Origin of the sequence: Rossellomorea sp. YZS02 (assembly GCF_033963925.1) — a bacterium.
GTDB lineage: Bacteria > Bacillota > Bacilli > Bacillales > Bacillaceae_B > Rossellomorea.
The window spans coordinates 115344-173014 of record NZ_JAXBLY010000005.1; the positions used below are offsets into that span (position 1 = coordinate 115344).

Consider the following 57671-nt stretch of genomic DNA (forward strand, 5'->3'; position numbering starts at 1 on the left):
TACCTGTTTCCTATTGGGCTAGCGATGCTATTAATTCACTTTATCATTTAGATAAAACAACACTGTATCAAACTTCTAAATTTAGAGCAATCGATGAATCTACGAGAGCTGAATTTGCAGCGGCAATCTACAATGTAAAATAGTAGTATAAATGTATGGACCCTTATCAATTTGATAAGGGTCTTTTGGTATATTTTACTTATAAAAGAAGTATTTAGTTTTATAGTATAAGTTTGGTAGAATAAGAGGAGGGATGTCGAATTAAGGAAGAAATGGAGGAAATAAGATTGATAAAGAGGATTGGAATCATTATCACATTGTTCATGCTGGCTTTTTCTTACTCGATTCCGGTATTTGCAAAAGATGATATTACCGGAATTACTTTAGAGAAGGAAATGCGGGCTATGGTGGAGCAGGGAATCATAAAAGGATACGGTGAGGGGATTTACAAACCCGACGCTAATGTGACTCGAGGAGAGTTTGCAACCTTTCTTGCTAGAGCTCTGAAGCTTCCGGTGATTACAGAAACAAAATTTGAAGATGTATCACCTTCTTCTTCACTTGCAGAAGGGATTAATAGTGCAAGTGGTGTAGGAATTGTTACGGGATATTTGGATGGGAATTTTAGGCCAAATGAAAACGTAACCCGTGAACAAATGGCTGCTATGATCTATAGAGCTTTGCTATACAAGGGGTATGAAGATTTGTCTATGGATTTAACATTCGAAGATAGTGGCAAGATCAATAACAGCTTTAAACAGGCTGTTTCAATGAACGTGTATTATAAGATAATCAATGGGTATGTAACGGATGGAAAAACGTATTTCAAGCCTAAGGATGATGCCAAAAGGGATCAGGCAGCAGCTTTTATCTACAGAATGCTTGATTTAAATCCGCCGGAACAGCCGGAAGAGCCGAGTGATCCCGATACGAATACATATTTCAAGGTAGCTTCTATCAGTAATGGGGATATTGTACCTATTAATAGAAACTACGATACATTTGAAAAAGCGGAGAGCTCTATCACCAATCCAAATAATCAAGTAGTATTACTTGGAGATAAAGTGGTTAAAATGGCGAGTGGTATTGCTGTGGGAAGTTACCCTGCTTCGGGTATTACCGTCATATATAATGAGTCATTGAGTAAACAACTAACCTATGTATCAAACGCCTTCCAATCAGAAATGAAATATCTTGGGGCAGATTCAGAGAAAATTAAAGTTCAGGTTGCGGATACCATCGGGTATGTGAAACATGAAAATGTAACGCTGATACCGTCTGGATTAACAACAGGTAAGAGTTATTACTATGTGGAAAATGGAAATCTACTTCATAGAATCTATTACCCTATCACGAAAAACTATCAATATCCATATACGGTAGGGAAAGCCCCGGCCTTCATGAGCACTGGTCAGAAGTATTACTCGTGGAATGGCCATACCTACACCAATGAAAGTGGAAAAGTGGTAGGCGAATCTTATCCTTATTTCAACAGGATATCCGTGAGGACCAAGACAGCCTACACCGCTGAAGAATTAAATCAATATATTCTAAAAAAAGCACCTAATGGTGTACTAGTAGGGCTTGGGAAAGATTTCAAGGCTGCTGAGGAGCAATTTGGGGTAAATGCCCTTTTAATGTTATCTCACGCTATGCTTGAGACCGGCAATGGCGAATCAAAAATTGCAAGAGATAAGAAAAACTTGTTTGGAATCAATGCCACCGATACCAACCCGTATGAGAATGCGCTAACCTTTGAAACGTATGCAGCTTCAATTAATTATTATGCTAAAGAGGTTATGCTCAAGAAATATGTTGATCCAAATGGTCCATACGGAAAAGGCGGGGTTTTTGGAAATAAGTCGGTAGGGATGAATATCAACTATGCTTCAGACATTAACTGGGGACAGAAAGTTGGTGGTGGTTTCTACATCATGGATAAAGAGCTCGGTGGTAAAGATATGTTAAATAAAACATATCGTATAGGTGAAGCCGTCGATCCTGAAATTGAGAGGTATGGACTGAATGTTCGTTCTCAGCCTTCCACATCTTCGGATATACAGTTCCAAATCTTCAAGGTCGGTTACCCTCTTACCATCATTGGTGAGGTGCAAAAATCTGATGGGCTATGGTACAAAGTCATCTCTGATTCCAAAGATCACAAAGAGGCTTTTATACACAGTGATTATGTAAGGGAATTGAATGTAGCGAAGTAAATAGCAACAAGCCCCTCTTCTAATTAGAAGAGGGGCTTGTTTTCATTATTGTATCTTTACTTTTTTCTTTTTAGCATCTGCAGGAGGCGGTTAAAGCCTTCTCTATAAAATAGACGTAAACTGACGGCGTAAATAACAGCCCCTAATGGAACTAAGATGAGCAGCTTCCACAAAGAATATAGATCCTCGAACCACCCGATCTTTTGGATGAAATAAAGCGGCACGCTCATGATTAGCGTGGGCGGGATGGAACGGGCGATCAGCCTGGTTAATTTCGCTACTTCGCTCTTCTCGAAATCCTTATACACAACCATTGAGGAAACGACCAGGTAATAGACAGCTACAATTGAACTTGATAGTGCCAAGCCGGCATAGCCCATTCTGTCCACGAGCAAGTAGTTCATTACCACATTTACAAGGATTGTTGTCACACTAATTCTAAAGATGATGGCTGTTTTTCCCCGGGCATACATCGATTTAGAAACAATAAACTGTAACCCCTGAGTGACAATGAGAGGTAAATAAAATAATAGAGCTACATACGTATTCTGTGTATCTTCATTTGTAAAGGCTCCCCGTTCGTATATGAAAGATAGAGCAGAGTCTCCTACCACAAATAATCCGGCTGCAATCGGAAGGAGTGTTAACAAGGAAATTTCAAGTCCCATAAAGAATGTATTTTGAAACTTAGTAGGATTGTCCACCTGTTCAGACAATAAAGTAAAGATGATTGCCGCAATGGTAGTGGCATAGATCGCATTTGGAATACTTACGAGTAGGGAAGCGTTATTTAAATAGGTAACGGCTCCTTCTATCGTTCCAGATGCAAAGGTTTTGTCGATGAACATATTCACTTGACCGACAATTGAATTTAGTAAGGACGGGATGATGAGTGCGATAAACGCTTTTTTAAATTCTTTATTGACATGTAATGTAGGCTGCCATTGAAATCCTTTTTTCAACAAGAAAGAAAATTGGATGATGGCACCCAAAACGGTCCCGAAAATAAATCCGTAGGCTAAGCTGTGTATTCCCCAAATGTTTGAAAATAGGAGCGCAAAGATAGCACCCATTAGTGTTGCCAGAAGTTTGGAGATTTGAGAAGGGACAAAAACCCTCCTTGCTTGTAAATAGGATTCTAAAATCCCGTTTAATGCGATTGCACTCATGAAAAGAAAGAAGAACTGTGTGATTTCAACTGCAATCTCTTCAGTTGTCTTGTGCATGTGACCGAATATGAAAGGAACGAAGTAAGGTACAAGGAAATATCCAATGGCAGTGATCCCTAAGAAAAGGAGTACGGTGCTATTCAATATACCGTTCGCATTCCTTTCTGTCTCAATCGGATTTTCTTTTCGTTCTTTCACATACATAGGTAGAAATACATTATTAAACCCATTGGCGATCATAGCGACAATCAGTGTAATAAAGGTAAACGCTAATAAATAACCATCTGTGTATTCATTAGCGCCGAATTCATTGGCAATGATACTTTCTCTAAGAAATCCGGATAATTTGAGGACTAACGCCAATAGAGTAATCCAAATGGCGGTTTTTTTTAATGTAGACACATTTGTCACCTGCTTTAAAATTCCATATTCATCTAAAAAAGATGCTGACCAAAAGGATTCAGTGTCTTCATGGTCAGCAATATGATCTTCTATGGTTGGATTGAATTAAGTCAGCGCACTCTTATAAATGGCTTCATATTTTTTAGCAGCAGCGATATGAGAGTATTGCTCCTCTATTTTCGCCCGTGCCTTGGCTGCCATTCTCTGGCCTTCTTCAGGGTGATCCAAGAAGTAGATGATAGCATCTGAAAGTTCTTCCACATTTTGCTCTTCGACAAGTAAGCCGTCCACTTCCGGATCAACAATCTCTTTTAGCCCACCGACTGCACAAGCAACTAACGGAGATCCAGAACCCATTGCCTCAAGTGCAGAAATGGAAGTGGCTTCTTCCACACCTGCAGAATGGACACTAGGCACAAGTACGACATCACTCAGTGCATAATACTCTTTGATTTGATCATGAGGTATGGCTCCAAGAAGAGTAACATTGTCCTGTAAAGAGTGCTTCTCGACAATTTTCTTGATTTCTGATAGAGCTTCTCCGCTTCCCGCATAAATTAATTTGGTGTTAGGGTGTTTCTCCAGTACTTTAGGCAATGAAAGTGCCGGATAGATCACACCATTTTTCTTTGTTAACCTTCTAGGAACGAATAATACATGGTCATCCCTGGAGATTCCGTATTTATCACGGAATTGGTCCCTGAATTCTTGATCGGGTTTAAAGTTATGGATATCAATGAAGTTGCGGATGGCATTTCCATCCACTCCTGATATGTCTTTCACATACTCTTTTAATCGTTGATCGACCGTAATGATTTTTCTTGTTCCTTTATACGCCTTAATTTCAACTTCCTTCATATAAGCAGCTTCTTCGCTGCCTTCATCCATAGATCCTTTACTGATGGATTCAAAGGTCATATATCCATGTACAGTTGAAACAGTAGGGATTCCGGTTTCAAGGGCAGCAAGGGTTGTAAATGGATCCTGAGCATTGATCAGGTCATATTGCTTGTCCTTGTTTTTTTCGATTAACGCTTGAATTAAATTTTTTCTCGCATTATGAGACCAAACAATGCCTTTCCCTTTTTTAAACTTGTTAAGGATAAAGCTTGGTCCTTTAGCATAGACATTTTGCTTTGAAGCAGAAACATCAGAGAAGGATAATACATCCACCTCATGTCCTAAGCTTTCAAGACCGGATTTTAATGTTGTGACATGGGTCGATAATCCTCCGGCATGGGGATAATCGTAAACTGTTGCGATTAATATTTTCATAAGTATGCCCTCCTATAAAATTTAGGCAAAGAATTTTTCTTTCATTAAATGTAGATTTCTCTTCGCTTCATTTCTCATTCCTTCAGCATTGTTTCTAACCGTCATCGATTCCTCTTCACGGTTATGAAGGATCGTTCTTGCATTTTCTGTCACTTGGTTTACATCAATATTATCAAGGTCGGCAGAATACTTCCACATTCCACTTCGCTTTAATAAACTTTCTACCTTCTTATCATAGCTGAATCCGATATGAGGAATGCCCTTTAAAGTTGAGAAGATTAAAGCGTGCAGGCGCATCCCGATTGTCATCTCACATTCCCCGATGAAATTCAGGTATTGGTTAGGTGTAAAATCTTTGCCTAACATGATGGTTTTCTCAGGGTGTTTCATGTAGCTCATGACCTTTTCACTTGCATCAACATCATGGTGACCCTCCATTGGTACAAAGACAGGGGTCACTTCTTCTTCTTGAATCAGTCTGTCAAGAACCTGGGCCATTTGTTCGAATTGTTGAATACGGTCGAACCAAGGTCGAACGGAGACCGCCACCAACTTCTCATCTCCCTTTAATGGAAGAGACTTGATGCAGATATCATCATCTTTTGCCTGGAAAGCAAACACAATGTCTGATGTAACCACTGTTTCAGGCTTCCTGACTCCAAGCTTGTGCAGAAGCTCTTTAGAATATTGATCCCTTACTGTTATGAAGTCTGCCAGGTTTGCGAGCTTCATTAAGAACTTGCCCCAACCTGATGTTACAGGTCCAATTCCCTGAGAGAAAAACATGACCTTTGTATTGCACATCTTAGCTAATAGCACGATTAACAGATAATATGGAAGGGGTCCAAACAAGAATTTGGTCGGATAAGCATCTTGCAAGAGACCGCCGCCTCCGCTTATTAAAAGGTCTGCCTCTCTCAAAGCCTTGACCTTCTCTTTATTCTCTCTTCTCCAGGCACGGTAAACACTTTTCACATTATGCTCTTGTGCCGTCTTCTGAGGTGAAAGTGAAAAAACGGTAATATCAGGGTTTTCAAATTCCTCACGTAAATTGTCAATAATTGCTTCTAAAATTGCTTCGTCACCTGTGTTTCCTAAACCATAAAATCCAGAAATTACAAACTTCTTCAAAGAAGTTTTCCTCCTTTATATGTCGTGTAATTCTTATAAGAATGCTTCAGGGAAGCCACTTACACTTCATTTTTTGTAAAAATAAAATAATTCATAGTGTATGATATGCACACTTGAAAATCAAACTATATTCTATCACTCAGAACTATTACTAGCAATTACTATCAATGTAAATGATGCAAGCTTCGACGTCATTTGATATACTAACTAGGAAATTGTCGAACTTAACTACTCGAAAAGAGGTTTCTTAATGATGGAAAAAATTTGTGTAATAGGATTAGGATATATAGGTTTACCTACATCAGCCATCTTCGCTAAATCAGGTATTGAGGTTGTTGGTGTAGATGTAAGTGAGAAAGTTGTCGAAAAGCTCAACAACGGAGAAGTTCACATTGAGGAAGTCGGCCTTCCGGAACTCGTTAAAGAAGTAGTTGAAAGTGGTAAACTTCGCGGCTCTGTGACTCCTGAAGATGCAGATGCCTTTATTATAGCCGTTCCGACACCGATTCATGAGGATCAAACAGCGAATGTGGATTATGTTGTCAGTGCAACAAAAGCAATCCTGCCATATCTGAAAAAAGGGAATGTCATCATTGTGGAATCGACCATCCCTCCAAGAACCATCAATGACGTGGTAGCCCCTATTATAGAAGAAAGTGGATTGAACCCGCTTGAGGATGTCTATTTAGCCCACTGTCCTGAACGTGTCCTTCCTGGGCGTATTCTGATTGAATTGATCGAGAATACCCGAATTGTAGGCGGAATAACTCCAGAAGCTTCCAAACGTGCGGGAGATGTGTACCGTCAAGTTGTAACAGGTGATGTGATTGAAACGGAAGCTGTTACAGCCGAAATGTCTAAGTTGATGGAGAACACATTCCGGGATGTTAACATTGCTTTAGCAAATGAGCTTGTTAAAATTTCAGCTAAGTTAAATGTAAATGCTCATGATGTCATTGAATTGGCCAACAAACATCCACGAGTTAACCTGCATCAGCCTGGACCTGGAGTAGGAGGACACTGTCTGGCAGTAGATCCATACTTTATTGTTGAAAAAGCGATGAATGAATCTCCGCTTATTCAGACTGCCAGAGGGATTAATAACTCCATGCCTGAGTTTGTTGTGTCACAGGTGGAAAGATTGACTGCTGAAATCGAGAATCCGACCATTGCTGTCTTTGGACTTACGTATAAAGGAAATATCGATGATGTGCGTGAAAGTCCGGCACTTGATATTACGAAAATGCTTGTTAACCATCCTAAATTCGATGTGCGAGCACATGATCCTCATGTGCGTGATGAGCAGGTTTCATTCCCGCTATATTCTTTTGAGGAATCAATCAAGGATGCTCACTTAGTACTCGTGCTGGCAGATCACAATGAATTCAAAGTAATGGATGAGCAGGTTCTGGTAAAAGGCTTAAAGGCACCAGTCGTATTCGACACAAAAAATTGCGTACCTGAATTCGAGAATTTAGTGGTATATCGAATCGGTGATTTGACGAATTTACGTTCAATCCAAGAATAAGGTGGATGACATGAAGAAAGAGTCTTACTTTGGCATTAATGTATCACCATACACGTATGAAGAAATTATTGAAGATATTAAGAAGCGTATCAGTCTAAATCAAACCTCTACAATCATTGCTGTCAACCCTGAAAAAGTGATGAAGGGTGAGAAAAATCCGGATTTGAGAGAGCTGATCAATTCAGCCACGTACCAAATTCCGGATGGTGTCGGAATTCTGTTGGCCTCCAAACTAAAAGGAGGCCAAATCCGATCCCGAGTTACAGGTGTAGATATGATGGAGAGGCTTCTTCAATTTGCCCAGGAAGAAAAGCACGGTGTATTTCTGTATGGGGCGAAAGAAGAGGTTGTATCCAAAGCTGCGGAAAACATCAAAAAGAAATATCCCGGAATCACCATTTCAGGATATCAGAACGGATATATTCAAGATAATGATGCTCTTGTTCAGCAGATAAATGCTTCCGGTGCAAAGCTTCTGTTCGTTGCGATGGGAAGCCCGCGCCAGGAGCTTTGGATCAGAGAAAATATGCCGAGATTGAATACGCTGGTTTATCAAGGTGTCGGCGGGAGCTTTGATGTATTTGCCGGTCACGTGAAACGTGCGCCGAAGATCTATCGTAAATTCGGTATTGAGTGGCTTTATCGACTGATGAAGGAACCTAAACGCCTGAAACGGCAAATGGCGCTTCCACAATTTTTAGCAAAAGTTCTATTCAGTAAAAACAAATAGAGAGGGTTCTATTATGAAAGAGTTGAAAGAGAGGTACCTGTACATCCTGGCAGCAGCAGTTCTATACATTGCTGCGTTGATTATACCGAACTCGAAAATCGGGTTGGGTGTATCCTTGGTATTGGCTGTACTTGCTTTTATTAAGCCTAAAGACGGCTTGTTGTCATTATTAATATATTTTCCTATGAGATCGTTCTTAACAGAAATCAACCCGGGACTTAAGCTTGCTGGCGATATCATCATCATTGCCGTATTCTTAAGAGTCCTTTGGGATCATAAGAAAAACATTAAATCATTATTTCAATTTGCACATTTTGAATGGGCGTTCTTTGCCTTTATGCTGATTGGAACGGTAGCAGCATTTCTAACTGGAGTAGAAATAGCAGCCATCGTGTTCCAAATTCGTGCATTCTTTATTACCTATCTTGTTTATTACTCTGTAAAACGCCTAGGCATTACAAAGGAAGATGTAGCGAGATTCCTTCAGGTGACGTTCACGGTGGCCATGGTTTTAACTGTACAAGGTTTAGTAGAGAAATTATCTATTCGCAGTATGTTTATGCCAGAAACATGGGTAAACCGTCAATTATCACCTAATAATGCTACTCGTATTTATGGGTTGATTAATAATCCAAATGTTTTGGCGGTGTATTTATCGATTGCATTTATTTGTACTCTATATTTACAGCAACTTGTTCTTAAAAAGGGTACCAAAATATTCTTGATCATTTCCATGGTTCTTATGATGGGTGTATGGACTCTAACGTATTCCAGGGGAACGATTATTGGATTTGGGATTTCTTATGTCATTTATTTACTATTAACTCGGAATTGGAATGTGCTTAAAAAGTCAATTCTTATATTGGCGGCAAGTTTCATCTTAATTAATCTCCCTGTGGCAAAAGCCACTCAATGGATACAGAACACAGATTTAGGGAAAATAGAAAGAACAGGCCCGCCGGAAGATGAGCCGGAAAGTGATGGCAAATCCACTGAGAGAAAACGATGGGAGCAAACATTTGAACAAAGCACCATTGAACTGAGTAAACAAACGGGACGCTTATTCATTGTACTGACCGGATTCGAAGTCTTTAAAGACCATCCTGTTATTGGGACAGGATTTGCTACGTACGGTGACTCAGCTACCAAGAGCTATTCTTCACCGATTTATGATGATTATGGAATCACATATGATATCTATTCTGATAATCAGTACATCCAGGTGATTGTTCAAACAGGAGCTCTCGGGGTGATTGCATTTGCCGTTTTCTTACTGGGTATGCTATATGCTCTTTGGAAGCTGCGGAAAGATTCCCGCTTTGCAATCCCTGCATTTGCGCTATTGGTAGGAATTTACTGGTGCGGCTTCATTTATAACATTTGGGAAGATAAAACATTCACTCTATATTTCTTTATGATGATCGGCTTCATATTAAATGAAAAAGAATATAAGGAGAGAAATCGCAATGAAAGTATTACATCTCATTAGCGGTGGGGAAACAGGTGGTTCAAAAAACCACCTGATTTCTTTATTGCAGCAATTTAACAAAGAAGAGGTTATGTTAGGTGTCTTTCAAGAAGGAAAGCTCTCAAAGGAAGCAAGGGAGTTGGGATTACCCGTCGTATTATTCGGACAATCGTCTCGCTATGACTTCTCCGTATTAAAAAAAATCAAAACCCTCATTAAAGAACAAAACATTACCATCGTTCACACCCACGGTCCCCGTGCAAACCTGTTTACTTATTTTCTCAGAAAACAAATTAATTTTAAGTGGATTACGACCATACATAGCGATCCTTCTAAGGATTTCATCAAAGGTGGAGTGAAGGGGAAGGTCTTTACCTGGCTGAACATGAAAGTTCTAAAAGAAATTGACTATTTCTTTGCTGTTTCGAACCGGTTCAAAGAGATGTTAGTTGAATTTGGACTCGATTCTAAGAAAATTTTTGTTATTTATAATAGCATTCCGTTCGATGAAGTATATGAACAAAAAATCACAAGAGAAGATTTATGCCTGAAAGAAACTGACTTCCTTATTGTCATGGTCGCCAGACTACATCCAATAAAAGGTCACGAACTTGCTTTTAAATCCATAAAAGATTTGTCAAACCAAGGATATAATCAGGTGAAACTTTTATTGATTGGGGACGGACCTATTGGAAACGAATTAAAACAGAAAGTCGACCAGCTTGAGTTGTCTGAAAAAATTAAATTTTTAGGGTATCAAAAAGATGTTCATTCATACTTGGCGTTATCCGATGTGAAACTTCTAGCGTCTTATAGTGAGAGTTTTCCACTGGTCATTCTTGAAGCAGCAAGGGCTGAAACCCCAGTCATTTCAACAGATGTTGGAGGGGTAAAGGATCTGATCAGTGAAAAACGCTTCGGCTGGGTCGTTCCGGTAGGAGAGGTAGATGGCATTACCAATGCGATTAAGGAAGCCATTGAGGATAAAAAGAACGGTGTCCTTAAGGAAAAGGCTTTTCAATTAAAGGACAGAGCCATAAAGGAATACTCGTTGCAAAGACTACACAACGATACTTATAGCACATATTTAAAAATAAAAGATGAAAATTGAATTATTTTTTTGGAAATAAAATGGAATATAAGGTAAATTTAGGTATATAATGAATATTGTTGATTATCCTAAAGACCTAGAAATGCATAAATTCAACCTTTTTACACATATTTTTCCTCATTACCCACTCTTATCGAATAGGGAAAAAATATGTAAAATAAGGTTGAATTTTTCCATGTTTCTGCTAGAATAAGGATATGAGTTTTCTAATCTATTAGTTTTTCGACATTTTCTTTTCAAATAATACAAAATTATTAAAAATTATGCCGAACTATAACTAGTAGTTTAGTAGTAGCTATCTGGTGTTTGAAAACTTTTAGTCTAATAGGCTGATGTTTAACCTGGATTACCCAATTACCCAAACATTACATACCTTTAGGAGGAATTATTTAAATGGCTTACAAATCAAAGTCTTATCGTAAGTTTGTTGCAGCTGGTACAACAGCAGCTCTAGTTGCATCTGCAATCGCTCCTGCAGCTTCTGCAGCAGAACACCCATTCACTGACGTTAACAAAAACTATGAAGAGGCAGTCAGCTTCTTATACATGAACGACATCACAAAAGGTTACACTGAAACTACTTTCGGTACGTACATGAGCCTTGACCGTGGTAATGCAGCAGTCATCATTGCTAACGCTTTAGGTCTTGACACTGAAAACGCTCCTGATGCTGGTTTCAAAGATGTAAACAACCGTGTAAAAGGATCAGTTAACGCACTTGTTGAAGCTGGAATCATGGATGGATTCAATGATACTGAATTCCGCCCGAACGTTGAGCTTTCTCGTGGCGCAATGGCGAAAATCCTAGTTAACGCTTACGATCTTCAAGATGAAGCAGTTGACACACCTTTCACAGACTTAACTGCAACTTTCGGATCTTACATTGAAGCTCTTTACGGTGCTGGAATCACTTCTGGTAAAACAGAAACAACTTTCGGTACGAACACAGAAATCCTTCGTGGTGAGTTTGCTGTTCTTCTATACAGAACAATGAATGTAGATCCAGTGCCTGCTCTTGAAGTAACTTCTGTAAGTGCAATTGATGATATGACTTTATCAGTAACACTTAGCGATGAGTCTACTCACGAAGTAACTCTTGATGAAGCACTTGTTGCAAACGAAGAAACTGAAGTTACATTCATGATTGATGATGTAGAATACACTGCTACAGTAACATTCGAAGTGGAAGCTCCAGAATTAATGGTTTCTGGTGTAACTGACGGCGCTATTACGAAAGAAGCTATGCATACCCTTACAGTAGAAGCTACTGAAGGTTCTGACGTAACTGTAATGGTTGGTGAAACTGAAGTTGAAGCGAGCGAAGATGGAACTTACGCTATCGAATTAGCTGAAGGAGAAAACACAATCACAGTAACTGCTTCTGTATACGGAGTAGAAACTACAGTGACAAAAATGGTAACACTTGATACAGTGGCTCCTGAATTATCAGTATCTGAAGTTGCTGAAGTAGTTAACACTGCTGAATTAGCGCTTGAAGTTTCTGCTGAAGAAGGTTCAACTGTTGTAACAACTCTTAACGGAGAAGAAGCTGACGCAAGTGCACTTACTCTTGTTGAAGGTGAAAACACAATCGTTGTAACTGCTACGGATGCAGCTGGTAACGTTTCTACTAAAGAGTTAATGGTGACACTTGATATGACAGCTCCAGTTGTTGAAAGTGGAGAAGTTGCTGATTATCAAAACTTAGTTCTTAATCTTTCAGAAGGTGTAACTGGAACTCCAGTTGTAACAGTGAACGGTAAAGAAGTAGAAACTACTTTATCCGAAGATGGAACTCAAGTATGGATAAACAAAGAAGCTGGTTATACTGCTGGTACTTACAATGTAGTTCTTAGCGGACTTAAAGATGCAGCTGGTAACGAATTAGTAGAAACTACTGTTTCAGTTGTTAAAGAAGCTTCTGTTATTGCAGATTTTGATTTCACTACTAGTGGAGTTACTAATTCAACTAATCAAAAAGTATACTTTAAATTAATTGATCAGTATGGTGAAAATGTAACTTCTAAATATACTGAACTTGATGACAACCTAACAGTAACTGGTGTGATGGGAAGTTTCCCACTAAACGTATCATTAGACGGTTCTGAACCATTTGTAACAATTGCAGATAATCTTACTGCTAACTCAATGGTTTCCCTGACTCTTACAAATAAAGATAGCAAAGGAACTGTATTAGGGACTCAAACTGCATCTTACGTTGTACAAAAAGATGTTGTAGCTGCTCCGACTACTATCTCTGCTATTTCAGTAGCAAATGCTACACAAACTGCAGGTACTCAAAACATTACATTAACTGCAGATATTCGTGACCAATTTAACAACCCAATTGATTTAGGTGCTGGACAAAAATTAAGATGGACTACTTCAGATGAGACAATTGTTTCATTAGACGGTTCAAAAGTTACATCCAAATCTTCTGACGGTGCAGCTCAAGCTAAGACGATTACTGTTGATATGCTTGCTGAAGGAACTGCTGACATCAACGTCTTCTTACCGAACGGTACAAAAGTTTCAACACCTCTTACTTTAACAGTAAACCAAGGCGTATTAGATAGTATTGATGCTTCTAGTGCATCTGTTTCAGTTGAAAACAAAGCTGCATTGACAAAAGCAAATGTTAAAATTAATCCTTCAGAAGAAAAAGATTCATATGTGAAATTCACAAACGAATTAGGAAATGTTATCGGAGTTAAAGCTTCAGACGTTGGTTTGGTAGTGAAGGACTCAGAAGGTAAAGAAGTTACTGGGGAAGTAACAATTGAGAAAGTTACTGATACAAACGGAAATCTTACAGGATTAAAAGTATTAACTTCACGTGATTCACAAGCTGAGAGTGCGGTTGCGAATAACCCGTCTAAAATGTACTCAGTAGAATTGACGGTTGGAGAGAAAACTTCTAAGTTTAATGTTACTTCAACAATTAACAGTAGTGTTAGTGATATTGAAGTAGGAAAAATTGCTGACAACTCTCTAACAGCAGGAAGTTCAACTGTAACTCAAAAAGTAACTTTCAAAAATAAACATGGTGAAGTAATCGATGTACCAGCAGCTTCTGTAAAAGTTACTGCTTCTGGTGGATTAACAGGTGTCGTTTCTGATAATAAAGACGGAATCGCTGATACAATTACATTTGATGCTTCATCTGCGACAGCGGGAGCTAAGTCAGTTCTAGTAACTGTAAATGGATCAGAAGCTTCATTAAACTACAGTGTAAATGTTGTAAAAGCTAGTGAGTTGACAAAAGCAACATTTGGCACAGCAACTGATACTCTAATTGCAAATGATCCTTCAGTATTTGTTCCAGTAACATTCGCAGACCAGTATTCTAATAAATTTGATGTAGCAGCAAGTACTATTTCAGCTGAAGATATCGTTATTGAGCCGAAATCTTCTGAACAATCTGCTTCTGACTTAACAGTTTCACTTGCGAAAACTGTTGACAAAAAGTTAGTTACAGGAGCTACAGGTACTGATTTAGTAACTGGATTTGAAGTGAATGCTGATACAGCTGCCAAAGGTACTTATACTGTAAAATTAATGGACGGGGAAGATCTTCTAGGTTCATTTGAAATTACAGTTAATGCAGCACGCACATTAAACAATGTAACGGTAAATAAAACTTCTGCAAAAGTTGCACTTGGTGGTACTAACGAAATTATGATTACTCCAGTTGACCAATATGGGAAACTAAAAGCTATTACTCCAACAGTTGTTGCTAGTACTGAAGGTGTAGTATCAGGAGAAACAAATGTAACAGAAGTTAAAGATAGTAAAGATAATTTAATTGGTTACAAAGTAACACTTACAGGTGAAGCTAAAGGAACTACAGACCTGACAGTTTCTGTTGTAGAAGGGGACGTTACAAAAACTGCAAAAGTAAATGTAACAGTCGATTCAATTGGCTCACTAGTAAGCTCTGTAAATATTAATGAGAAAAACATTAAATCTTTACACCACACTAGTGAAACGGTTGATTTATCAGCAACTTCATTTGACTCAACTGGAAAAGAAGTTTCTGTTGATCCTAGTAACTATGTTTGGACAGTCCAGAGCGTAACTAAATCTGATGGTACAGCTGGAAATGTTTCTGATGTATCTGTAGATGCTAATGGTGATGTTACATTCACTGCTGGTTATGCAGGAACTGCAGTAATTAAAGTTCAGTCTCCAAACCTTAAATCAGATACAGTAGAAATTAAGTTTAGTAATGCTGCTAAATCTGCTCAAATGGGTACTACTGCTGTTAAAGATGTTGAAGGTATTGAGCTAGATGCAAATACTGAAGTTGCTGGAATTCAAGTTGCTTTAGACGGTAAAGGTGCGAAAGATGGAGAAGAATTTGGTTCAGTTTCATTTGAAATTGATGCATTAGACCAATATGGTGAAATCTTCGAAATTAACGAATCAAATGCTATTGTAACAACTGATGATTCTTCAGTATTAACGGTTAATAAAGTTGATGGAGCAATCACAGTAAATGCAAAATCTAAAGGTACAGCAAAAGTATTTGTACAATATAATGGTGATACTTTAGAGTTTGATTTCACAGTAACACAAGAAGCTTTAGATGCTGCTGCTTCACTTACAGAAGCAACTGATGCTGTTAAAAAAGCTGAAACTAGCAAAACTCAGGCTGATGTTGATGCAGCCAAAGGTTTAGTGGATGCTCTTCCAGATAGTCAAGCTAAAACAGATTTACAAACACGAATTGATGCAATTACTCCTGTATAATTTTTAAAATGATATATTCTTGAAGAGAAGCTATGGGAATCTAATTTCCATAGCTTCTTTTTATCTATCGCATGAAATAATTTTATCTTGACCAAATTCGTTAAAATTTCAAAGAATGTTCAAATCAAAATATTCTGCTCATAACAGAAAAGGCGTGATAAACGGGTTTAGCGATGGTAAATTCCAACCTCATACGGAAATCACAAGACAACAAGCTGCGCTTATGGTGGCAAGAGCATTAAATCTGGATACTAATAATCGTCCAAGCCCTTCGCAGACAGATTTATCAAAATCAATGGCAGGTTATAAGCAAATCAGTGCAGTAATCGATGAAGGTTTGTTCGATGAATTTATTTCATCTAGTAAGTTTGATCCATATAAGAAATTAACACGCGGTGAAATGGCCGCAATCATTTCTAAAGGATTTAATCTTAAGGCGAACACTTCCTCAACTAAGCTAACGGATGTTTCAAGTTTCTGGGGAAGAGAGTATGTGCTTGCACTTGAAAACAATGGCATTACATTGGGTTATAGTGATAAGACATTTAGACCGGATACTTCATTAACCCGTGCCCACTTCTCTATTTTTATGGCCCGAGCAATGGAAGAGAGTTTTCAATAATACAAGTTTTGTGAAAAAGCGTACCAAATGCGATCGCATTTGGTACGCTTTTTGATTTTGAAATGGACACTACTACAATAGTAGATAATGAAGAAATATGATTTCAAAAAAACTCACTTTTTGGGAATTTATGTCGAATGAATCATTGTTTTTTCCTAGTATGAAAGTTTATACTTTAGTAGGGAAACTTACTAGAATTGTAAAGGGAGGAAATGTGTTGTTTTCCAAGCATAAATTGATTACATCTTTTGTTGTGTTGTTGTTATTCCTTCAGCTTTTTTCGACTTCATCTGCTTTGGCGGCTACTAATATAGTAGAACAGTTTAAAGCATCTTCTGGCATTTGGTATAAAGATACTCGTATCACTTCAACTAGCGATCAAGCGATTAAATCACTTGAAATGAATTTATCCGATCCATATACGAAAGTGGAGGTGGGTGTACCGAATCCACTTAATCAATTGTCTCGAACGACCTCACAAGCTATAGCACATACTACAGAACAGCATCAGGTTGTGGGTGCAGTGAATGGTTCCTTTTTTAATCAGGACCGACTTCCTATGTATCTTATTTCGTATCATAACAAATTAGTGAATGCTGGAATCATTGCTACAGGTGAAGATCAGTACGTGAATGAGCCCATCGCATTTGGTATAGATAATCAGGGAAAGGGTAAGATCGGACATTATAAATTAGATCTCTCCTTTGTACATAATGGAAAGAACTATTCAATTACCAGTACAAACAAAGAACGTTCTTATGATAATTTGATTTTATATACTCCTGATTTTCCAAGTGAATATACGAATACCAATCCTTATGGAATGGAAGTCGTAGTGAGTAATTTAAATTCAAAGCTGGATTTAGAATTTGGTTCTACTTTAACAGGGACAGTTCAATCTATTCGACGTCATGGTGACTCAACGAATACTAAAATACCATCAGATGGCTTTGTGTTATCGGCCCATGGTGATAGTTTAGAAGCTTTAAAGTATATGAAGATAGGTGACCCTATTAATCTCTCAGTCAATATCGATTCTGAATGGAAGAATTCAGATTTTATGTTAGCCGGCGGACCACTATTAGTGAAAGACGGACAGGTTTCTCTTAGCATGGACCCTGACAGCCCGAGAGCTAGAGAAAGGGCCCCCAGAACGGCAGTAGCCATTGATCGAACGGGTGGGAAAGTATATTTTGTCACAGTAGATGGTCGACAATCTGGTTACAGTACTGGAATGAGTCTGACAGAATTTGCTCAACACCTTAAGAGTATGGGGATAGACGAAGCTCTAAATATTGATGGTGGAGGCTCGACCACAATGGCAACCCGGTTCCCTGGGGATTTCCAGGTGAAATTGGCGAACCGTCCATCTGATGGCTTTGAGAGGTCAGTCTCTACCACTTTAATGGCGGTTTCTACTGCTCCAAAAGGAATGCCTACTTACATCTACGCAGGAAAGTCTGCTGAAGGTGTGTTGCTGAAAGGGGCTAGTGTCAAAGTAAATCTTGATTATGTTCTTGACCAATATTACAATCCAGTTCAAATTAACCCTTCAAATGTAAATGTAGTAGATAGTCAAGGTTTGGGCAATGTGAACGGATTGACGTTTACAGCTGCAAAAGCAGGTGAAGGAAGTTTGTCTGTTCAGTACGGTATTGCTTCAAAAAACTTACCGATTAAAGTAGTCGATGAAATTGGAAAATTAACTGTGTCACCTAACAATGTGAAGACCATGAGTGGGCAAAAGATTCAATTAAAGGCAAGTGGATGGGATACAGCTAATGCACCAGTCATTATGAATAATTCCTCCATTCATTGGTCAGTAAGTGGGGATATTGGTACAATCGATTCCAAAGGACTTTTCACTGCTAAAGACGGCGTAGCCAGTGGTACAATCATTGCGTCCTATGGTTCTACGAAAGTGAACATACCCGTAACGATAGGAGACGAAGTGTTGGAAGTCGACTCATTTGATACTACGGATAAGTGGTCAACAAGTAATGTGAAAGCTTCCTCAAGCATCTCAAATTTGAATACGCCTAAATATGAAGGCAGCCAATCTTTAAAATGGAATTATCAATTTTCTAAAACAGAACCTGGTACCTCAGCAGCTTACCTGGATGCCAAAAGTCCAATTGGGTTGAGCGGGACACCAGCTCAAATAGGCCTGAGATTGTTTGGAGATGGAAAGCTTCAATGGGTAAGAGGGAAAGTTGTTGATGGAGATGGAAATGAGCATACGATCAATTTTACCGAAGAAAAGGGTTTATCCTGGAACGGTTGGAAGTATATTAATGCTTCTTTGGATTCATCCTGGAAGGCACCATTAAAATTGAAACAAATATACATTGCACAGCCATACGAAGAGTTAAAAACGAGTGGAACGATATACCTTGACCAATTACAAGCTGTTTATAAAGACGGCCATGTTGAACCACTGTTCAAGGATACAGGATTAAATTATTGGGCGGAGACAGAGGTGGATTACCTTATTAATCAAGGGATCATTAGCGGTTTTCCAGATGGTAAATTTCAGCCAAACACATCCCTTAATCGTGTTCAGGCAGCGATATTGTTAGCACGCGCATTGAAGCTGGATACAAACTCTGCGCAAAATCCGAACTTCACAGATGTTACAAAGTCTTATGGGTACTACGGTGAGATTGCAGCTGTAGCAAATGCAGGTATTATGCAAGGGAAAGAAGGGGGAACCATCTTCGACCCATACGCAAAACTAACCCGGGCTGAAATGGCAGTTATTTTAAAACGTGCTTATAAGCTTCCGAATGCAACGGAAAATCCATTTAAGGATAACTATACTACAAGCTTTGCCTTTGAAGCAGTAAAAGCTTTAGCTGAAGCTAACGTAACGAATGGATATAGTGATGGAACTTTTAGACCGGCTAACCCTATCAGTCGAACTGAGTTTAGTGTATTTTTATATCGAACCATAAAGTAGTAGAAGAGCGATGAAGCAAATGCTTCATCGTTTTTTATTTATAAAAAAGAAGCCTTCCGAACGAATCGAAAGGCTTCTATAAACGTATCTTAATTCTGGGTGTTCACATCCATGATCCGTCCTTCAACCTGAGGATCAACGCTTGGAAGTGATTTTAGATAATCAATAAACATTTCATAGTCAATGTATCCTGGCGTACTTACACGTCCGTCGGCATAGGCATTAGCCAGGACTTCATAGCCATCTCCGCCTTTAGCGGTAAAGGAATTGGTTGCAACGAAATACGATTTAGTATCTTCTAGTGGGGCATAGTTTGAACCGTCACTGATTTCAACAGAATCAATTCTTTCTCCTGCAGGCTTGCTGCTATCGTATTTTACCTTTAATCCAGAGACTTGTAAGAACGCTCCGCTTGGAGTAGGGACTGAGCTTACGCTGCGTTCAAGAGTTGTCTTGATTTCAGCACCAGTCAGTTCCATGATGGCAAGGTCGTTACCAAAAGGCATTACTTTAAGTACTTCTCCCATTGTGATAGGTCCTTGATCAATGGATTCACGAATTCCTCCGCCATTTTGAAGTGCTACAACAGTCTTAGGGTTGATTGATTTCGCTTTAGCAAGCATACCATCTGTAATAAGGTTTCCTAAGTTGGTTTCCTTAGAACGTACGTTTTCACGAACACCGTCTAAAACAGAAGCAGCGTCAGCACCGATTTCCTTATTTTTAAGTGCTTCAACTTGATCCGAATAAGGTTTCAGCATGTCTGAGAATGTAGGGTCAGCGTCAAACTCTGATACATCCAGAAGCTCACCTGCATAACCATTAATGACACCCTCATCATCAAACGTTACATCCAGCACACCTAGAAAATTCCCATAATCATCAGCTTGTACGATAATCGTTGGTTCCTCACCATCTTCGTTTAGGACAGGCTCATCAAGCTCAGTGTGACTATGCCCACCAACGATGACATCGATGCCATCTACTAATTTTGCCAGCTCTAAATCATTGTCATACTGAAGACTATCGTCAAATCCAATATGCGTTAGAGCAATGATTTTGTTAATTCCCTGTGCTTCGAATGAATCAACCATAGCCGTGGCACGATCGATATAATTTTGGAATTCGACACTTTCAGGGCTGGAGATATCCGGTGTTTCTTCTGTGGTTAGACCGAATATCCCTACCTTTTCACCATCAATCTCTTTGACAATTCCATTATAGATCTGACCTTCAGACGGATCTTCTGAAATTTCATCATTTTGCAGGCCATCAAATAGTGCATCCTTAGAGAAGTCCACGTTCGAACTTACAAGAGGGAATTCTGCTCCTTTGATAAAGTCAGCAAGAGCTTTATGACCATCTTCGCTGGCACCAAGATCAAACTCATGGTTTCCAAATGTCATTGCATCATAACCCAGTGCGTTCATGAATGCTAGATCAGCTTGTCCTTTAAACTCATTGAAGTATAGATCTCCTGAGAATACATCCCCGGCATCCAGTAATAAAGCTTCAGGGTTCATATCTCTCACTTCATTGACAGCCGTTGCCCGATTGGAAATTTTATCTAAGTGAGCATGAGTATCATTTGTATGCATAACCGTCAGATGGAAATCAGCCTGGTCTTCCATAGCCTGGTAAGCTTTATGTAGGAATATGGCGAAATCCCCACGCTTCGCTAACGAATCCACACCAAACAAAGTGTCGGATATACCCTGTGTGATATGGTTTGCAACAAGCATCGAAACGGCATCTTTATATCGTGAATTAACATCTTTAAAAGGAACTTCAGCCGTTCCTTCCAATTGGAAAGCTCTTTCAAGCCAGAGCGCGATTTCCCCACGTGTAACATAACTGTCAGAGTCAAAGGTTTTGCTGTTTTTACCCATGGCAATTTCTGCGTCTTTTAACGCATTTACTGCGCCAACCGCACGAGCAGGTACATCTTCAAATCCAGAAGCTGGGGCGTTCTCCATATCAAGCTCAAGCACTTTGGCAATAAGTACAGCTGCATCGACACGTTTGATGGACATATGTGTACCAAACATATCTTCTGTATAACCATTTGCTCCTTTTGATACTAAAAAGTTTACTGCATCTACATATCTGCTGGAAACATCAGTGAAATCTGATTGTTCCGCAGATACCATTGGTGCAAAAGCACTAGCTGCTAACGTGGCCGTTGTAGCAGTAGCCAATATCTTACGGTAAGCTTGTTTCGTCATAATCTTGATTCTCCCCTTTATGCATATTTGATAGAAACCAACGAGAGTGGATGTCGAAATCTATCTATCTATGTCTATTATATCAGAATCTTTCCTATTATTTTCAAAATTTAATTTTTTTACATAGAATTATCAGTTGTTTTACAAATGAGTGTGCTTCCATGAAAAAAGAAGGCTCTTTTTATAGAGCCTTCTAAGTCATTGAACTATGATTTGTGCTTATGAATAGGGCGAACGATGCATTTCGAAAAGTTCGGTTCTTGTTTGTTCACCATTTCAGCCGGGAATATAAACGTCCATGGTTTTGACGTGTTTGCCTTTATTTCAAAATCTTCCATAGGGAAAGCCCCTTTTGCTATAATATCTTGATCACCATCGACAAGTTCTAATGGAAGATGTTTTATTTTAATAGATGTTGGATTCCCATTTCTAAATAATACGGTTGATGTAATTTTTCCGTCTTCCAACATACGGGTTTGAATAGGCATCAGGTTAAACTCTTTTTTCTTCAACTTGGGAAGAGTGGAGACTAATTTCTCAAGCTTTTCTTTTTCTTCCGCTGGCAGGGAATCCTGCCAGCTTTGTTCAAGATCAAGCCGGTGAGGTTGAGCAGAGCCGATATTAAAGGCAAGGGACCAACCTTCATTTGGGATTTCATCTGTTTCCCATGTCTCTTTTTCAAAGATAAACATCCATGGACGGCTGCTCTTTGGTGGTATTTCATCCAGTTCTCCCAAATCAAATTCTTTTCTGGCAAGAATGGTTTTCGTTTCATCTAAGAGTATGATTTCAACCTTTTCTATTTTTATAGCTTTAGAGAGGCTGTTCCGTAAAAAAGCTGTTACGTTAATGCTGTTGTCCTCTTGCGTTAAATCAACACCAGCCAAGGATATTTGATTGGGCTTTAGTGGTGTTAAATCGTTGTTAAGGAATCGAAAAACGTATTCTTTTTCTTTAGATAATTTCCATTTTGGGTGAAAGGAAAGCTCTGTTGAAACAGTATCCTCTTCAGGGATGTCCTGTGAATCTCCAATAAGTTCGGCGGATGATATTGTTGTATCTTTTCCTGTTTTAATTACTTCATCACCATTTTTCTTTTTGAAAAAGGGAAACATATTTTCACTCCTTCTCTTGTTGCTCAGTTTGCCTAATGTTTTTTAATAATGCTATTACTTCTATTGAGATGTTTTTCTCCAAGTTATAAAACATGTCAGAAAATAATTCCAGTCCTTCTCTAGCGTATATCCTCATCGGGTCTTCTTGCTGATAGGAACGCAATCCGATTCCTTCTTTAAGTCTAGTCATATTTTCTAGATGGCTAATCCAATGGAGATCCACAAAGCTCATCATGATTTGGGCACATGTTTTCGTCAATTGTTGGTTTTCTTCAAAGCTATCAATAAATTCATTTGTTAACAAAAGGGTGCTATGTAAATGGTTATTGATCTCTTTACGATCTATTAGATCAGCAGAAATATGGGTTTGATTCACGAAGAGCTGGTTTGTAACGATGCTTAATTGATCCATTCTCCATTCTTCGGGAAGCTGATCCTCCGGACACGTATATTCGAGAGTGTTTTGATACGTGTTTTCTACCATGTTCTTAATGGTAGGAAGTAGTTGCTCTCCGGATAAAGCCTTTTCTCGAAGTTCATACATAACATTTCGCTGCTCATTTATTACATCATCCAGCTTTAAATTGTACTCACGCATGGAGTAGTTGGCACCTTCCACTATCCGTTGTGTGCGCTCTACTAACTCATGTACAGTTTTGTTTTCGATAAGGCCGTCCTCATTCACTTTTCGCTTTTTGTTGAATTTTTCTAAATCTTCACTAGCGAAACGTCTAAACATATCGTCCTCAAGAGAAAGGAAGAATTGACTTGAACCAGGATCCCCTTGTCTACCTGAACGGCCGCGTAATTGGTTATCGATTCTTCGGCTTTCATGTTTTTCAGTACCAAGAACGTGTAACCCGCCTAAGCTTGCCACTCCTTCACCGAGGAGAATATCTGTACCACGACCTGCCATATTGGTGGCGATGGTGATTTGGCCCTTTTGACCAGCTAATGATATTAATCGAACTTCTTGTTCAACACTCTTGGCGTTCAACAGCTCATAAGATAATTTAGCCTTATCGAGGACACTGGCAATCTTTTCTGATTGAAGTATGGAGGTAGTTCCAATTAAAACAGGTTGACCCGTACGATGACGTTCTTTCACTTCATTAAGAACGGCTTGATATTTTTGTTCTGTCGTTTCGTACACACGGTCCAGCATGTCCACTCTGATCTTTGGCTTATTCGTTGGAATGGAGATGACCTGCATATTGTAAACTTCCCTGAATTCTTTTTCTTCCGTTTTTGCCGTTCCAGTCATTCCAGAAAGAATTGGATACATTCTATAGTAATTTTGGATGGTGATTTGAGCTTGAGACTTGTTTTCTTCAGTGATGACTAATCCTTCTTTAGCTTCAATTGCTTGATGAAGACCATCACTTAAGGTCCGTCCCTCCATTGTCCGTCCGGTAAACATGTCAACTAAGAGTACTTTCCCTTCGTGGACAATATAATCTACGTCTCGTTCAAACATGACATGAGCCCTGACGGCTTGTATGACATAGTGATAGAGAGTTTGATGCTCCAACTCGTAAAGATTGTCCACACCGAAAGCTTTTTCCACTTTTTCTATCCCAACATCCGTTAAGCTTGTCGCTTTTGTTTCTTCATCAAAATCATAATCAGTGTCATGTTTGAAACGTTTAGCTAATTTCGCTGCAATATAATGGAGGTCTGCGCTTGATTGCATTTTTCCTGCAATGATAAGGGGGGTCTTCGCCTCATCGATCAGTACGCTATCAATTTCATCAATAATCGCGAAATGATAAGGTCTTTGAACTTTGTCTTTCTTGTCACGGGCCATATTGTCACGTAAATAATCAAATCCAAATTCTATCCCTACTCCATAGGTGATATCTGCTTGGTAAGCAATCTTTTTCTGAGAAGGATCCATTAAAGGTAGGTTCAGCCCTACAGTCATCCCTAAAAATTCATGTATTCGTCCAATTTGTTCACGGTCACGAGTAGCCAAATATTCATTTACCGTAATGACATGGACCCCTTTACCTTCCAACGCACGCAGATAAGAGGAGAGAGAGGCGACTAACGTTTTACCTTCTCCTGTGGCCATTTCAGAAATGTTTCCTTCCGAAAGGACCAACCCTCCGATTAGTTGAACGTCGTAGTGTCTCATCCCGAGAACACGTTTCGCTGCTTCACGAACGACTGCAAAGGCATCAATGGTAATGTCCGCAATGGATTTACCTGATTTAAGGTCTTCTTTAAATGACTCGGTCATACTTTTTAATTGGTCATCAGAATAATCAGCAAATGTGCTTTCCATTGCATTTATCTTTTCTACTTGTTTATAGTATTTTTTTAATTGGCGTTCAGAAGTTGCTGCTTTTTTTAATATGTTTATCATCGATTTTTCTCTCCTTAACCAGTCCTTAGAAATGTACGCCATCATTAGTTAATCTTATCAAAATTGAGAAAAAAAGACTACTAGCTTGAAAAATTAGCAAATTTATGCAACTTTTACGAAATGTTTGTCGTCTTATTATAGAAGGGTATAAAAAGGTTAAGGGTCATACTTTTGTCTCTTTTACAAGATTTGTAGAATTTTAGTATAGGAAACAATGAAACTAAATGTTATAATCATTTTTGGATTTGCTTTACCTAATAATGAAATGACTCGATCTAAGGAATTGGTTCATTTAGATATAAATAGCAATATGAAATGATCATTTTTTGGATATGATATCACTAAGGAGGTACTACATGGTTTACTTAACCTTGTTTATATGCTTTATTGCCTCGATTATACTGACACCATTGGTGAAAATGCTTGCGTTTAAAATCGGAGCTACTGATCGACCAAATCAACGAAAAGTACATCAAAAAATCATGCCTCGTCTCGGAGGATTAGCCATATTTCTAAGCTTTGTCATTGGGGTTATTATCCTACAACCTGAGAATGTTTATTCAACCGCCATTTTGGCTGGTGCTGCCATTATCGTCCTAACGGGGATGTTGGATGACATGATTGAACTTTCGGCAAAGTATAAGCTTCTAGGACAAATTGTTGCGGCTCTTCTTGTGGTTGTATGGGGCGGTGCTCAGGTAGAATTCATCAACTTACCGTTTGGCGGTCAAATCGAGTTTGGTTTTATGAGCATTCCACTTACCATCATCTGGATCGTCGGGGTAACCAATGCAATCAACTTAATTGACGGATTGGACGGATTGGCGGCTGGAGTTTCTTCCATCGCTCTTATCACCATTGCTGGAATGGCTGTTATCATGGGAGATACTTTCGTTGCTGTTATGGCTTCCATTCTTCTTGTCAGCACATTAGGGTTTTTGTTCTATAATTTTCACCCTGCCAAAATCTTTATGGGTGACACAGGTGCCTTGTTCTTAGGTTATATGATTTCAGTTCTTGCTTTACTTGGATTTAAGAACATCACAGTCGTATCACTTATCATCCCGGTTATTATCCTGGGTGTTCCAATATCAGATACGTTCTACGCAATCATTAGACGATTTGTGAACAAGCAGCCTTTATCAGCGCCAGACAAGTCCCATTTGCATCACTGTCTATTAAGAATGGGATATTCACATAAACAAACCGTTCTCATTATATATGCAATTGCAGCATTGTTTGGTCTCGCGGCTTTAATCTTCTCTCAATCCACTGTTTGGGGGTCGCTCATATTCATCGCCGTCCTTCTATTTGCCATTCAGATCTTCGTTGAAAGCATCGGGCTTATAGGAAATGATCATCAACCTTTATTGAAATTCATGAAAACTAAACGAAATAACAGTTAATAAAAATCGGGTTCATTTATTGAACCCGATTTTTTTATTGGCTTATTCTCTGTTTATCATTTCAATAATATACATTGAATTTTTGTACAAAAAAAGCCTGGATTTACTCCAGGCTATCTTCATCAGTATCTTCTTGACTTTGATCCATTGAGAAATCTTCCTTCAGATCTAAATGGCTCTTCAATGTCTCGCTCACTTCATCCAGGTTTTCTTCATCCAGGGACCAATAATACGTACCATCGATATAATCATCCGCACCTGCTAGGGATAAGGTTTCTAAGTCCAGCTTTCCGTTTAATCCATAACTCGTTAATGCTTTCATTTCATCAAATGTCATATTTGTTTCCATGTTACTTCCGATCGCTTCAATAATATCATCATATTTTGAAACAGAATTAGCAGATACAGCTTTTTTCATGATCGCTTTAATGATTTCCTGCTGTCTTTTTCCTCGTTCGATGTCATTGTCCTGCTTACGAGTACGGGCAAGGGCTAATGCCTCTTCACCATTTAGCTTTTGTTTACCAGGTTGTAGGTGAATAGCATCATGGTTATCTTCAGCATCTTTTTCAAAGATTTCATAAGGAACCTCGACATTAATCCCATTTAAAGCATCAATGACATCCATAAAAGCATAAAAGTTCATTTTTACATAATAATCAACAGGTATGTCGAGTGTTTGTTCGACTGTTTCAATCGTTGCTTTGGGTCCTCCAAAGAAATGGGCGTGATTTATTTTTGTATTATAGCCAACTTCTGGTATATACACATAAGAATCACGCGGAATACTTACTAATTTCACGTTTTTTTCTTTTTCATTTAATGTTGCAAGCATAAGTGCGTCGGACCTTGTCTTATCACCAAAGTCCCTGCTGTCACTTCCGTCGACTCCAATGAAGAGAACAGAAACATTATCAACTTCAGGATTTACAATATCGGTACGCTTATCAGATTTTTCTCGTCCATCCAAATCTTTATAAGAATTTGAAAACACCGTCTCTGCTTTTTTATATAAATAAGCACCGTATCCGGCGGCGGAAAATGCAATAAGTAACACTGGAATAATCAAAAAGAATAGGAAACGTCTCCTGCGTTTTTTCTTTTTGACAACTCTTTGATAATGTCGGTCAACAGGCATAATCATAAAACTCCTTTATGGGGTGATTTAAATCATCATTATTCAAATTGATCAGAATCAAATATGTAATTCGAATGCTTGTAGAAAAAGTGGAAGACACTCCGTAAATATAAATTTCTCTTAAATGATTTCATTATTCGACGAATTACACCAAATTATATTTTACTATGTAACCAATCAACCGTAAAATGAAATTTACATTACAAGTGAGGGACGGACCTCTGTTCCAGAGGTCCGTCCCTCGTCGAACTACTTAATATCCACCTCTAAGTACTCCACATCCCCTTCGGAGATCTCACCCTGTCCATTCGTCAGTTCCGTCATCCAATCCACAAATTGATCCTTTGAAGCTTCTTCTACATACACTTCGACCTCAACAGCATCCAAGTAATGAATATCTTTTAACTGATAGATGGACGACCTCACTTCATTCTCAACCTTTCCCAGCCACGTATAGTCTATTTTCGTCTTCATTATACGCATAAGACGTCTCTCGACTATGCCTGTGGCGTTGAGTCCTTCAGACGTAGATCGACCGTATGCCCGTATCAAACCGCCGGCACCAAGCTTGATGCCACCGAAATATCGGGTGACGACTACAACCGTATCCTTGAGATCCCTCTTTTTCAAAACCTCAAGCATAGGAACTCCCGCCGTCCCACTCGGCTCTCCGTCGTCATTGGCTTTCTGAATCAAATTATTCTCCCCGATCATATAGGCAGAACAATTATGATTGGCATCATGATGCTTCTTCTTAATGGAAGCGATGAATTCCTGTGCTTCTTCTTCCGTTTCCACACGATTCACATAAGCGATGAACCTGGACCGTTCAATTGTGATTTCATGCTCTCCGTAACCCTTGACGGTATTATAGTGATGTAGCAAACTCCATTCTCCTTTCTCCCTTGTCGCAACTTGCGACAAAAAACGCACGTTTATCCTATTTCTACTATATCTAAAAATGATGAAGAATGCACAATTTGGGAACTGCATGGGGTATATTGTCAGGTAAAAACTGGTTCTACATGAAATAATGGTAATACAATGTAATCAAACTTTAATCTCCGACAATATGTGACATGGTATAATGGACGCTGATAGTAATACTTCAGTTGTTCCAACGCTCTTTAAGGGAAGCCTAATGGTCTATATAATTGCCATTCATTCTCTATTATTCCTGGAGCGAATAATCCCTTGGTAGAAGTATTACATAGGAATATGCCTAGATGAATAAAGGATTTCAGTGACTTTCCATTGAATTGATAATAGGTACTATCTATTATAGATGAACAGTGGGTCTATGGACATGATGAAATCATTGTGTACAGAGCTTATTGGACCGATTATTACTATGCAAGGATAGTTTTCTAGGTGGACGACTATTGTGGAACAAAAGAGGGGTGTACCGTGTCACTAAAAAAAATAGACACCAAGATGTTAGATAGCATCCTGAAAAAGATGGTCGATACGGTTGACGAAAGTAAGGATGAGATCTTCCAGATTGGCGAGCAATGTCGAACTGATTATGAAGATTTGATGAAAGAATTATTAGAAGTGAAAGAAATGGTCCTGAGAGTGATCGATGAGGGAGATGACCTCCAGCAGAAATCGAAGTTTGCCCGGCTCAGACTATCTGAAGTCAGCAAGCATTTCCAAACCTATTCAGAAGACCAGGTAAGAGAAGCGTATGAGAAGGCTCATGACCTTCAGATGAAGCTATCCATGAACAGACAGCAGGAAAAGCAGCTTCGGGATCGAAGGGATGAACTGGAAAGGCGCTTACAATCACTCGGAGACACGATTGAAAAGGCCGAGAACCTTTGCTCACAAATATCCGTCGTTCTCAATTACTTAAATAGTGACTTAAGGCAGGTTGGCGCGGCATTAGAGGACGCGAAGCAGCGGCAGGATTTCGGGCTCAGAATCATCGAGGCCCAGGAGGATGAGCGGAAACGCCTGTCCCGTGAAATTCATGACGGCCCTGCACAAATGATGGCGAATGTGATGATTCGCTCGGATCTCATTGAACGAGTGTTCCGGGAAAAAAGCACAGATGATGCCATTAGGGAAATCCGCGATCTCAAACGGATGGTCCGCTCAGCATTGTATGAGGTCCGCCGCATCATTTATGACCTCAGACCGATGGCGCTCGACGACCTGGGGTTGATACCGACCCTCAAAAAATACTTGAGTACCATCGAAGAGTATAACCAGGAAACCTCGATTCAGTTTGTGAATATGGGGCACGATATCAGACTTCCTTCCAAATTCGAAGTCGCTCTATTCCGATTGGTACAAGAAAGTGTTCAGAACGCCCTTAAGCACGCAGAAGCCACACATATCCAAGTTAAAGTAGAAGTAAAGAAAGACCAAATAACAGTTGTTGTCAAAGACAACGGCAAAGGATTCGACCAAGATACAGAGAAAAAAGGATCCTTTGGCATCATGGGGATGAAAGAGCGTGTCGACCTTCTAGAAGGAGACATCACGATTGACTCAAAAGTAGGAGCTGGAACGGTCATTCTGATCCAGGTACCACTTAATAAGTAAATTTTCCAAGGTTTAGGGAGGCGAAAGACATGGCAACAAATATTGTTATCATTGACGATCATCAGCTTTTCAGAGAAGGGGTTAAACGAATCCTCGAGTTCGAACCTTCTTTCAACGTAGTAGCAGAAGGTGATGACGGTTCAGAAGCGATGAACCTGGTTGAAACACATGAACCCGACGTAGTCCTCATGGATATCAACATGCCTGAGACAAACGGCGTGGAAGCGACTCGTGAATTAATGGACAAATACCCGGAGACGAAAGTCATCATCCTATCCATTCACGACGACGAAAACTATGTTAATCATGCGCTGAAAACAGGGGCACTGGGTTATCTGTTAAAAGAGATGGACTCAGACGCTTTAGTGGATGCAGTCAAGATTGTCGCTGAAGGCGGCTCATACGTACATCCTAAAGTGACGCACAACCTGGTTGCAGAATACAAACGCCTGGCTAATGCTCAAAACTCAGGTGGATTCCAGCAATCCGAAGTTCGCCGCCCGCTTCACCTGTTAACGCGCCGCGAATGTGAAGTACTGCAAATGCTTGCTGACGGTAAGAGCAACCGCGGTATCGGTGAAGGATTATACATCAGTGAAAAAACTGTCAAAAATCATGTAAGTAATATACTTCAAAAAATGAACGTGAACGACCGTACCCAGGCAGTAGTGACTGCGATTAAGAATGGCTGGGTGGAAGTACGATAAGTATCGGTTGATAGATAGAGTATTGTTAATTTGTTGTTGAGAGAGCAGCCCTTCTTGGTGGAGGGCTGTTTTTTTGTGGGTTTGGGTTTTTTGGTTGGTAGAATCCAGGTTACTAATTGGTTTTTAGTCTTTGATTGTCTGTTTTAGTTGGAATGAGGTCCTGGATGGGACTTTGCGCCGGTTTGAAAGGGATGAGTTGAGATTGAAATCACTGTCGCGGGGATAATCATGCGAGTTTAGTTAGGAATCGTGCGAGATAGGAGATAATCGTGCGGGGTATAGATTTTTCATGCGAGATTTAAGATTATCAAGCGAGAGTTGTAATAATCGTGCCGTCGTGTCGAACTTTTACTATAAAAATATTCAAATAAAAAATCCACTCCCCAACAAGGAAGTGGACCCACCCTCAATGCTTTCTCCGCGCAAAATCAACAAACCGGAACATATCCAGTCTGTGCCGCGATTCCGTATACTCAAACATCGTCGCATCCTTCAAATGGACATAGTTCTTCACGACGACCACATGATCATAGTCTTTCAGATCAAGGTATTCCCTGTCCTCATCTGTACATTCTTCCACAACGATTTCTTTTTTTGCAAAATCGATGGGCAGTTGAAGCTCACCTTCGAGATATTCATATATGGAATTCTCGCAAATATCTTTTGTGAGCAGGGGAACCTGTTCTTTCAAAAAATAAGATTTATCAAGAATGATCCTCTCACCACCGATTTTACGGGAGCGGATGACTTTCCAGACTTCTGCTCCACGAGAAGACTCAAGCTGAGTTGCGATCGGGTCATCAGCCTGCACCAATCCAAAGTCGTGGACGAACGTCTCGATATGATCACGGCCCATGGACGTCTGCAGTTCTTTAAAGCTGACAAGGCCCGAGATGGGGAAGCTCATACGGGAGACATCGAGTACAAGGGAACCCTTTCCACGAAGCTTCTGGATGAATCCTTTTTGAGCCAGCAATGTAAGCGCTTTACGAATAGTCTCACGTGAAGTAGAGTAAATGACAGTCAGCTCGTTCTCCGATGGGAGGATGGAATTTGCTGTATAGGTACCGTTTTGTATTTTTTCAGAGAGATCTTCAAAGATTTGTTTGTATTTATTACTCTTCGTCATAGTATCACCTGCTATTATTTTACCATAATTAATAGGAAGACATGAGATTCAACTTGAGTGTTGTGAATATTTTCAATAGAATGGAGATAGCGCAAATTTTAGAAAAGGGTGAAGAGCATTGTCGAAACAGCATTGGAAGAAAATCATGTTGGGAATTGGCATGAGCACATTATTATTGGGTGCTTGTGGGGCAGACGAAGAGAAGAAGGAAGAGAAAGAAGCGGCCAAGACAGAAGAGGTCAGCCCGAAAGAAGATCCTGCTACAGATGAAGCGGCATCATTGAACCAGATGACCCAGGTTGTAGAAGACGCGAGCGCACTGGAGGAAGCGGAAGGAATCCCGGAAGAAGAAAAGACGGCGATCAACGCTGCCTTTGATCAATATATCAATGCCTTTAACGAAGAAGATTTCGATTCATACATGAGTGTCATTTCGAAGACACCGGTGAACTTTAAGTACGAGGATGAAGAGCGCTATGTGAAGCAGATCTTTGATTCTGTCGATTCGAAGCGTTCAGTGGATAATGTGAAGATCATCAACTATGCAGCCGGAAAGAAAGCGGATGTGTACGCTGAGATCAAAGCTATGACGAAGGACCCGAACAGTGATAAGGAAGTGACCCGTTCTGGTAAGCAGGTAACCGTCTTCCATAAGAAAGAGGATGGATGGAAAGTAGCGGCGATCTTCTTCTTGGCTACTGAAGGGGAAGAGGGAGCAACGGAATAAGATGAAAGGCTGCGTTGTAGCGCAGCCTTTTTTTATTTCAATCGTTGATATCGGTTAAATAGTTCATCAAGTTCCTGACTGAGTTTCACGGTCTCGGGATGTGAGAAACCATGGTATAGTGCAAAGTATTTAAGTTCCAGGCGCTTTGTTTCTATTTCTTGCAATAGGGTTTGAACTTTAGGCGTGGCATTCATGGCAGGAACTCCTTTTAGCTTTATTATCCCATAATAGTGAATAAATGTTAACTTAATTTTTCATAGGTTTACAATTTATCTCTTTTAAAAACTTTGACCGGACAAGAAGAAATAGGAAGGCAAAGCTGTAGTTGAGAATACTTGAAGCAATTAAAGCCATAAACGGCTGGTCGGGCAAGATTCCTTCTGTAAAAAAGTTAAGGGCAATGATAAATAGGGAGAACGTACCTCCGAGTATCGTAATGATGGCGAAAAGTAACAGCCCTGAGCGGAAGATCTGTTTCATCGGTAGGCTTTTCTGAATAAACGACCCATTCTCACTGCTGACTTTATTTCGTAAAAAGTGTCTAATGATAAGAGCCACTGCACAGATCCCGTAAAAGAACCCTGCCAATATGAGAATCGCAGGTAGATGCGAACGGAGATCCTCCATAGGTATCCCCCAAAATAGTAAAACGAGCATTGAGATCGTTCCCATCAAACCGACGAAAATTGAAAAAAATAGTAATGAAAATCGAATGGTTTTTACGGATATATTCACTTGATTTCTCCTTTAAAGAACGTCAATCTTATAATTATTGAGACTGCACAAGTTCCGTATATGTAGATTCCCAACATGGAAAGTGGGAGGGCGACGCTTGGGATTTCTTCTTTAGGGATGACCGATAACAAAAGAACACCCAGCATAATCGTCCCACCTATACCCATCATTATAGGATACAATAATAACGCGGTTTTTACCGCTTTTTTCATTTTGTTGTTCATAAGCATCCTTTCAAAAGGGGTTTGTCGTACACAATACCCATATTTTTACTAATGTAATCCTAAAAAAATAACGTTCGGGGCCTAAACCCCAAACGTTATTTTACCTTATTTCGTTAAACGGGACACGACAGACTCATATGGACGAAGCGCCACGTTCTCGTATACATTCGCTGTATCCTCGTAATTCGATAGGAGGATCTCGCTTGTCCAGCCATTCACGTCCACCTCAGGAGGCAACGTGAATTCCGTTTCCTTCTTATAAAAGTTATTCACCACAAGTAGTTTCTCACCGTCGCCATTTCGTACATAAGCAAAAATATCAGGGTGATCTTCCAAAATCAGCTGATAGTCACCGTTGACGATGATGTCATATTCCTTACGGAGACTGTTCAGCTTCTGATAGTGATAGAACACTGAGTTTTCGTCTTTCAGTGCTTGCTCAGCATTGATTTCCTGATAGTTTTTCGCCACAGGTATCCAAGGGGTGCCGTTCGTGAATCCAGCATTTTCTTCTCCATTCCACTGAACCGGTGTCCGTGAGTTGTCACGGGATTTATGACGCAGGATTTCAAGGATTTCTTCTTCGGATTTTCCTTGCTCTTTTAAAATATTAAAAATGTTGATGGACTCGACGTCACGGTATTCATCGATGCTTGTGAATTTCGGGTTCGTCATCCCGAATTCTTCTCCTTGATAGATATATGGGGTACCCTGCATCATATGGATTGTCGTCGCGAGCATTTTCGCAGATTCTGTGCGATACTCTCCGTCGTCGCCGTAGCGGGATACGATCCTCGGCTGATCATGGTTGCACCAGAAGAGGGCGTTCCAACCGCCGCCTTCGTACATTTCACGCTGCCAGATAGACAGGATGTCCTTCAGCTTCAGGAAGTCGAAGTCGGCGACCGACCATTTCTCCCCGTTTGGATAATCCACCTTCAGATGGTGGAAGTTGAACGTCATGCTAAGCTCGTTGCGTGACGGGTTCGAATACTTGATACAATGATCGATCGTCGTGGAAGACATTTCCCCGACGGTCATGATGTCGTATTGAGAGAACACTTCCTTGTTCATTTCCTGCATATACTCATGGACCTTGGGACCGTCTGTGTAGAACTTGCGTCCGTCTCCCGGTGCGATGGAACCATCGTCATCCGGGAAATCCTGATCTTTTGAGATGAGGTTGATGACGTCGAGACGGAAGCCGTCGACTCCTTTTTTGAGCCAGAAGTGCATCATGTCATATAGTTTCTTTCTTACTTTATCATTCTCCCAGTTAAGGTCTGCCTGAGTGACGTCAAAGAGGTGGAGGTAGTACTGCCCCGTTTCCTCATCATACTGCCACGCGTTACCGCCGAACTTAGACTGCCAGTTCGTAGGCTCTGAACCATCAGGGTTACCGTCTCTCCATATATAGAAGTCGCGGTACTCATTATCCTGGGACTTCCGTGACTCGATGAACCACTGATTCTCCGTCGACGTATGATTGATTACGATATCCATGATGATCTTGATGCCACGGGCGTGTGCCTGTTCCAGCAGTTCATCGAAATCCTCCATAGTCCCGTACTCATCGTGGATGTTAAAGTAATCACTAATATCATACCCATTATCATTTTGAGGAGACTTATAAATAGGCGTAATCCACACCACATCAACCCCAAGCTCCTTCAAATAATCCAGCTTCGCCGTAATCCCCTTAATATCCCCGACGCCATTCCCCGACGTATCATAAAAACTCTTCGGATAAATCTGATACACAACCGCTTTCTTCCACCAAGGCTGCTTCATAAACACGCACCATCCTTTACTTATATTTAGGGACGGACCTCACTTTTTCTGTTAATCCGCCGCTTTTGTTATACATAATCGTTGATTTGATAAGGTTTGTTCTTCGGAAGTCTATCAATTGAGAGGGACGGACCTTCCGCTTTTCGATTAAATCCCTTATCTAATAGGAAAGGATGCTCCAAAACCAGCAGATTTGGAGGTCCGTCCCTCTAATAAGAAAAGGGGACAAACAATCCCATCACTATGCTTTACAGGCAAGTGCTTAGAATTCATTTGTCCCCCTTAGTTTAACTTGTATATACAAGTTGTTGCAACTCTTTTTCTCTATCTATTGTTTCTATGATTTAGGCTACTTCGTTCTTGCTGAATTTCGACCAGATCATCGTCAGGACGAATGGTACGACGATGGCGATGACCATACCGATGGCAAATGGCAGCCAGTATTCTGATTTGATGGACAGGATACCAGGCAGTCCGCCGACACCGATGGAGAAGGCTTTCGTACCGGTCATGGCGAGTAACACACCGCCGATGGCAGAACCGATCAATGCTGAGATGAACGGATATTTATATCGCAGGTTCACCCCGAACATGGCAGGCTCGGTGATTCCGAGATAAGCGGAGAGGGCAGAGGTTCCTGCCAGACCGCGCAGTTTTTCGTTTTCTTTCTTCGCTACAAACATCATGGCTAGTGCTGCAGAACCTTGAGCGATATTAGATAGTGCCAGGATTGGCCATAGGAATGTTCCGCCAGCATTTGATACAAGCTGTAAATCGACTGCCAGGAACGTATGGTGCATACCGGTAATGACCATGACTGCATATAGTCCACCATATAGAAGGCCGCCGAGCCAAGAGAAGTGATCGAATACCCAGACCACCCCGTCAGTCAGCATGTTACCAATGAAGAATGTCACTGGCCCGATCAGGATGAACGCAGCAAATCCGGTAATCAGTAGCGCTACCGGGGCAACGACCAACAGCTTGATTGAATCGTGGACCCGTTTTTCCAGAAACTGTTCAATTTTCGCTAATAATAATGAAGCAAATAAGATCGGCAGAACCTGACCCTGATACCCGATCTTATCAACTTCAAGTCCAAATAAGTTCCACGTAGGAATCTTTTCGGCACTTGCATACGACCATGCGTTCAGTAAGTCCGGATGAACCAGCATAAGACCTAATACAATACCGAGTAATGGACTTCCGCCAAAACGCTTGACCGCAGACCAACCAATCAACCCAGGCAAGAAGACAAAGGCCGTGTTGGCAATCAAGTTAATGATCGAAGCGAAATCAGCCCATTGTTTATGAACATCAATGACCGATTTCTCATCATAGAAAATCCCCGGCCCGGTCAGGATATTATTCAGACCCATCAACAAACCGGCCGTTACGATCGCCGGCAGGATCGGAATGAAGATATCCGCGAGTACCTTGATCGCACGCTGCAGTGGATTCAGGTTCTGAGTCGCGGCATTTTTAACATCTTGCTTCGATGCCTGCTCGATCCCTGTTTCTTCAGCCAAAATTTGATACGCTTTATTCACAAGACCTTGTCCAATGACAACCTGGAACTGACCGTTTGAGGAGAAGGACCCCTTCACCAAGTCAATTGCCTCTAATCTCTCTTTATCAACCTTTTTCTCGTCATTCAGAACCAGCCGGAGACGAGTCACACAGTGCGTGGCCGTATGGATATTGTCCTTACCGCCAATCGCTTCAATGATTTCGAGAACGTCTTCACGTTTCACGCTCATGAAATTCCCTCCCTTGGAATGGTGAAAGATGCCGGGCGTCCAGCATGTACCCGCTTTCATTTCTATTAATGGAATTCCCCTAAATAGTATGTGAAAAACGCTTTATGTCATGCTTTTGTCAAAACGCTTTCATTTAATGGGGAGTGTTGTATATACAAGATATACTTTTATTGTATTCATGTATATACAAGTTGTCAATAAAAAAGTGTAGCCGTTTTCATTTCTATACTCAAAGATCATATAAAGATTTCTAAAATGACTTAACTGGAACCATAATGATATCGGAATTACCATACTTTAAAATTCATTGGAAACAGGACCATAAAGTACCAAGTGTTATTATACTGGGGTTTCTTCCTGATTTTTCTTCAGATAAGAATTTTAGCCTATTAAAATCTCAATCTCCTTCAGCCATAATGGACAAGCAACAAATTTCGACATTATGAATAAAGGAGACATTTTTTTGAAAAAGACTATTATTGCATTTACTACTGCTGCACTAATCTCGACAATGGCTGCTAATTCAACGGAAGCGGCATCTTACCGCGTACAATCAGGTGACTCCCTTTCGTTGATTGCTTATAAATATGATACAACCGTTTCAAACCTGAAATCCTGGAACAACCTGAGCTCTGATATGATCTATGTAAATCAAGTACTGGAAGTTTCCGCCCCAACCACGGCGAAGACGTACACCGTTCAATCAGGCGACTACCTGTCTAAGATCGGAGCAAAATTCGATGTCTATGTGTCAGAACTTAAATCATGGAATAACTTGACGAGTGATGTGATCTATCCTGGACAGACGTTAATCGTTTCTTCTGGTGGGGTGAGCACCTCGTCAACTGGATCAAGTACATATACAGTCCAGTCAGGAGATACCCTGTCCCATATCGCGGTAAAATATGATGTAAGTGTTTCGTCAATTAAATCCTGGAACAGCTTAACCTCTGATTCCATTTATGTTGGTCAAAAACTTACGATTAAAGGAACTTCAAGCGGAACCGATGCCCCGACTTCAAACGTCGTTGACATCGCCAAGAAATACGTAGGGACTCCATACGCATGGGGAGGCACAACACCATCCGGCTTTGACTGCAGCGGATTTATCTACTACGTCTTCAATCAGGCGGGACAATCGATTGCACGTACGAACACTGAAGGCTATTACAGCAAATCCTATTTCGTATCCAGCCCGAAATCAGGGGACCTTGTATTCTTCGAAAATACATATAAAGCTGGCATCAGTCACATGGGAATTTACATTGGAAACGGGGAATTCATTCATGCTTCCGATAGCGGTGTTGTCGTTTCCAAGTTGAGCAACACGTATTGGAATCCTAAGTTTGTTGGGTATAAGAGATTTTAAGATTGATTGAAGCGTCCTGCCTGGAAGGGGTGGGGCGTTTTTCTAAAAAAGTCATAATCTACACAAAACATTTCCCGTCATAAAAAAAAGACCGCCCGGGGAAAAACGGACGGTCACCATCTTATTTATAACTAAACACACCTCTTGCTTCACGATCATATTTCCAATACATCCACCCGCCAAGCACAACGCACGGAACGACCACAACCGCCATTCCCAAAAACGCGGTACCCGGTGACATGTCATACAGAAACCCACCGACAAAAGTGAGAATCGCTGTGCTTAATCCCATGCCAAGGGACGTATATACTCCCTGGGCAGCAGGGATATCTTTACTCTCCAACTCTTCATAAATCAACCTCATAAATGCATAATGTGTCAATCCGAAGGTTAATGAGTGGAAAAGTTGGGTAAAGATGAAGACAGGGGTGCTGGGGAATAGGAACAACAATGTCCAACGCGTCACAGCAGCCCCTGCTGCTATCATGAACATGACAGAGATACTCTTTCCTTTTAATAACCGATCTGAAAAAGCAAAGAACACAATCTCAGACAACACGGCAATATTCAAGATCACACCAATATAAACGGCGCTCACGTCTAACTCTTTCAAATAAAGCACACCATAATTATAATAAGAAGCATGTGCTCCTTGAATCAGGACGACAATGACCATTGCCCAGACGAACTTCCGGGATTTCAGCAATCCACGGTAAGACAGCTTCTCCTGCCCTCGTGTCATGCTCATGGACTGTGGGAGCTTCATAAGAGAAGAAAGGAGAATCACGACAATTCCGCCGAACAAAAGATAAATCACGGCCCCCTCCGTAAAAATCGAAGTCAAAAACCCGACCGCAAGAAGTGCTGTCGTATATCCAATCGATCCCCATGACCGGCTCCGGCCATAATCAATCCCATCTTCCTTCATCATTACAGCCGCCATGCTTTCAACCATTGGTAGGAGCATTGGATAAACCAGGCTGAATACCACCATACATCCGATAACCATCCCGAACGAATCCATCGGCAGAAACATCAGCAGTGCAGCAGCTGAAATCAATACAATCCATCTTGATAATCGACCCAATGAAACTGTTTGGCTCAACTTCGGAAAAACGAAAAAGCTCGAAAACGAACGGGCAATCATTCCGACTGCGATGACCGTACTCGCCGCTGATATGGAGAAGTCCTTACTTTCCACAAGCCACGCCGTCCAGTAGGGAATGAAGATTCCCCATGTGAAAAAAATCGCAAAGAACTGAAGTGATAACCACGTCTGATTCTTCAAATCTATCAGATCTCCTTTATGTAGAGTTGGAAATTATTTTACAAACATTGAGTCATTATATAGGAGCCTCACATGAAATACAACCACATTAATTCCTATGTCATTTGAAACATCACTGACTTAGCAGGACTATCCTCATATGAAATAGAAGAAGTAACGACAGATATGAAGGAATAGGGGGCATTTCATGAAAAGGAAAAACATCGGAATCATTTTGTGCAGCGTTCTGCTGGTAACAGCTATCGGGGTCTACATAGCAGTAGGAAGCTTAGAAACAAATCCTTTAAATGGAGGTGGCGATGTTTCGACTGCAGGGGTTGAAACAGATTCAACGCAGAACATAAGCAGGGACGAAAATCCATTTAACGAAAATGTAAAAACGCCATTAAGTGAAAAGCTTATACAACAGTACATTCACGCCATGAGCCATCAGAAGGTAAAAGCGGAAGAAAAATGGTCTTTCTATGAAATTACAAATGAACGTATCGATTTTTTATTATCTCAATTAAAGGTGAACAATTATAAATATGAACCGACTTATGAAAAAATCCTCACGAGATGGAAAAATGGTGATTTCTCCGAAGCGGTAAGTGACCACAATGCCATCTGGAGGATCCAGGATGGGAATGTCGGCATAGCGACAGATTTACTTTCATCCAAAGAAGAAAAGACCTATATCGAAAGCAGAAAAAAAGAATCAAGATAATTTTTTTTAGAAATTTGGTTTTAAACACATAAAATCGGGAAAAGTTTACTACATTTTACAAAAAGGAGGGCGAGCACCATGTCTATGATCTATGCGAAAGCACGTGAGTTGTTTGAAAAGGACGCCAGGGAACACAATGAACTCGAAGCTGCAAGAGTCAGAAAGTATCGCAGATTGAAGCCTGTCCCAAGAGTAAAAAAATAAAAAATAGGAATCACTTATATTTAAACCAGGCTATGGGACAAAGTAGGCTGGTTTTTTTGTGTTGAGAAAGTATTTCATTTTACGAAAGAGTAGGATAAAATAAACGGAAATATGCTATAACATCTATTTATCTACTAAACTATACATAAATAAGAAGGAGGAAGCGAATTGGCCAGACTATATACCGCCTTGATCGGCTTAAGCATGATCTGGGGAATGTCCTTCGTCTTCATCAAATGGCTCGTGGAACCTGCAGGGGTGTGGGGGACTGTATTCCTCAGATGCCTGGCAGGCGCCCTTGTGCTTCTCCCAATCTTTTTCATCCAAAGGAAAAAGGAAGGGAGGAAACCACTACCCTTATGGAAGCTATTTGTGGTGGGGATCGGGAATGCTGCGCTGCCCTGGACACTGATCGCTTTAAGTGAGACGCAGATTAACAGCAATACGGCATCCATCTTGAATGCGACGACGCCTATATGGACGGGGCTGATCGGATTTTTATTCTTTGCCGTCGTGTTGACTGGATACCAGTGGATCGGGATTGCGGTGGGCTTCATCGGTATCCTTGTCCTGATGAACTTTGAAGTGAGCGGAATCTTCTCCTCTGATTTTGTAGGGGTGGGGACGATGGTACTCGCGACGATGAACTATGCGTTTGCTTCTCAATTTACAAAAAAGTATTTGGCAGGAACGAGCGTGGTCGTGATTTCTACGTTCCAGCTATTGATCGGAGCAGCGGTTGGGTTTGTGGGCATGATGATAACTGCCCCAATCTCTGCCGGTGACTTAGCATCAGGTGAGGTAATCCTTGGTATTTTAGGACTGGGGTGTCTCGGTTCAGGTGTCGCGACGCTGCTTTATTTCTATATCATGACCAATGGAAGTCCGGAATTCGCCTCGACGGTGACGTATTTGATACCGGGGACTGCGATGATCTGGGGCTTCGTGCTGTTAGGGGAACCGGTGACACACAACCTCATTCTAGGGTTGCTGATCATCTTTGCCGGGGTATTCCTGTCTTCAAGGAAATCTAAGAAAATCATCTCATCCTTACCTGCAGGGACGAGGTAAGACCTTTAAACAAACGTTTGATTAACATGTCTGAACCCTTTTCTCTCAAGGGATTGGATTACTAATCAAACGTTTGTTTAATTTTTGCAAATAGAATCATTTCATTTACTATTATTTGCTATAATATCGGTAATAAGTATGATCCCTGAATCTGGATATTGAACGGAACGGAGGAGATTTATCATAAAGTATAAGAGAGATGAATCCTATCGCTTTACATTCTCACAGCCCATCCCTTGTTCGTTTACGATCGTCGGGATAGGAGATCAAACGATTCAATCCAAGTCAGCCAAAGGGGAGATCGTTGACTTGAGTCCTCAAGGATGCAGACTTCAGTCATTATTGGACATCCATCTGGAAAAGGAAGTCAGGTTACAGGTGACATTCCAGCTGGATGAAGGCTTTGCTGAAATCACGTCTGTTGGTGTGATCCAATGGAAAAAGAAGAAAGGTCTTTCCGATTTTCAGTATGGGGTGAAATTTACAGGGGATGCCGGCCTTAAAGAGCGCATAACCGATGAGTTGAAGAAATATGTTAAAAAATGAATTCAGGAGGGTTACATCCTATCAATGAACCTTTGGAAAGAGTTTTTCCAATGAATATAATGCAAAAGAATACATATTCATATAAAATGGTTAGGATACATAGCTTTGTATAGACAGGTCCGGATCAAGGATGACTCCGGGTCTAAATAAACAATAAGGATGGTAATTCGATATGAAAACGGCAATTGTAACGGATAGTACCGCCTACATCCCGAAAGAATTGCGTGATCGACTCAACATACATATGATTCCTCTCAGCGTCATCTTTGGAGGGGAGACCTATCAAGAAGAAGTGGACATTACAGCAAGTGAATTTTACGAAGAGGTCAGCATTCAGGATAAACTCCCGACAACCTCACAGCCTCCTGTAGGACAGTTCGTTAAGCTGTTCGAAAAACTTTCAAAAGACTACGATGCCGTCATCTCGATTCACTTATCGAGTGGAATCAGTGGGACGTACCAAGGTGCCGTGCAGGCAGGTGAAATGGTCGAGGGTATTAAAGTGTATCCATACGACTCGGAAATCAGCTGCATGATCCAAGGCTTCTATGCCATTGAAGGTGCGAAGTTAGAGCATGAAGGAAAAACGGCTGAAGAAATCGTCGGGTTATTGGATGAAATGAAGGAGTCTGTTCAGGCTTACTTTATGGTAGACGATCTTGCCCATCTCCAGCGCGGCGGACGATTATCTCAAGCTCAGGCCATCATTGGAAGCCTCTTGCAAGTGAAACCACTGCTGCATTTCGTGGACAAAGTGATCGTTCCTTTTGAAAAAATTCGTACCAAAAAGAAAGCGTTGAAGCGGGTGGAAGGCATCCTGGAAGAAGCAGTCGCGTCCGGTGAAACATATCAGGCTTCCATCATTCATGCCAATCGGGAAGAAGAAGCGATTGAGTGGAAGAATGAGTTGGAAGAGAAGTATCCGAACGTTGAATTCAATGTGAGTTATTTCGGTCCGGTCATTGGGACTCATTTAGGTGAGGGTTCGATGGGGATGGGCTGGGCGAAGAAGATGAGCCAGTAGGGAATTTTGTGATTTGTACCAGGTACAATAGAGTTGTCATGTACCAGGTACAACAGCTCCTTTATGTACCAGGTGCATTCTCGCATTCTCTAACAGTGCCAGGCACGAAACAATCGTTTTGTGTCTGGCACTGTTTTTACATTAAGCAGGATATTCTGCCCCTGGCGCAGAATACATTATTATCCAAACACAAGGAGTGATGTATTTGCGTTTTGCTTTAATGAACGAAAGCTTAACCCCTGAACCATTTGTAAAAGTTCCAGCCATTTTTCACAAAATCTCAGACTTCACCACACTGCCACCTCAACCTCTTAACTCTTCCTATCATTTTTCATCAGATCTACAATCCTACCTCAGTGGGCGATCATTATTATTAGATGAGATACCACATTCAATCGAAATTCTTCAGGAACATTATCACAATGGCTATGTTTCATATGAAAAAGGAGTAAACGATGGACACTGCCGCCGTTGCGGAAATAACCGTCCTCATCTGTTTTCTGCCTTCCAATGCGCACGTTGTTATACAGACTGCACCTATTGCCGGAATTGCATCATGATGGGGAGAGTATCTGAATGTACTCCGCTCTTAAAGTGGAACGGGCCGGCACCGGATTCATCCCGGGCAGCCTTTGAATGGTCAGGCGAACTCTCTGCAGCTCAGAGGGAAGCATCGGATAAAATGATATCCGCTGTTGAAAACGGAGATGACCTCCTCATTTGGGCCGTATGTGGAGCCGGTAAGACGGAGGTCCTTTTTGAAGGAATTTATGAATCTCTTCAAAAGGGTAAACGCGTCTGCATTGCCGCACCCCGTACCGATGTCATCCTCGAGCTGTCTCCCCGTCTTAAAAAGGTGTTTCCCGATACATCCATCACTATTCTATACGGAGGATCTGAGGACCGACACACCTATGGACAGCTTGTCCTTTCCACTACCCACCAACTGTACCGGTACAAAGAAGCCTTTGATGTCATGATCATAGACGAAGTCGACGCGTTCCCATACTCCTATGACAAATCCCTTCAATGGGCAGTAGAACATGCCCGGAAACCCCGTTCGTCCATCATATACCTGACCGCTACGCCTGATTCAATAACGCAGAAGGAATCCGTCAAAGGTAAAAGGAACTTCATACAAATACCTGCACGCTTCCATCGTCACCCGATTCCCACTCCGAGATTTGTCTGGTGCGGACTTTGGAAGAAAGCATTAACGAAAAACCAAATACCCCCTGCACTGAAGAAATGGACGTTATTGAAACTCCAGCAATCCAAACAAGCCTTGATCTTCTTTCCAACCGTCGAACTTATGGAAAATGCACTGCCTTTGTTCAAGGAAATGGATCCCCTCATTGAATCCGTTCATGCAGAAGACCCTGACCGGAAAGAGAAAGTGATGAAAATGAGAAAGAATGAAATTCCTATTTTGCTAACGACTACGATATTAGAACGTGGTGTGACCATCCCAAATATAGATGTGGCAGTTCTCGGGGCGGAAGAAAAAATTTTCACAGAAAGCGCCCTTGTGCAGATTGCGGGCAGGGTGGGAAGAAGTTCTGAGTATCCGTCGGGAGACATCGTCTATTTTCATTATGGCCGGACAAGGGAAATGATTAAGGCCCTCTTACATATCGACGGGATGAATAAAGAAGCTAAAAATAGAGGCTTGATACATGGTAAATAACTGTTTGTATTGTGAGGGTGAGTTGGTAGAGATATTGTCGTGGAGAGGCTTATTTCACAGTGAGACTCAATTTTTATGTGAGGAATGTATGGGGAAGTTAGAAGAAATAGTAGGTAAGCGATGCAACGGATGCTCCCGGCCATTGGATGGACTGCCTTCGAATCTGGTAAAGGAAGCTTTGTGCCTGGATTGTCATAGGTGGGAACAGGATTCAGATTGGAAAGGAATCCTCGATCATAACCATTCCTTCTTCCATTACAATGACTTTATGAAAGATTACCTGGCGAGATATAAATACCGGGGAGATTATGCATTGGCTCAAGCGTTCTCCCATACTATTAAACTCTATCTCGCTAAACGAAAATATGACATCATTATTCCCATTCCCCTCAATGATGAACGCCTCTATGAGAGAGGATTCAACCAATCAACAGCACTTTTGGAGAAGGCAGAGGTCCGTCCCTCCAATATTCTCACCAGATCGCATTCTGAGAAGCAGTCTAAGAAAACGCGGAGTGAGCGACTTTGTCAGGAGCAGGTATTTCAATTAACGGAGAATGTGGTGAAAGAGAAGGCTATTCTGTTGTTTGATGATATTTATACGACGGGTACGACTTTGAGGCAGGCTGCAAAGCTAATAAAGGAAGCGGGTGCTGCAGAGGTTTCTTCCCTGACTCTCGCAAGGGGTTAAAGCAATCAAGTTCTCTGCCGATATAATAGGTAAGAGAAGCTTTACCGGGAGGAACCGATTATGTCAGAAATTATCAATTGTCCAAGCTGCAACGCGATTTTTATGCAAAATAAATTCCGTGATGTATGTGATAAGTGTTATAAAGAAGAAGAGAATATGTACGAGACCGTTTACCAATTTTTAAAGAAACGGGAGAATCGTGCTGCGACTATGAACAGAGTGATTGAAGTGACTGGGGTAGACGAGGAACTTCTATATAAATGGGTGAAAAAGGGTCGAATTCAGACGAGGCAGTTTCCGAATATGGGTTATCCTTGTGATAAATGCGGGAAGATTATAGGGACGGGGCGGATTTGCAGTGATTGTTCTTCTGAACTTGCCATTGATCTAAAAAAGTTTGAAACGGAACAGGAATGGAAGAGTAAATCCCAGGAATCCGGTCAGAGAACCTATTACACGATGAGAGATAAGAACTAGTTTTGAGGAAAAGAATTCAGGAAGAACTAACCAGTCCCTGACACTAAACAAAACACGTTTTCATCCGATATACTAGGTAGAAACCATGTACGTGAAGAAAGCGAGGGAACATGATGAAGATTAACAATATCGGAAATCAGAACATCAATCCTTATAAGCGCAACCTGAACAAAATGGATGAGGTGGGTAAAGCGGGTAAACCGGCATCCGACAAAATCGAAATATCTTCTGCCGCTAAAGAAATGCAGGAGGTTTCCAAACTCGGCAAAGAACGCCAGGCACGAGTGGAAGCATTAAAAGATCAGGTTCAGGGCGGGAACTACAACATCGATCCGAAAGCCATCGCTAAAGGATTACGAAATTTCTATAACGGTCAATAAAAAGGGAGAGAACAAACATGTCAGCCAACAATCTAATCTCAACTCTTGAAAAACTATATAAGCTGCACAAAAGTTTGTTCGACCTTTCAGTGAATAAGACGGATGTGATCAAAAAAGGCGATATGACCGATCTCGATCGTGTGCTGAAGGATGAGCAGAAGCATCTGGCCGCCATCAGTACGGTAGAAGCTGAGCGACAGCGGGAATCCAGTCACTACCTCCGTTCTCGTGGAGTGGCTTTTACCGAGGCACCAACCATATCCCAATGCATCGAACACAGTTCACCTCAAGAAAAAGAAACGCTTGTCCACTGGCAGCAAAAGCTAATCGGTATCATCGGAGAGTTGAAAGCTCAAAATGAGCTGAACCAAAAGCTAGTCTATCAATCTCTTCAATTCGTGAATATGAATCTGTCGATGACGCAGCCGCAGCCGGATCAAACAACCTATTCACGTCCGAACGGTGAAAAGAAAACACCGACAAGTCGATCCCTATTCGATTCGAAAGCATAGCACTAACTAATTGAAACGGAGGCAACACCATGCGATCCACTTTTATGGGCCTTGAAACGGCAAAACGGGGCATGTACACCCAGCAGGGCGCTCTTTATACGACTGGCCACAACATCTCCAACGCCAATACCCCAGGTTACACCCGTCAACGGGTAAACTTTGTACAAACAGAACCATACCCTTCCCCAGCCATGAACCGTCCTCAAATCCCCGGCCAAATCGGAACGGGAGTCGATGCCGGTTCGATTCAGCGCGTCCGCGACTCTTTCCTGGACATGCAGTATAGAGGCGAAAATCAAAAGCTGGGCTACTGGGAGACCAAAATGGAGGCGATGAAGAAGATGGAAGAAGTTATGAACGAACCGTCCGATTCCGGATTGTCCAAAACGATGGATATGTTCTGGCAGTCGCTTCAAGATTTAGCGGTGAATCCGTCCAACTCAGGTGCACGGTCGGTTGTCGTCGAAAGAGGAAAGGCTGTTGCTGAAACATTCAACTACTTATCGTCATCACTGACAAGTGTCCGTGGCGATCTGAAAAATGAGCTGTCTGTCAGTGAAAAGCAAATCAACTCCCTGTCGAGACAGATCGACAACATCAATAAACAAATTGCCGATGTTGAACCGCACGGCTATCTGCCGAATGATCTATACGATGAGCGTGATCGCTTGATCGATGAGCTTTCACAGCATGTTTCCATCCAAACGAGCTACCAGTCCAATGGTGGAGCGTCGTCACCAATCGCAGAAGGTGCCGTTACGGTCACATTGGTCGGGAAAGACGGAAATCTTGCGGTGAACCTGGTCGGGAAAAGTGGCGTGAATGAACTGAAACTGACCTACGGTGGCCCGCAAAATACGGTGGATACTGTATCCATTGGAAGCCAGACACTCGATGTCAATGATTTCCTATCACAAGGTGAGGGGAAGCTGAGAGCCCTAATCGATACATACGGCTTCAAAAATAAAGATGGTGAAGCAGAGGGCTCCTACATCAGCATGCTTGATGAACTGGACAGCATGGCGTATGAATTCGCCAAAGCATTTAACGCCCAGCATCAACAAGGATACACGCCGGAACAGATGAACGATCCAAACTTTGATCCTGACACCGATACTCCGAATACACCGAAGTTCTTCCAGGATGCAAAGAATGCCGCATCAGATATAGATGGCGTGCCGAAAGCAGGCTTCGCTCAAAGAATGCAGGTAGCCGATGAAATGAGCAACCTCGATAACATTGCGACTGCGGGTGCAGATAATCCAACCCTAGGAGATGCATCCAACGTTCTGGCTCTTGCAGATATTATCACAACAACTAAACTGCCTTACGGTGAAAAAGATGCTTCATTCCAAGGGCATTTTGAATCCGTAATCGGAAAAATGGCCGTAGAATCACAAGAATCGGTTCGCCTTGCAAGCAACTCTGGCGTACTGAGAGGAGCTGTGGACGAACGACGCATGTCTGTTAGCGGTGTGTCCCTTGACGAAGAAATGACCGACATGATCAAATTCCAGCATGCCTACAATGCCTCTGCCAGAATGATCACCCTGCAGGACGAAATGCTCGATAAAATCATCAACGGTATGGGTACCGTTGGAAGATAGGTAGGTGAAATACTATGCGCGTAACACAAAGTATGCTGACAGCGAATTCGATGAGAAACCTTAGTTCTTCTTATGGTCGTATGGGTCAATTGCAGGACCAACTGGCGACAGGGAAGAAGATTACAAAGCCATCGGATGATCCGGTTGTTGCTATGAAGGGGATGTTCTATCGTTCGAATCTGACTGGGATTGAACAGTATAAGAGGAATTTATCGGAGCTTTATTTGTGGATGGAAAACTCGGAATCGGGAATCGATCAGGCGAATCAGGGGCTGCAACGTGTTCGGGAATTGACTCTTCAAGGGAAAAATGGAACGTTAAGTCCGGAAGACCGGAAAGCAGTGGCTGTTGAAATTGAGCAAATTAAAAATGACCTTGTAAGTGTCGCTGAAACGAAAGTAGCGGGAAGGTACATTTTTCATGGGACGGACGTTGGGAATTCTCCGATTAAGGATGGAAATCCTACAGATGGAAGTGCTCCACAGGTCGCTGACAATTTAGGCAGTAGTGCCATCGATGCTTATCCTGTTGAGGTTTCTCAAGGAGTTTCTTTAAAAGCCAATGTTAATCCGGATAATGTGTTTAACCAGAAACTTTTTGATACTGTGCACAACATTCAAAAGGCATTGGAATCTGGAGATGATTCTGCCCTTGATACAGAGCTTGAGAATCTTGACAGCGTAATGAACACGTTATCAGCAGAACGTTCTGAACTCGGTGCTAGATACAATCGACTTGAAATGGTAGATGACCGCCTGGGGCAACAAGAAGTCACAGCAAACCGTATACTTTCTGATAACGAAGATGCCGATATCGAACGCATTATCACGGATTTGAAAACCCAGGAAAGTGTCCATAGAGCGGCACTCAGCGTCGGAGCCAGAATCATTCAGCCGACATTAATGGATTTTCTACGATAAAAGCAAGGGGACTGACCCTTTAAGGTGTTTTGTCACCTTAGGGTTGGTCCCTTTTTATATGGAGGTGAGTATGTGTGAACGTTCCACAAATAAGATTGCAGTCCACGTCAGCATCCATTAGCATCCGGACGAATCCGGGGCGTATGGACATCGAACAGCCACCGGCAAAATTGGATATCCAGCAGCCCCAGGCAAAGATGGAGGTCGAACGTACGCCTTCCAAGCTGACTATTGACCAAACCGAGGCACGGGCCGACATGGATTTGAAGTCGGTGCGCCGCAGGATAGAAGAATATTCCCAACAAGGATATGAAGACTGGCTGGCGGGACTTGCCCGTGTGGCACAGGATGGGGATGAATTGATGATGATTGAGAATGGTGGAGATGCGATTGCCTCTCAAGCGAAACGGAATAGTGAGAATCCGATGTATGAATTTAACATAGGATGGATTCCTTCAGCAGGCAGCGTCAAAATCAGCTATGATTCTGGTAGTGTGAAGGTGAACGTTGAACCACAAAAAGTGATAAATAACTCTCGTCCTCAGAATCCAAACATACACTATACACCTGCACAAGTAGATGTCAGTTTGAAACGATATGCCGATTTGCAAATTGATTTTGCTAATTTGAAGCATGTGGGAATTAACTATGAGCAAGAAATCTAGAATGAAGGATTGTGACTTATGAAAATCAATACGAAATATCATGGAGAGATAGATGTGAAGTCAGAAGATGTCTTAACATTTGAGCACGGAATCCCCGGGTTTGGAGAAGAGAAGCAGTTTGTATTGTTGCCACTTCCTGAGAATGAGTGGTTCCATATACTGCAATCGGTGACCACTCCTCAGCTTGGATTTGTGGTGACAGATCCGTTTATGTTTTTTAAGGAGTATGATTTTGAGCTGGATCAGTCTAGTGTGGAGACACTTGGGAATCCTTCTGAACAAGAAGTGCAGGTGCTTTCTATTTTGACTGTTCGTGAAGCACTTAATGAATCTACTGCAAATTTACAAGCTCCCATCATTATCAATCTAGTAAGTCGTAAAGGAAAGCAAGTCATTTTAACCAACTCAGACTACCAAACCAAGCACCTGATCTTTGCTCAGCCTGCAGGAAAGAAGGGGTGAGGAGATGCTAGTACTGACAAGAAAAACGGGAGAAAGTATTCAGATTGGAGATGACATTGAGCTAACAGTCATATCGGTAAAAGGCGATCAAATAAAACTCGGGATAAACGCCCCGAAGAACGTAGACATCCACCGAAAAGAAGTCTACCTCTCTATCCAAAAAGAAAACACCGAAGCTTCGAAAGGAATCGACAATCTGTTTAACCTTTTGCCAAAAAATGAATAAAAATTTTGCTAAAAACTATTAAACACAAGTCGAATAGACCGATAATAGTATTGTAAGCAATGAGGAGAAGGGCGGCCGACCTTTGTGACTTGTTGCAAACTAAAAATTAGATAGTTCACATGGATGTGGGCTTACTTTCAAGGAGGAAATTATTGTTATGAGAATTAATCATAATATTGCGGCATTGAATACTTATCGTCAGTTGAATAGTGCTTCAACTAACCAATCAAAATCAATGGAGAAACTATCTTCAGGTCTTCGTATTAACCGTGCTGGTGATGACGCGGCAGGATTAGCAATTTCTGAAAAGATGCGTGGGCAAATTCGTGGTTTAGACCAAGCTGCAAAAAATGCTCAGGATGGAGTTAGCATGTTGCAAACTGCAGAAGGTGCTTTAAATGAAACGCACTCAATTCTTCAACGTATGCGTGAACTAGGTGTACAAGCATCAAATGATACTAACACAGCTGATGACCGTTCAGAAATTCAAAAAGAAGTGAACCAATTAACTGAAGAAATTAATAGAATTGGTAATAATACAGAGTTTAATACAAAAAAATTAATTAATGGAGATGCTAGTGGTGCGGGTTCCTCAGGCGCAGTTCAAGAAAGCGTCAAATTTGATTTTACAAACATTGTTGCTGGAGAAACAGGTGACACTACTTTAACTATAGGTGGAACTGACTATACAATTGATTTTACAGCAACAGCAAATGATGATACAGGGGCGGCGGATGGATTTTCTGGCACAACCATTACTATTGCAGCAGGAACTACTGACCCTACTGATTTAGGTGACCGTATTAAAGCGCAACTCGAAGCAATGCGAGGTGCAGATCCAAGCCTTTCAATTGCTGACTTTGACTTTACTTCAGATACAGGAGAAGGTTTAACCATTTCAGCAACAGCTGGTGGAGCATTTGATGGTCAAGCTGGCGATGGAAACATTAAATTTAAAACTGGTGTGAGTCCTACTATTACTTCCGTTTCAGAGGGTTCCAATGGTACTAATGGTAAATTAACTTTTCAAATTGGTGCTAATAACGACCAACAACTAACAATTGATATTAATGACATGCGTGCGGTTGCTTTAGGAATTGCTAGTACTACAGGTGGAGGAGATGCGGATGCGGCTGCAGGAGATGCTGCATTTGCTAGTGGTGCAAGTAATCAAATTACTAAAGACGTAACTACTGGTACAGAGTTTGCTTTAGATATGTCAAGTGCTGCAAAAGCTACAGATGCTGTAACAGTAATTGATAATGCTATTAAATCTGTGTCTCAAGAACGTTCAAAACTTGGTGCTTATCAAAATAGGTTAGAGCACACTATCAATAACTTAGGTACTTCTTCTGAAAACTTAACTGCTGCCGAATCACGTGTAAGAGACGTCGATATGGCGAAAGAAATGATGGAGCAAACTAAAAACTCAATTCTTTCTCAAGCAGCACAAGCAATGTTGGCTCAATCCAATCAAATGCCTCAAGGAGTATTACAACTTCTGAGATGATTGATTCTAGGGCGTCTAGTTTGGTAACGAACTGGATTATAACTGGGTGAATTGCTGGAACTTCCTAAAGCTTTATCAACCACAACGAAACTGGAAACAGTAGACGGAACGGTTTGAAAATGATAGAGATGCAACAATGGATAATCAGCAGCCAAGCTCCTGTGAGGAAACTCTGGAGAAGGTTCAACGACTAGAGCACACGGTCTAAGGCAAAAGCTATGACTATGATTCTCGTAGGGCAGGAAACCCTGTTCGAAGTGCCCAGCCCCTTAAATAAAAGGGTGAAGATATAGTCTATTCTATGATCGAAAGACATAGTCGCAAAGCAAGCGAACCAACAACCACAAGGAGTTTTACAACTTCTACGTTAATATTAAACTGTTTAAGAGACTCTAGGCTTCCTAGAGTCTCTTTTTATCATTGTCATCAATGGTTACAATACCCCACCATTCCGTAATTCGCGCAATTTATACACTACAGACCAATAGCTCCTAGCTAAAGTATTCGCAATCTCTTGATCTTTAAAACCCTTCTTCTTGAGGGATATCATCTCATTTATCTCTTTATCAGAGTAATTCTTGTTTCTACTCGAAGAAGAAGCGATAATTTGATAATTAGGATATTGTACTAAAAACTTTTGCTCTTCCTGTTTTAGCCTCCATTCCCAATTAGACTTATAGTACATACTTTCGCATGTCAAAGTAATGGGAGAAAGTAAGTTTAAGAAATTGTATGTTAAGTCTGTTGAGGTTCCTCTCAAAATATAACCATGGCCATCTCTTCTCTTATTCAGTTTGAAGTCAATTTGAAATGATTCTAATATGTGTTGCTGTAACACTTCCAGTTCCTCTTTGGTGTAATTTTGAAGGTATAAGAATATTTGAGGTGTTAAGTAAATCTTCTTTTTTCGATGATTAATATTTTTAGAGATTGATAGAGAACCGTCGTCAAGATAAAGTGCTGTCAAGAAATAGGGAGAAGTACAATATTTCAAAAGCTTAATTGGGATTTGCTTAGAGTGATTTGTGTAGAAGTATGGAAATAACTCGGTGAAAAGGGGGTCAGATTTTGAACGCATAGTTTGGCTTTTCTTTGTAAGGTAGAATAACTCTGGAAAGAAGGAAGCTTTCCAGATTCGGTAGTTTTCTTGTTCCACACCATAATGTTCACGATAACTATGGTTTTTACGTCGTGAATTAGGGTATATTTTTGTGATTTCACCATCTCCCATAATGCTACCTACAAGTAAATTCCTTTGTATAGAAGAAAGATTCAGGAACTTCTCCATCTAATACAACTCCCTTTTAACGAGAACTTGTGTTCTGTATTTATTTTACTACTTACCCATATGGAAACAAAATAAAGCCTATTCTCCCTAAACTTTCCCCACCAAATTCCGATATAACCCATATAACCCTCAGGAGGATCAAACGATGATTGATAAAGTGACAGGCGGAGTACAAGGATTACAATCATTTACTAGATTAGAGAACCAGAAAAGCGAAGAAGTGAAACAAATTCAAGCGCAGGAACAACACCATGAAGAAACCACCACGAAAGAAGCTGTCACGAAAGAAAAAATAGAAGATGTCCTTCATGGGATGAATGAGTTTATGGCCACTTCGAACACACACCTCAAATTTGAATTTCATGATAAATTGAAAGAATACTATGTGACGATTGTGGATGATCGGACGCAGGAGATAGTGAGAGAGATACCGGCAAAGAAAATGCTTGATATGCATGCCGCCATGACGGAATTTGTCGGTTTGCTGGTCGATAAGAAGGTTTAATGGAAGGAGATACATATGGCTGATATGCGAATTGGTGGACTTGCCAGTGGTATGGACACGGATCAGATCATTAAAGACTTAATGAAGGCTGAAAGAATCCCTTTAGATAAATTAGGACAGAAAAAGCAGTACCTTGAATGGCAACGCGACGACTACCGGGATATGAATAAGATGATGTTTGATTTTAGTAATCTTATTTTTGACGGGGTGATGAAGCAGGGGACGTATACGCAGAAAACGATTAGTGTTTCTGATCCTTCAGTTGTGTCTGTGAAAAATATTAATTCGACGACCGATTTTTCAGGAACATTGGAAGTTGGAAATCTAGCTAAATCGGCAACTATCATTAGTGGAGTTACCGGAATTACGGATTCATCCAAGACCCTCAAAGAATTAATGCCTGGTTTAAGTGGCACACAAAAAATAAACATCAAATCTATACTTAAAGATGGAACCTTAGATCCTAAGGGAACATCCATCGAATTTGATCCTGAAAAGGAAACGTTAAATAGTTTAATATCAAAAATTAATCAACAAACAGGAGTTTCTGTTTTCTTTGACGAGAAGTCACAGAAATTTTCTTTTACGGCTAAAAATTCAGGTGATGCAGCCGGGAATGATATCGTTCTTTCAGATGAAACAGGTACATTCTTTGATAGCCTCGGGTTAACCGATTCAAATTTTAGTGGAGTGCGTCAGGAAGGTGTAAACGCAACGTTTACTTATAATGGACTTACAACCACGAGACCTTCAAATACATTCACCATTAATGGTTTTGAACTGTCTCTGAAAAACAAGTCGACAGGTCCTGTAACCTTTACTTCATCACCCGACACCGACAAAATACTAGAAAAAATCGTCAAGTTCGTCGATGAATACAACAAACTCATTGAAAAAGTAAACGGTGAAGTAAACGAAAAGAAGTATCGTGATTTCCAACCATTGACGGCTGAACAAAAAGAGTCAATGGAAGAGAAAGAAATTGAATTATGGGAAGAAAAATCACGCAGTGGTACTTTGAGAAACGATTCTGTTCTGACATCTGGTCTCAACAAAATGAGAACGGACATGTACACACCAATTTCTGGAGGGACATCAGGCCTTGCCCAATTAGCCCAAATCGGAATCAAAACATCAAGTAACTATCTTGATCGTGGAAAGCTGATTATTGATGAAAGCAAACTGAAAGAAGCCATTTCCAAAGATCCGAATGCAATCTACGAGATTTTTGCCAAAGATGGTGCAACGTCAAATGAACAGGGGATCGCCCGTCGTTTACGTGATACGCTAAAAACCACCATGGACAGTATCGAGAAAAAGGCTGGTAAAGCTTCAAGTACCAACAATACATTTACACTTGGTCGTTTATTAAACAATATGGAAAGCCAGATGGATCGTTTCGAAGATCGGTTAACTCAAGTCGAAGACCGCTACTGGCGACAATTCACAGCCATGGAAAAAGCCATCCAGCGTTCCAACCAGCAATCCATGTACCTCATGCAACAGTTCGGCGGATAATCATAATAAAAGGAGTGTCACTATGGCCATCAACAACCCGTATGCAGCATACCAGAACAACTCGGTCAACACCGCATCACCAGGTGAACTCACCCTCATGCTCTATAACGGAAGCCTGAAATTTATTCATATCGCGAAAAAAGCCATTGAAGAGAAGAATATTGAACTGAAGAATACGAATATCCAAAAGACGCAAGCCATCGTGAACGAGCTGATGGTGACGTTGAACACGGATCTTGATGTCTCGCAAAACCTAATGTCTCTTTACGACTATATCAACCGTCGCTTAACGGAAGCCAATATCAAGAACGACGCGGCAATTTTAGAAGAAGTTGAGGGGCTCATCACTGATTTCCGTGATACTTGGAAAGAAGTCATTCAACTGAATCGTCAGAAGCAGCATGCGGGTCAAGGTGGACAGGCGTAATGAGCTCGGTTCTTCTGTGCTACACCATCACGAAGCAATTGAAAGAAGCATTGGAACAGGTGAATGATGAAAATAGGGAAACGACCATTGAGGAAGTGGAAGCTCTGTTAGAAAAAAGACAGAGCTTACTTGGTAACATCAAGCCTCCATATAATCAGGAGGAGCAGGAGCAGGGCAAGCAAATGATTGCCTGGAATGAGCAAATCGATCGGCAGCTGGCTCAATTACGCTTGGAAATCAAGCGGGATATGAACGGCTTAACCAAGAAGAAAACGTCTGTTCAAAAATATTCGAACCCATATGAATCCTTACAATACGATGGAATGTTTTACGATAAAAAGAAATAGGTGATTCTTTGACAACAACGAAACTAGACGAAAAACAGTACGAAATGGTCAACCAATACGTCGGAATGCTCGGCACAATCGAAGAAGCACTGAAATATGTTGAAGCAAGCTTCACGGATTTAAGAAAAACAGAAGGGGATCGAGTCCTTTCTGATGTCTTCATGGCAATTGGGCAGATTTCTGAAAGCAACCATTTGTTAAAAGCAACATTTGATGGACGGGAAGGCATCCAGAACGCTTTAACCCAATTTGATGCTGTAGCAGATCAAGCCTGGAAACTGGACGGGCAATTAGACAACAGCGAAATGAAACAAAGTATAGTCCAGAAAAGCCTGTCACCTGCGTTTTCTGAATGGAAAGCTACGATTGAGAGTGAACTAAACCCTTACCTAGCACACTAAGCCTCGAAACTTCGAGGCTTTTTTCTTTTTCCAAATCCTCACATGCTATAATAATAGAAAAATGCTGGAGGACGCCGGTATGAAAACGATTGTAATTGATGAGATTAGAAGACTCAGCCTTCTCTATCCAGAGGTTCATGAACATGTAGATGGTTTCGGACATATTTCTTTCCGGGTGAAAGACAAACCATTTGTCATCATCGGTGAGACCTTATCGATTAAAACGCTCCCATCCACTCAGGAAATCCTCCTTGAACAGCCAGGTTATATCAAAGCTCCATACATTGGAAGACACGGGTGGGTGCTGGTTGAAATAGAGGAAGTAGGCTGGCAAACCATTGAAGGGTTGGTTCGCAATGGCTACTTGATTGTGGCTCCAAAGAGACTCTCAGATGCTGTTCGGAATGGGTAGAGGAACATGATGAATTTAATTACCAATGAACTTATAAAACAAACCTCTCACTCACGGATGTGGATTTCCCTTGCTCTTATCGTGTTTGTGGATGCCATCGCATCCATATTTGTCTACTTGCTCTTCGATGGCATCCAATTTTCATTCTGGGAATATATGCGAATCAGTTCGAACCTGTTAATAATCATAC

At 41.0% G+C, this 57671-nt stretch carries 53 protein-coding genes (2 of these 53 cut by a window edge); 37 read left to right on the forward strand and 16 right to left on the reverse strand.

All coding sequences use genetic code 11. From position 1 onward, the window contains the following. Both SLH55_RS06820 and SLH55_RS06825 read left to right on the forward strand, forming a co-directional pair. On the forward strand, nucleotides 1-143 hold the 3' end of the coding sequence (locus tag SLH55_RS06820; RefSeq protein ID WP_320323010.1) for an NlpC/P60 family protein. It extends 856 nt beyond the left edge of the window; the window shows 143 of its 999 coding nt (coding positions 857-999); the start codon falls outside the window, past its left edge; it ends in the stop codon at nucleotides 141-143. A 144-nt stretch (nucleotides 144-287) separates the two neighbouring features. Next, entirely contained in the window at nucleotides 288-2216 is a 1929-nt protein-coding gene (locus SLH55_RS06825) for an S-layer homology domain-containing protein (protein ID WP_320323011.1), read from the forward strand. Nucleotides 2217-2272: 56 nt separating this feature from the next. Here SLH55_RS06825 and murJ read toward each other — a convergent pair whose 3' ends face one another. The 3 genes from murJ to csaB form a co-directional block, all read right to left on the reverse strand. Further along, nucleotides 2273-3787: a murein biosynthesis integral membrane protein MurJ gene (murJ, locus tag SLH55_RS06830; RefSeq protein ID WP_320323012.1), complete on the reverse strand. Its 1515-nt coding sequence runs from the start codon at nucleotides 3785-3787 to the stop codon at nucleotides 2273-2275. Between the two features lie 105 nt (nucleotides 3788-3892). Then, nucleotides 3893-5062, reverse strand: a complete 1170-nt coding sequence (locus SLH55_RS06835; RefSeq protein WP_320323013.1) for a glycosyltransferase family 4 protein — start codon at nucleotides 5060-5062, stop codon at nucleotides 3893-3895. Between the two features lie 21 nt (nucleotides 5063-5083). Next, on the reverse strand, nucleotides 5084-6193 hold the full coding sequence (gene csaB / locus SLH55_RS06840; RefSeq protein ID WP_320323014.1) for a polysaccharide pyruvyl transferase CsaB: 1110 nt from the start codon (nucleotides 6191-6193) through the stop codon (nucleotides 5084-5086). A 253-nt stretch (nucleotides 6194-6446) separates the two neighbouring features. On the opposite strand from csaB, the gene SLH55_RS06845 reads away from it, so the two are divergent. From SLH55_RS06845 to SLH55_RS06875, 7 genes are all read left to right on the forward strand, one after another. Continuing rightward, nucleotides 6447-7721 (forward strand): nucleotide sugar dehydrogenase, encoded by a 1275-nt coding sequence (locus SLH55_RS06845; RefSeq protein WP_413787082.1) that lies wholly within the window; start codon nucleotides 6447-6449, stop codon nucleotides 7719-7721. A gap of 10 nt (nucleotides 7722-7731) precedes the next feature. Next, the gene (locus SLH55_RS06850; RefSeq protein WP_320323016.1) at nucleotides 7732-8451 is read left to right on the forward strand and encodes a WecB/TagA/CpsF family glycosyltransferase; all 720 of its coding nucleotides are present in this window, start codon (nucleotides 7732-7734) and stop codon (nucleotides 8449-8451) included. A 13-nt stretch (nucleotides 8452-8464) separates the two neighbouring features. Then, entirely contained in the window at nucleotides 8465-9940 is a 1476-nt protein-coding gene (locus SLH55_RS06855) for an O-antigen ligase family protein (protein WP_320323017.1), read from the forward strand. After that, nucleotides 9918-11030, forward strand: coding sequence for a glycosyltransferase (locus SLH55_RS06860; protein ID WP_320323018.1), 1113 nt, complete (start codon nucleotides 9918-9920; stop codon nucleotides 11028-11030). The genes SLH55_RS06855 and SLH55_RS06860 overlap by 23 nt, the downstream gene beginning before the upstream one ends. A gap of 393 nt (nucleotides 11031-11423) precedes the next feature. Beyond that, nucleotides 11424-15782: an S-layer homology domain-containing protein gene (locus SLH55_RS06865; RefSeq protein WP_320323019.1), complete on the forward strand. Its 4359-nt coding sequence runs from the start codon at nucleotides 11424-11426 to the stop codon at nucleotides 15780-15782. 115 nt (nucleotides 15783-15897) lie between these two features. Continuing rightward, nucleotides 15898-16404, forward strand: a complete 507-nt coding sequence (locus tag SLH55_RS06870; protein ID WP_320323020.1) for an S-layer homology domain-containing protein — start codon at nucleotides 15898-15900, stop codon at nucleotides 16402-16404. A gap of 217 nt (nucleotides 16405-16621) precedes the next feature. Continuing rightward, nucleotides 16622-19363, forward strand: a complete 2742-nt coding sequence (locus SLH55_RS06875; RefSeq protein ID WP_320323021.1) for a phosphodiester glycosidase family protein — start codon at nucleotides 16622-16624, stop codon at nucleotides 19361-19363. An 89-nt stretch (nucleotides 19364-19452) separates the two neighbouring features. On the opposite strand, the gene SLH55_RS06880 is transcribed toward SLH55_RS06875, so the two are convergent. The 3 genes from SLH55_RS06880 to secA2 all read right to left on the reverse strand — a co-directional run bounded on the left by SLH55_RS06880 (nucleotide 19453) and on the right by secA2 (nucleotide 25071). Continuing rightward, nucleotides 19453-21588, reverse strand: coding sequence for a bifunctional metallophosphatase/5'-nucleotidase (locus SLH55_RS06880; RefSeq protein WP_320323022.1), 2136 nt, complete (start codon nucleotides 21586-21588; stop codon nucleotides 19453-19455). Nucleotides 21589-21794: 206 nt separating this feature from the next. Next, on the reverse strand, nucleotides 21795-22703 hold the full coding sequence (locus SLH55_RS06885; protein ID WP_320323023.1) for an accessory Sec system S-layer assembly protein: 909 nt from the start codon (nucleotides 22701-22703) through the stop codon (nucleotides 21795-21797). Nucleotides 22704-22707: 4 nt separating this feature from the next. Further along, nucleotides 22708-25071: an accessory Sec system translocase SecA2 gene (gene secA2 / locus SLH55_RS06890; protein WP_320323024.1), complete on the reverse strand. Its 2364-nt coding sequence runs from the start codon at nucleotides 25069-25071 to the stop codon at nucleotides 22708-22710. Nucleotides 25072-25427: 356 nt separating this feature from the next. Between secA2 and SLH55_RS06895 the strand changes: the two genes are divergently transcribed. Then, a complete protein-coding gene (locus SLH55_RS06895) occupies nucleotides 25428-26477 on the forward strand; it encodes an MraY family glycosyltransferase (protein WP_320323025.1) in 1050 nt (349 codons plus the stop codon). Between the two features lie 103 nt (nucleotides 26478-26580). Here SLH55_RS06895 and SLH55_RS06900 read toward each other — a convergent pair whose 3' ends face one another. Together SLH55_RS06900 and SLH55_RS06905 are read right to left on the reverse strand one after the other, a co-directional pair. Next, on the reverse strand, nucleotides 26581-27615 hold the full coding sequence (locus SLH55_RS06900; RefSeq protein WP_320323099.1) for an LCP family protein: 1035 nt from the start codon (nucleotides 27613-27615) through the stop codon (nucleotides 26581-26583). A 249-nt stretch (nucleotides 27616-27864) separates the two neighbouring features. After that, a complete protein-coding gene (locus tag SLH55_RS06905; RefSeq protein ID WP_320323026.1) occupies nucleotides 27865-28500 on the reverse strand; it encodes a YigZ family protein in 636 nt (211 codons plus the stop codon). Between the two features lie 522 nt (nucleotides 28501-29022). Here SLH55_RS06905 and SLH55_RS06910 point away from each other — a divergent pair. Then, complete coding sequence (locus tag SLH55_RS06910) at nucleotides 29023-30165, forward strand: sensor histidine kinase (RefSeq protein WP_320323027.1); 1143 nt, start codon at nucleotides 29023-29025, stop codon at nucleotides 30163-30165. Nucleotides 30166-30194: 29 nt separating this feature from the next. After that, the gene (locus SLH55_RS06915; protein WP_219165946.1) at nucleotides 30195-30872 is read left to right on the forward strand and encodes a response regulator; all 678 of its coding nucleotides are present in this window, start codon (nucleotides 30195-30197) and stop codon (nucleotides 30870-30872) included. 406 nt (nucleotides 30873-31278) lie between these two features. Here SLH55_RS06915 and treR read toward each other — a convergent pair whose 3' ends face one another. Next, the gene (gene treR, locus SLH55_RS06920) at nucleotides 31279-32001 is read right to left on the reverse strand and encodes a trehalose operon repressor (RefSeq protein ID WP_320323028.1); all 723 of its coding nucleotides are present in this window, start codon (nucleotides 31999-32001) and stop codon (nucleotides 31279-31281) included. A 118-nt stretch (nucleotides 32002-32119) separates the two neighbouring features. On the opposite strand from treR, the gene SLH55_RS06925 reads away from it, so the two are divergent. Beyond that, the gene (locus SLH55_RS06925; protein WP_320323029.1) at nucleotides 32120-32728 is read left to right on the forward strand and encodes a hypothetical protein; all 609 of its coding nucleotides are present in this window, start codon (nucleotides 32120-32122) and stop codon (nucleotides 32726-32728) included. A gap of 32 nt (nucleotides 32729-32760) precedes the next feature. Here SLH55_RS06925 and SLH55_RS06930 read toward each other — a convergent pair whose 3' ends face one another. From SLH55_RS06930 to treP, 5 genes are all read right to left on the reverse strand, one after another. Beyond that, nucleotides 32761-32922 (reverse strand): aspartyl-phosphate phosphatase Spo0E family protein, encoded by a 162-nt coding sequence (locus tag SLH55_RS06930; RefSeq protein ID WP_219165943.1) that lies wholly within the window; start codon nucleotides 32920-32922, stop codon nucleotides 32761-32763. Between the two features lie 52 nt (nucleotides 32923-32974). Continuing rightward, nucleotides 32975-33463, reverse strand: a complete 489-nt coding sequence (locus SLH55_RS06935) for a hypothetical protein (protein ID WP_320323030.1) — start codon at nucleotides 33461-33463, stop codon at nucleotides 32975-32977. After that, a complete protein-coding gene (locus SLH55_RS06940; RefSeq protein ID WP_320323031.1) occupies nucleotides 33460-33609 on the reverse strand; it encodes a hypothetical protein in 150 nt (49 codons plus the stop codon). The genes SLH55_RS06935 and SLH55_RS06940 overlap by 4 nt, the downstream gene beginning before the upstream one ends. A gap of 183 nt (nucleotides 33610-33792) precedes the next feature. Next, on the reverse strand, nucleotides 33793-35478 hold the full coding sequence (gene treC / locus SLH55_RS06945; protein WP_320323032.1) for an alpha,alpha-phosphotrehalase: 1686 nt from the start codon (nucleotides 35476-35478) through the stop codon (nucleotides 33793-33795). 344 nt (nucleotides 35479-35822) lie between these two features. Further along, nucleotides 35823-37238, reverse strand: coding sequence for a PTS system trehalose-specific EIIBC component (gene treP / locus SLH55_RS06950; protein ID WP_320323033.1), 1416 nt, complete (start codon nucleotides 37236-37238; stop codon nucleotides 35823-35825). Between the two features lie 463 nt (nucleotides 37239-37701). Between treP and SLH55_RS06955 the strand changes: the two genes are divergently transcribed. After that, nucleotides 37702-38607 (forward strand): LysM peptidoglycan-binding domain-containing protein, encoded by a 906-nt coding sequence (locus SLH55_RS06955; RefSeq protein WP_320323034.1) that lies wholly within the window; start codon nucleotides 37702-37704, stop codon nucleotides 38605-38607. A 121-nt stretch (nucleotides 38608-38728) separates the two neighbouring features. Here the strand turns inward: SLH55_RS06955 and SLH55_RS06960 are convergent, their stop codons facing one another. Beyond that, nucleotides 38729-39895: a 3-phenylpropionate MFS transporter gene (locus tag SLH55_RS06960; protein ID WP_320323035.1), complete on the reverse strand. Its 1167-nt coding sequence runs from the start codon at nucleotides 39893-39895 to the stop codon at nucleotides 38729-38731. Nucleotides 39896-40082: 187 nt separating this feature from the next. Between SLH55_RS06960 and SLH55_RS06965 the strand changes: the two genes are divergently transcribed. The 16 genes from SLH55_RS06965 (at nucleotide 40083) to SLH55_RS07040 (ending at nucleotide 52583) form a co-directional block, all read left to right on the forward strand. Further along, a complete protein-coding gene (locus SLH55_RS06965) occupies nucleotides 40083-40601 on the forward strand; it encodes a DUF6241 domain-containing protein (RefSeq protein ID WP_320323036.1) in 519 nt (172 codons plus the stop codon). A 78-nt stretch (nucleotides 40602-40679) separates the two neighbouring features. After that, a complete protein-coding gene (locus tag SLH55_RS06970) occupies nucleotides 40680-40805 on the forward strand; it encodes a hypothetical protein (RefSeq protein ID WP_320323037.1) in 126 nt (41 codons plus the stop codon). A 168-nt stretch (nucleotides 40806-40973) separates the two neighbouring features. Continuing rightward, entirely contained in the window at nucleotides 40974-41876 is a 903-nt protein-coding gene (locus tag SLH55_RS06975; protein WP_320323038.1) for a DMT family transporter, read from the forward strand. A gap of 273 nt (nucleotides 41877-42149) precedes the next feature. Then, nucleotides 42150-42422 (forward strand): PilZ domain-containing protein, encoded by a 273-nt coding sequence (locus SLH55_RS06980; RefSeq protein WP_413787083.1) that lies wholly within the window; start codon nucleotides 42150-42152, stop codon nucleotides 42420-42422. A gap of 172 nt (nucleotides 42423-42594) precedes the next feature. Continuing rightward, a complete protein-coding gene (locus SLH55_RS06985) occupies nucleotides 42595-43446 on the forward strand; it encodes a DegV family protein (protein ID WP_320323039.1) in 852 nt (283 codons plus the stop codon). A 199-nt stretch (nucleotides 43447-43645) separates the two neighbouring features. Then, nucleotides 43646-45133: a DEAD/DEAH box helicase gene (locus SLH55_RS06990; RefSeq protein ID WP_413787081.1), complete on the forward strand. Its 1488-nt coding sequence runs from the start codon at nucleotides 43646-43648 to the stop codon at nucleotides 45131-45133. An 88-nt stretch (nucleotides 45134-45221) separates the two neighbouring features. After that, a complete protein-coding gene (locus tag SLH55_RS06995) occupies nucleotides 45222-45824 on the forward strand; it encodes a ComF family protein (RefSeq protein ID WP_320323041.1) in 603 nt (200 codons plus the stop codon). Nucleotides 45825-45884: 60 nt separating this feature from the next. Continuing rightward, complete coding sequence (locus SLH55_RS07000; RefSeq protein ID WP_320323042.1) at nucleotides 45885-46301, forward strand: TIGR03826 family flagellar region protein; 417 nt, start codon at nucleotides 45885-45887, stop codon at nucleotides 46299-46301. Between the two features lie 113 nt (nucleotides 46302-46414). Next, nucleotides 46415-46681, forward strand: a complete 267-nt coding sequence (gene flgM / locus SLH55_RS07005) for a flagellar biosynthesis anti-sigma factor FlgM (RefSeq protein ID WP_320323043.1) — start codon at nucleotides 46415-46417, stop codon at nucleotides 46679-46681. A 17-nt stretch (nucleotides 46682-46698) separates the two neighbouring features. Continuing rightward, nucleotides 46699-47193 carry a flagellar protein FlgN gene (locus SLH55_RS07010; protein ID WP_320323044.1) on the forward strand — a complete coding sequence of 165 codons (495 nt, stop codon included), beginning with the start codon at nucleotides 46699-46701 and terminating at the stop codon, nucleotides 47191-47193. Nucleotides 47194-47222: 29 nt separating this feature from the next. Then, nucleotides 47223-48800 carry a flagellar hook-associated protein FlgK gene (flgK, locus tag SLH55_RS07015; protein WP_320323045.1) on the forward strand — a complete coding sequence of 526 codons (1578 nt, stop codon included), beginning with the start codon at nucleotides 47223-47225 and terminating at the stop codon, nucleotides 48798-48800. A gap of 14 nt (nucleotides 48801-48814) precedes the next feature. Continuing rightward, a complete protein-coding gene (flgL, locus tag SLH55_RS07020; RefSeq protein ID WP_320323046.1) occupies nucleotides 48815-49720 on the forward strand; it encodes a flagellar hook-associated protein FlgL in 906 nt (301 codons plus the stop codon). 74 nt (nucleotides 49721-49794) lie between these two features. Beyond that, the gene (locus SLH55_RS07025) at nucleotides 49795-50385 is read left to right on the forward strand and encodes a DUF6470 family protein (protein ID WP_320323047.1); all 591 of its coding nucleotides are present in this window, start codon (nucleotides 49795-49797) and stop codon (nucleotides 50383-50385) included. 18 nt (nucleotides 50386-50403) lie between these two features. Beyond that, nucleotides 50404-50847 (forward strand): flagellar assembly protein FliW, encoded by a 444-nt coding sequence (gene fliW / locus SLH55_RS07030; protein WP_320323048.1) that lies wholly within the window; start codon nucleotides 50404-50406, stop codon nucleotides 50845-50847. A 4-nt stretch (nucleotides 50848-50851) separates the two neighbouring features. Then, nucleotides 50852-51073: a carbon storage regulator CsrA gene (csrA, locus tag SLH55_RS07035; protein WP_320323049.1), complete on the forward strand. Its 222-nt coding sequence runs from the start codon at nucleotides 50852-50854 to the stop codon at nucleotides 51071-51073. A gap of 157 nt (nucleotides 51074-51230) precedes the next feature. After that, nucleotides 51231-52583 carry a flagellin gene (locus SLH55_RS07040; RefSeq protein ID WP_320323050.1) on the forward strand — a complete coding sequence of 451 codons (1353 nt, stop codon included), beginning with the start codon at nucleotides 51231-51233 and terminating at the stop codon, nucleotides 52581-52583. Nucleotides 52584-53016: 433 nt separating this feature from the next. On the opposite strand, the gene SLH55_RS07045 is transcribed toward SLH55_RS07040, so the two are convergent. Next, nucleotides 53017-53871, reverse strand: coding sequence for a DNA endonuclease (locus SLH55_RS07045; RefSeq protein WP_320323051.1), 855 nt, complete (start codon nucleotides 53869-53871; stop codon nucleotides 53017-53019). Between the two features lie 145 nt (nucleotides 53872-54016). On the opposite strand from SLH55_RS07045, the gene flaG reads away from it, so the two are divergent. The 7 genes from flaG to SLH55_RS07080 all read left to right on the forward strand — a co-directional run. Then, complete coding sequence (gene flaG / locus SLH55_RS07050; RefSeq protein ID WP_320323052.1) at nucleotides 54017-54376, forward strand: flagellar protein FlaG; 360 nt, start codon at nucleotides 54017-54019, stop codon at nucleotides 54374-54376. 15 nt (nucleotides 54377-54391) lie between these two features. Further along, on the forward strand, nucleotides 54392-55894 hold the full coding sequence (locus SLH55_RS07055) for a flagellar hook-associated protein 2 (RefSeq protein ID WP_320323053.1): 1503 nt from the start codon (nucleotides 54392-54394) through the stop codon (nucleotides 55892-55894). 22 nt (nucleotides 55895-55916) lie between these two features. Then, complete coding sequence (gene fliS / locus SLH55_RS07060; protein ID WP_320323054.1) at nucleotides 55917-56321, forward strand: flagellar export chaperone FliS; 405 nt, start codon at nucleotides 55917-55919, stop codon at nucleotides 56319-56321. Beyond that, complete coding sequence (locus tag SLH55_RS07065; protein ID WP_320323055.1) at nucleotides 56321-56668, forward strand: flagellar protein FliT; 348 nt, start codon at nucleotides 56321-56323, stop codon at nucleotides 56666-56668. The genes fliS and SLH55_RS07065 overlap by 1 nt, the downstream gene beginning before the upstream one ends. Before the next feature lie 8 nt (nucleotides 56669-56676). After that, nucleotides 56677-57069 carry a hypothetical protein gene (locus tag SLH55_RS07070; protein WP_320323056.1) on the forward strand — a complete coding sequence of 131 codons (393 nt, stop codon included), beginning with the start codon at nucleotides 56677-56679 and terminating at the stop codon, nucleotides 57067-57069. Nucleotides 57070-57148: 79 nt separating this feature from the next. After that, nucleotides 57149-57481, forward strand: coding sequence for an MmcQ/YjbR family DNA-binding protein (locus SLH55_RS07075; RefSeq protein ID WP_320323057.1), 333 nt, complete (start codon nucleotides 57149-57151; stop codon nucleotides 57479-57481). Nucleotides 57482-57487: 6 nt separating this feature from the next. Then, nucleotides 57488-57671 carry the start of an ABC transporter permease gene (locus SLH55_RS07080; RefSeq protein ID WP_320323058.1) on the forward strand. 572 nt of this gene lie beyond the right edge of the window, so the window shows 184 of its 756 coding nt (coding positions 1-184); its start codon is at nucleotides 57488-57490; the stop codon falls past the right edge of the window.

What these genes read in the sequence shown, in the direction of transcription:
- SLH55_RS06835 (WP_320323013.1), bottom strand. Translation starts at nt 5,062, where the DNA reads ATGAAAATATTAATCGCAACAGTTTACGATTATCCCCATGCCGGAGGA.
- SLH55_RS06845 (WP_413787082.1), top strand. Translation starts at nt 6,447, where the DNA reads ATGGAAAAAATTTGTGTAATAGGATTAGGATATATAGGTTTACCTACA.
- SLH55_RS06850 (WP_320323016.1), top strand. Translation starts at nt 7,732, where the DNA reads ATGAAGAAAGAGTCTTACTTTGGCATTAATGTATCACCATACACGTAT.
- SLH55_RS06855 (WP_320323017.1), top strand. Translation starts at nt 8,465, where the DNA reads ATGAAAGAGTTGAAAGAGAGGTACCTGTACATCCTGGCAGCAGCAGTT.
- SLH55_RS06860 (WP_320323018.1), top strand. Translation starts at nt 9,918, where the DNA reads ATGAAAGTATTACATCTCATTAGCGGTGGGGAAACAGGTGGTTCAAAA.
- SLH55_RS06865 (WP_320323019.1), top strand. Translation starts at nt 11,424, where the DNA reads ATGGCTTACAAATCAAAGTCTTATCGTAAGTTTGTTGCAGCTGGTACA.
- SLH55_RS06870 (WP_320323020.1), top strand. Translation starts at nt 15,898, where the DNA reads ATGTTCAAATCAAAATATTCTGCTCATAACAGAAAAGGCGTGATAAAC.
- SLH55_RS06880 (WP_320323022.1), bottom strand. Translation starts at nt 21,588, where the DNA reads ATGACGAAACAAGCTTACCGTAAGATATTGGCTACTGCTACAACGGCC.
- SLH55_RS06885 (WP_320323023.1), bottom strand. Translation starts at nt 22,703, where the DNA reads ATGTTTCCCTTTTTCAAAAAGAAAAATGGTGATGAAGTAATTAAAACA.
- secA2 (WP_320323024.1), bottom strand. Translation starts at nt 25,071, where the DNA reads ATGATAAACATATTAAAAAAAGCAGCAACTTCTGAACGCCAATTAAAA.
- SLH55_RS06895 (WP_320323025.1), top strand. Translation starts at nt 25,428, where the DNA reads ATGGTTTACTTAACCTTGTTTATATGCTTTATTGCCTCGATTATACTG.
- SLH55_RS06900 (WP_320323099.1), bottom strand. Translation starts at nt 27,615, where the DNA reads ATGCCTGTTGACCGACATTATCAAAGAGTTGTCAAAAAGAAAAAACGC.
- SLH55_RS06915 (WP_219165946.1), top strand. Translation starts at nt 30,195, where the DNA reads ATGGCAACAAATATTGTTATCATTGACGATCATCAGCTTTTCAGAGAA.
- treR (WP_320323028.1), bottom strand. Translation starts at nt 32,001, where the DNA reads ATGACGAAGAGTAATAAATACAAACAAATCTTTGAAGATCTCTCTGAA.
- SLH55_RS06930 (WP_219165943.1), bottom strand. Translation starts at nt 32,922, where the DNA reads ATGAATGCCACGCCTAAAGTTCAAACCCTATTGCAAGAAATAGAAACA.
- SLH55_RS06940 (WP_320323031.1), bottom strand. Translation starts at nt 33,609, where the DNA reads ATGCTGGGTGTTCTTTTGTTATCGGTCATCCCTAAAGAAGAAATCCCA.
- treC (WP_320323032.1), bottom strand. Translation starts at nt 35,478, where the DNA reads ATGAAGCAGCCTTGGTGGAAGAAAGCGGTTGTGTATCAGATTTATCCG.
- treP (WP_320323033.1), bottom strand. Translation starts at nt 37,238, where the DNA reads ATGAGCGTGAAACGTGAAGACGTTCTCGAAATCATTGAAGCGATTGGC.
- SLH55_RS06965 (WP_320323036.1), top strand. Translation starts at nt 40,083, where the DNA reads ATGAAAAGGAAAAACATCGGAATCATTTTGTGCAGCGTTCTGCTGGTA.
- SLH55_RS06970 (WP_320323037.1), top strand. Translation starts at nt 40,680, where the DNA reads ATGTCTATGATCTATGCGAAAGCACGTGAGTTGTTTGAAAAGGACGCC.
- SLH55_RS06985 (WP_320323039.1), top strand. Translation starts at nt 42,595, where the DNA reads ATGAAAACGGCAATTGTAACGGATAGTACCGCCTACATCCCGAAAGAA.
- SLH55_RS06990 (WP_413787081.1), top strand. Translation starts at nt 43,646, where the DNA reads ATGTATTTGCGTTTTGCTTTAATGAACGAAAGCTTAACCCCTGAACCA.
- SLH55_RS06995 (WP_320323041.1), top strand. Translation starts at nt 45,222, where the DNA reads ATGGGGAAGTTAGAAGAAATAGTAGGTAAGCGATGCAACGGATGCTCC.
- SLH55_RS07000 (WP_320323042.1), top strand. Translation starts at nt 45,885, where the DNA reads ATGTCAGAAATTATCAATTGTCCAAGCTGCAACGCGATTTTTATGCAA.
- flgM (WP_320323043.1), top strand. Translation starts at nt 46,415, where the DNA reads ATGAAGATTAACAATATCGGAAATCAGAACATCAATCCTTATAAGCGC.
- SLH55_RS07010 (WP_320323044.1), top strand. Translation starts at nt 46,699, where the DNA reads ATGTCAGCCAACAATCTAATCTCAACTCTTGAAAAACTATATAAGCTG.
- flgK (WP_320323045.1), top strand. Translation starts at nt 47,223, where the DNA reads ATGCGATCCACTTTTATGGGCCTTGAAACGGCAAAACGGGGCATGTAC.
- flgL (WP_320323046.1), top strand. Translation starts at nt 48,815, where the DNA reads ATGCGCGTAACACAAAGTATGCTGACAGCGAATTCGATGAGAAACCTT.
- fliW (WP_320323048.1), top strand. Translation starts at nt 50,404, where the DNA reads ATGAAAATCAATACGAAATATCATGGAGAGATAGATGTGAAGTCAGAA.
- csrA (WP_320323049.1), top strand. Translation starts at nt 50,852, where the DNA reads ATGCTAGTACTGACAAGAAAAACGGGAGAAAGTATTCAGATTGGAGAT.
- SLH55_RS07040 (WP_320323050.1), top strand. Translation starts at nt 51,231, where the DNA reads ATGAGAATTAATCATAATATTGCGGCATTGAATACTTATCGTCAGTTG.
- SLH55_RS07045 (WP_320323051.1), bottom strand. Translation starts at nt 53,871, where the DNA reads ATGGAGAAGTTCCTGAATCTTTCTTCTATACAAAGGAATTTACTTGTA.
- flaG (WP_320323052.1), top strand. Translation starts at nt 54,017, where the DNA reads ATGATTGATAAAGTGACAGGCGGAGTACAAGGATTACAATCATTTACT.
- SLH55_RS07055 (WP_320323053.1), top strand. Translation starts at nt 54,392, where the DNA reads ATGGCTGATATGCGAATTGGTGGACTTGCCAGTGGTATGGACACGGAT.
- fliS (WP_320323054.1), top strand. Translation starts at nt 55,917, where the DNA reads ATGGCCATCAACAACCCGTATGCAGCATACCAGAACAACTCGGTCAAC.
- SLH55_RS07065 (WP_320323055.1), top strand. Translation starts at nt 56,321, where the DNA reads ATGAGCTCGGTTCTTCTGTGCTACACCATCACGAAGCAATTGAAAGAA.
- SLH55_RS07075 (WP_320323057.1), top strand. Translation starts at nt 57,149, where the DNA reads ATGAAAACGATTGTAATTGATGAGATTAGAAGACTCAGCCTTCTCTAT.